Source organism: Candidatus Desulfosporosinus nitrosoreducens, from assembly GCF_030954495.1.
Classification (GTDB): Bacteria; Bacillota; Desulfitobacteriia; order Desulfitobacteriales; family Desulfitobacteriaceae; genus Desulfosporosinus; species Desulfosporosinus nitrosoreducens.
This window is the reverse complement of the sequence record NZ_JAVHUW010000075.1, coordinates 1-50,412: the sequence shown is the minus strand read 5'-3', so window position 1 is coordinate 50,412 and position 50,412 is coordinate 1. Positions and strand designations below refer to the sequence as shown.

Sequence of the window (50,412 nt, the reverse complement as noted above, 5' to 3'; positions counted from 1 at the left end):
TTTAGCAAATAACTGGCGTTCCTCCGCAGTTGTGATATAGCTTTGATGACGATTAGAAGTCTGGGAGATCTCATCAAGTGTAGCATTTAATTGTTTTTCAAGATCTTCTTTTTTATCGCTGGTTTCCAAAACATAAGCTTCTGACAGTCTTTGGACATCTGAAATGTCCATGTTTATAAGATCTACGTCCATCATACTGGGCAGTTGTTTCTGGTCTATGTTATTGACATCGGTTTGCATCTGATTGATTTGACTAAGGGTAAAAATATTGCCCAAAAGAAAAATAATTATGACAATTAAAATCGAGCCGAGCAGTTTAGTTCTAATCTTCACTCTCTTTTCCGCCTTTCCTGATAGCCAAGATGATTCATCTGAAGCTATACCACATAATTACCGTAATTTAACTCTATTGGTATAGTACCAAGTAATCAAAACTTATCTGTGAACATTGATTAAAGAATTTGTGAAAAAATCACCAAGACCTAACACCTGTCATCCATCATCTTTTCAATTACCCTGCTTGTTGGCGAGTTTTAAAAAGGACAACACTTGGCTCAGCCGTGCTCATACCGCGGCAGATAGGGTATACAGCGCAAAGCAGCTTTGACATAAAAAATCTTCCCCTAATTAATATCCGAGGAAGATTCCAGTAAAATTAAGAGACTTAATTTTTAATTCGTATTTGGAAAAAACGTGTGAAGTAATCAGACTATCTTTGTCGTCCACTCTTCCAGATTCCAGACATCCGTCACCCAATCTTGATAGAATTCCGGTTCATGGGAAACGACAATCACTGTTCCTTTATAATCAGTGATCGCTTTTTTCAACTCTGCTTTAGCTTCCACATCCAAATGATTCGTCGGCTCGTCCAAAACCAGCCAGTTCACATCCTTAAGCATTAGTTTGCATAAGCGGACCTTGGCATTTTCTCCCCCGCTCAAGACCATCATTTTGCTGGCAATATGCTCGCTGGTTAAACCGCATTTAGCCAAAGCTCCCCGGACTTCGGCATTCGCCAAACCGGGAAATTCATTCCAGACTTCTTCTAAAGCCGTCTTCTCATTTTTACGGCTTGACTCCTGTTCGAAATAACCGGGATAGAGGTAATCTCCAAGTTCGACCACTCCGGAAATCGGATCGATATAACCGAGAAGGGTCTTGAGCAGCGTGGATTTTCCTAAACCATTAACCCCTCGAATCGCCACTTTGCGGCCTCTCTCCAACGTCAGGTTCAGCGGCCGCGTCAAAGGCTCATCATACCCTAAAACAATCTCTCTAGCCTCAAAAATCATTTTGCCCGGCGCCCTTGCCTCTCGGAATTTAAAGGTCGGGGTAATCTTTTCTTTAGGCTTCTCCAGAAGATCCATTCTATCCAGCTGCTTCTGACGGCTCTTAGCCCGTCCCGTCGTAGAAATTCTTGCTTTATTGCGGGCAATAAAGTCCTCTAAACGGTCAACTTCTTTCTGCTGCTTATCGTAAGCCTTAATCTCCTGCTGCTTGCGAATTTCGACAAGCTGCATAAATTGTTCGTAGTTTCCGGTATAGCGAGTCAAACTGGCATTTTCCACGTGATAAATGACATTGATAACCTCATTTAAGAAAGGAACATCATGGGACACTAAAATAAAAGCATTTTCATAATTAATCAGATAACGCTTTAGCCACTCTATATGCTCAACATCCAAAAAATTTGTAGGTTCGTCTAAAATCAAAATACTCGGACTCTGCAATAAAAGCTTTGTCAGTAAAACCTTTGTCCGTTGTCCCCCGCTTAAGTCCGTGACCTCTTTGTCCAGACCAATCTCTCCCAGACCTAATCCGTTGGCAACCTCTTCAATCTTGGCATCTAAAGTATAGAACCCGTTATGTTCCAAAATATTCTGGATTTCTCCGACGTCTTCCAAAAGTTTGTCCATTTCCGAGTCAGAAACATTGCCCATGCGCTCATATAAGGTCATGATCTCAGCTTCCAAATCAAACATTCCCTGAAAAGCTTCCTTAAGGACATCGCGAATAGTCTTCCCTTTACTTAACACCGTATGTTGATCCAGATACCCAACCGTGACCCGATTCGACCATTCCACTTTTCCTTTGTCCGGCATCAGCTTTCCCGTGATGATATCCAAAAAGGTGGACTTTCCCTCTCCGTTAGCCCCCACAAGGCCTACGTGCTCGCCTTTCAGCAGGCGAAAACTAACCTCTTCCAAGATTTTACGCCCGCCAAAACCATGGCTCACATTTTCCACATTAAGTATGCTCATTAAACGTATCTTCTCTCCTTACTTATCAAACATGCCTCCGACTTTACGCCGCTTAATACCCTTTCTCGCTTCACCGATTTTTGGCGTAGCCTTAACCGGGCCGCCTTGCTGCGAACTCTTCAATTTTTTATCCGCAAGAATCTTTTTCATCTGCTCAAGAGTTTTGTCATCCATCAAATTATCTCCCATCAGTCATTACTCGATACAAGTTTGCCTAACCGTGACTCTTAGCATATCACAACCCGCCACTAAACGGGTATTCCCAGGCCGAAATCAGCAAACAGCAAACGGCCCTCATTTTACAAGAACTCTAATCTTTACATTAGTTATCCGCAAGGCTAAATCGCTCCTTTACCCTGAGCAATTTTTTCGGCCAATTCATTAAGGTATGTCCAGCGTTCGATGAGTTCATTTAGTTTTTCTTCCAGTTCCTGCTGAACTTTGGCCAGCTCGGTCAGCCTTGTAAAATCTCCGCCGGCCTCATTGAGCATTTGCTGGTTACACTGCAGAGCCTCTTCAGCCTGAGCTATTTGAGCGTCAATTTGCGCGAAATCCTGCTGCTCTTTAAAGGTCATCTTGAGGGGACGTTCTTTTTGGCGTTCCGGCTCGTGCTTATCCTCCTGACGAGCAATGGTTTTGCGCAGAACCTCCTGCTGAGCAACCTGCGTTTTCAGCTGCTCGGCGGCATACACTTGTTCCCGGTAATCCGAATAGTTTCCCACATAGGAACGAATAGAACCTCCCCCTACAAAAGAAAAGATCTTGTCTGTCACGCGGTCCAGAAAATACCGGTCATGAGACACAGCAACAACTGCACCGGGAAAGTCATCAAGATAATTTTCTAATACCGTCAAGGTCTGAATGTCCAAATCATTCGTCGGCTCATCCAATAAAAGGACATTGGGAGCCCCCATGAGAATTTTCAACAGATAGAGCCTTCTTTTTTCACCGCCGGAAAGTTTGCTGAGCGGAGTCCACTGCAGAGCCGGAGGAAACAAAAACCGCTCCAGCATTTGGGAGGCCGTCAAAAAACCGCCGTCAGACGTCGGAATCACCTCAGCCACAGTTTTGATTTCCTCAATGACACGCAAATCAGGATGCAGCGCCGCATTTTCTTGGGCAAAATAGCCGATGTTAACGGTTGACCCCACCTCAACCGCACCCTGATCCGGAGCCAAGCGCCCGGCCAGCAAATTTAAGAGAGTTGTTTTGCCGCTGCCGTTCGGGCCGATAATCCCTATCCGATCGTTTCTCAAAAAAACATAACTAAAATCCTTAATCACCAGGCCTCGGCCTGAGAACCCCTTTTGCACCGTGTGACATTCCAGAATTTTTTTCCCTAAACGAGAGGCCCCCGCAATGATCTCCAACCGCTCATTATGCAGCGCCGGTTTACTTGCCTGAAGCTTTTCGAACCGCTCGATCCTGGCTTTTTGCTTAGTCGTCCGGGCCTGAGCACCGCGCCGCATCCAGGCCAGCTCATTGCGGTAAAGATTTTGGCGTTTTCTTTCGTTCGACTCAGCTTGTTCTTCACGTTCTACCTTTAATTCTAAAAAGCGGCTATAATTTCCGGGATAAGCGTACATGTTGCCTTGATCCAACTCTATAATCCGGCCTACTACCCGATCAAGAAAATACCGGTCATGGGTAATCATAACCAAGGCGCCTTTACGTTTATTCAAATATTGTTCCAGCCAATCGACAGTGTCATTGTCGATATGGTTGGTCGGCTCATCCAAAACCAGCATATCCGTGGGATTGATCAAAGCGCTGGCTAAAGCCACACGCTTTCTTTGTCCACCCGACAGAGTTCCCACGAGCAAATCAAATTTAGAAATTCCTAACTTGGTGAGGATCGTCTTGGCCTCATTTTCCAGCTGCCAGGCATCCAGTTCATCCATCTGCTGCCCAAGGGAAATTACGGCTTGTTGGAGGCTTGCATTTTCCGGCTGCTCATTTAATTTTCCCAGAGCCATTTCATACTCGCGCAACAATTTCATGACGGGGGAATTTCCTTTGAAAACCTGCTGCAATACCGTCGCCCCATCTTCAAACTCCGGGTTCTGAGGAAGAAATTCTAAACGAAGATTATTCCCCATCGCTACATGACCTTGATCCGGCTGCTCAACACCTGCCAGGATTTTAAGCAGTGTGGATTTACCCGTTCCATTCACGCCAATGATCCCGATTTTTTCCCCTTCGTCTATCCCAAAGGAAATATCCTTAAAAAGAACCTTTTCGCCATAACTTTTCGCTAAGTTCTCAACCGCCATAATGTTCATTTCCGTTCCTCCAAACGATCTCATTATATCATGATTCGACAAAAGATTCCCCTGTATACCTTCTGACCCTTTCGGTTTTCAGAAGAGGATGAACATGTATTTTAGCAAGAAAACTTAGGGTGCTTAGGCGGCCGTCTGGTTACACATTTATAAAAGCCCCACAGCTAATGCAGTTTCACCGCATTGCTATGGGACTCTTTTTTGAGGATTTCAAAAATCCTATCAGGGCTTTATGACCCGACTGCATACTTAAAGTTATAGGAAACTTAAACCTATTGACCCTTACTTAGCAAACTTTCTTATTGACCATAATATCAAGAATAATCCGGTCCATTTCCCGGCTGCCCTGAGCAGCCAAACGGCCGAGGTTTTCAATCGTTTGCTCGGCGGTACTCTCAATAATTCCGTCTGTGGACTGAATGGCTATTCCTGCCATAGCCATAATCGCCGACTGAACAGCCGTACTTGTACAAGTCGAGAGCTTTAAAGCACATCCCGCTTTGGCGCCATCACAGAACATTCCGCTGACATTGCCCTGCATATTCTGAATGGCTGTTTTGATTTCCCCCTTGCCTCCCCCAAGCAAATAGGCAATCCCACAACTCGCGCCTGTCCCCGAGGCCGTTGCCCCGCAAAGAGCCGAAAGCCGACCGATCCTTGTCTTAATATATATGGCGATCAAATTGCTCAGAGTCACGGCCCGGAGGAGCTGCTCATGAGAGACATGCAAATTCTGCCCGACGGCAACAACCGGCAAGGTGGCGGAAATCCCCTGGTTGCCGCTTCCCGAATTGCTCATAACCGGCAGAGTGCTTCCCGACATTCGGGCATCTGAGGCACCTGCTGTCAGAGCCATGGCCTGGGTTATCAAATCATCGGCAAAGATCCCTTTGCGAACGCTTTCCTGAATCGTCTTACCAACTTGCAAACCATACTCATTGGCTAGACCTTCCATAGCAATGTTGGTATTAAGCTCAATGGCCTTTTCTATAATGCCCAGATCCCGAAGGTCAACCGCCTGCACAAAATCCCATATGGCATCAAGGGATAAAAAAGAGTCCGTTTTCTTTTCCCGCTCATCCCGCGCATCTTCGTTAAGACGGTCAAGGATGATGTCTCCGTCGGCTTCCAAGTAAACCACTTGAGTATGCTCGTCGGCAATAACCACTTTCGCGGAAGATTGAGACGTTGCCACTACAACTTCAATGTACAGTTTTTTCAAAGTATCGGCCACATCGACTCTGATTTTTTCTGCTTTAATCATTTCCTTGGCCATTTCAACGTCCCGGGGCATCAAGCCGTTCAACACTTCAAGCCCTTTGGAAGCATCTCCGGCAACAACTCCTAAAGCAGCCGCTAAATTGACTCCGCTCCCTTTTGTGCCGGGAATCGTAACCGCCATGGCATTTTTTATAACATTGGCGCTAGCCAGAACGCTGACGGAGGAAACAACGTCACCCTTGACATGCTTCCTGGCCAAAGCGGCCGCATAAGCAATCGCCACCGGCTCCGTACATCCCAGGGCAACGACAAGTTCTTTCTCTAAAAGTCTTAAGAATTCTACATAGTGCACTGTCCTATCCCCTCTTTCTTTGCTGGCCGACCAATAAGCTAAGCGAATAGCGTACATGATCCTTTATGTACTATTCTTTTGCGAGTAGTAAAACTCCTCTTTTTGTTCCCCTTGCAATAAATCATTTTTAGATCGTAAATCTTCTTGATTAAGAAAAACAAAGCACAAAAACTTAAACCTCTGAAATTTTGACTCGTTACATAAAAAGAAAACGTTCTCTCCCCACTGTTCTAAATTTAAAGAGAGGACGCTTTCCTTGCTCATGCCGTCATACTTATCATCTTAGGCTATTTTAAGTTACATTAAGGCCGATTAAGCCTCCCAAACTATCTTGCCGCGTTTTATCACCATGTTCACAGGGTTATGCCCGAAATGATAGGGCAAATAGTTAAGATTGGGCACGTCAAGAACAAGAATATCCCCCTGCTTGCCCACTTCCAAACTGCCCGCCCGGTCGGACCTGCCGACAGCATGGGCGGCGTTGATGGTTGCCGCGGTCAGTGCTTCTTCCGGGGTGAGACGGAGATAAAGGCAAGCCAGGGTCAAAACCAGCGGCATGGACTCCGTCGGTGATGATCCGGGATTGGAATCTGTGGCCAAGGCCAGAGGCACATTGGCTTGCAGCATCGCCCTTGCCCTTGCATAGGAGTTTTTAGCCAGATTAAAGGAAGTCGCCGGCAGGAGCACCGCAATGACCCCCTGTTTGGCTAAAGCTGCAATCCCTTCGTCTGAAGCCTGCAGCAAATGATCGGCACTCGTAACCCCCAGTTTAGCCCCTAACTCAGCTCCTCCGGCGGAATCCAGTTCATCCGCATGGATTTTCAGCTTTAAGTTCAATTCTTTGGCTTTTTTCAGAATCCTTTCACTTGATTGAACACTAAAAACCCCCGGTTCGCAAAAAACATCGCAGAACTCGGCAAGAGCCTCAGAAGCAACTTGGGGCAGCATATCATTGACAACAATATCCGTAAACTCTTCTTCACTGTATCCCGGCGGGACAGCATGGGCCCCCATAAAGGTCGGGACAAGATCGATTGGCTGCGCCTGATCCAATTCTTTGATCAGGCGCAGCGCTCGGAGCTCTTCTTCCAGGGTCAGCCCATAGCCGCTTTTGACTTCAGCAGTTGTCGTACCGAGGCTTAACATTGTCCTGAGACGGCGGCTCGTTTGCGCTTTAAGTTCCTCGTCAGTAGCCTGTCGAGTGCTGCGAACCGTGGAAAGAATTCCCCCGCCCTGTTTAAGAATATCCAGGTAGGGAACTCCTTTAAGCTTCAAGGATAATTCATGCTCGCGTGAACCGGCGTAAATCACGTGGGTATGGGGATCGACGAATCCCGGCGTCACAACTTTCCCTTGGGCATTTATTTGAACGGTATCGGGACCCAGCCACTCGCTTCCCAGAACATCCTCCGTCAAACCTACGGCCACGATGTTGCCTTCACGGACAGCGACAGCGCCATTTTCAATCAACCCGACCTCCGACATTGCAGCGCCACGGGCAGGGCCAGCCGAATGCCCCGCCATCGTTACCAAGGCAGCAGCCGAATGGATCAAAAGATCAGCATGCTTCATCACACCATCTCCTCAAAATCTAATCTGAAACCCCTGTCGGGTTTTACCCCCACGGCCTCATCACTCAGACATCTTGACGCCGCATACGGCCAGAGAATCGTTTTAAAAGCCAAAGACCCGTTTTTCTAAAATTTGTTCACTTGAAAAATCGTGGAGTTTTAAATAATAGGTTGCGGCATCCAGCATCGCATCCAGGGGAACCAGCCCTACGATCTCACTGCCCACAATAGGCACCCCATAATGTGCCGCTTCCGTTTTAATAAATTCCAGGGCCCGGTACAAGGGAGTTCCCTGGGTGTCCACCATATTCATGGAAATCTGCACCATTCCCTGCTCGGAAAGATCGATTCCTAAAGCCTTGACATTGACAAATCCGCCTGAGCTCCCGCGAATTCCCCTGGCAATCGCTTTACCGATCTCCAGATTCGTTGTCCCTAAGTTCACGTTAAAGGCTACCAAAGGCGGACGGGCGCCAATGGCTGTCGCTCCGGCCTTGCCCAAAACACCGGGACCATAATCCGGGGTTCTTTCCGGCGTTTTAATGCTTTCTTTCAGGCCCTCATACTGTCCCCGGCGTACATCGGCCAAATTCCTGCGCTCTGCCCGAGTTGCCGCTTTCTCATAAAGATAGACGGGAATTGACAGCTCCCTGCCCACGCGTTCTCCCAGGGTCTTAGCGAGGTCCACACATTCTTCCATTGTCATTCCCCGCACGGGAACAAAAGGCACGACATCTGTCGCCCCCATGCGAGGATGCTCTCCCTGATGCTGATCAAGATCAATCAACTCAGCGGCTTTGACAATCAGCCTCCAGGCTGCTTCCAGAACATTGCCCGGCTCCCCGATCATGCTGATGACCGTCCTATTGTGATCCGCATTGCTGGAGTAGTCCAGCAAAGTAACACCGGCTGCTTGTCTCACCTCATCAAGAATCTTTTCCACAACTTCCGTCCGCCGTCCCTCACTGATATTCGGAATACATTCCACGATTTTTACCACGTACAAATCCCCCTAAAATCTCAGTTCTTAACTCTTTCCCCTATTGCAGCCGTTCCAAAACTTTGCTTTGACACTCTTCAAATAATAAGTTCCCTTCCTGACGCAGAGTTTGGCACTCCGCCAAGAGTTCTTCTCTCTTATCAGCCGCCTTCAGTCCCAGGGCATTAATTTGGACATTGTAGAGCGCCCCTTCCAAACCGGCTTTAAACATTAAAGCCGCTACCCCCATATCACTTAGAGCGTTGGAGTTCCCTTTGTCCAATAAACCCGGAAGCAGGCGCAAACCGCTAAAACACTCCCGGGCGGTCCGCAGAGGAATCTCTGCCGCTTTAAGCGTAGCCTTTTCCAAAGCCTCACGGCGCAGACTTTTTTCCTCTTCGCTTTGTTTCGGAAGCCCTAAAGCCTCCATCACGCTGTTGAACCCTTCCGTATCTTCGTCCACAAGGGACAACAACAGCTCTTGCTTCATCTGAGCTGTATCCAGCAAGGATTTCATCTCATCCTGAACGGCGGCGAATTTCTCTTTCCCCATGGTCAAGCGGCAAACCATGGCAACAAGAGCATACCCCTGAGTCCCCGCGTAAGCCGCCACACTCCCCCCGCCGGGCGCAGGCGACGAAGAAGCCACCTCAAGTCCGAATTCACGCAGGTCCATATCTTTTAAAGCCAATGTTTCTGCTCCCTCCATACGTAAAATAAACGCGGCCCTCTACTTGCACACCCGCTCTATCAATTCGTCCTTTGGAATGAACGGTATGGTGATATGCCCTTTCCCGGCATAACGCTCGTTAAACTCAATACTCGTCTCAATGGAATGTTCATTCCTGGCCCAGGAACGACGGGCAACTCCTCCCATGACATCCCAGAGAAGCGCCGATTTAATGACGTTGTCCACACGTTCACTCCCGTCAAGAACTAAGCCAAAGCCGCCATTGATGGCCTTGCCGATTCCTACACCCCCGCCATTGTGCAGGGACACCAGGCTCATGCCCCGGGCGGCATCCCCGGCGTAGCTTTGCACGGCCATATCGGCCATGACATTGCTTCCGTCTTTGATATTGGCCGTTTCTCTGAAGGGTGAATCCGTCCCGCTCACATCGTGATGATCGCGTCCCAGCATCACGGGACCGATCACACCTTGGCGAACCAAATCGTTAAATTTGAGAGCGATTTTAATCCGCCCTTCGGCATCCTGATATAAAATTCTGGCTTGTGTTCCGACGACCAGCTTATTTTTCTCAGCGTCTTTGATCCAGATATAGTTATCTCTGTCTTGGCCCCGCCTGTTAGGATCAATGCAAGCCATCGCCGCTTCATCCGTTTTGCGCAGGTCTTCTTTCCTGCCGCTCAAGCAAACCCAGCGGAAAGGCCCGTAACCGTAATCAAAAAGTTCCGGTCCCATAATATCTTCCACATAAGACGGGAAAATAAAGCCGTCTTTTTCATCCACTCCGTTTTTGGAGATCTCTTTCACTCCGGCATCGTAAACCGCTTTCATGAATGAGTTGCCATAGTCAAAGAAATAAGTCCCCCGTTGAACTAGCGCTGAAATCAACTCGTATTGACGTCTTAAACTTTTGTCCACCAGTTTCTTAAATTCTTCGCGCTCCCCAGCGAGCATCCTCGTCCGCTCGGCAAAAGTAATCCCTTGCGGGCAGTATCCCCCTTCGTAAACAACGTGGCAGGAGGTTTGATCCGAGAGTAAATCCACCTTGATGTTTTTTTCCACGGCATACTCCAGCAGGTCCACAATATTGCCCTGGTAGGCAATGGACGTAGGTTCTTTCTTCGCGATATACTCGGCGGCAATCTTAAAGACTTCCTCCAAATCCGCTGAAACTTTAGCAACCCAGCCTTGTTCATGCCGGGTCTGAATGCGCGACTCATCCACTTCGGCGATAATTCCCACACCTTGGGCGATTTCAATCGACTTGGCTTGAGCACCGCTCATCCCGCCGAGACCCGAGGAAATAAACAAATAGCCCTTTAAATCCCCGTCATGGGGCACGCCGAGTTTCAGGCGTCCGGCATTGAGCAAGGTATTAAAGGTCCCGTGGACAATGCCCTGCGGACCAATATACATCCAGCCTCCCGCCGTCATCTGGCCGTAATTGGCCACTCCCATCTGTTCGGCGATTTCCCAGTCTTTCTGATTATCAAACATTCCCACCATTAAAGCATTGGTAATAATGACGCGCGGGGCTTCGGGGCGCGAGGGGAATAAACCCACGGGATGACCGGATTCCACCACCAGGGTCTGCTGATCCGTCATGACTTCCAAATACTTTTTAATCAGACAATACTGCAGCCAGTTCTGGCAGACACTGCCCGTCTCTCCGTAAGTAACCAGCTCATAAGGGTATAAGGCTACGTCAAAGTCAAGATTGTTGTCAATCATGACCTGAAAAGCCTTTCCTTCGATGCAATTCCCTTTATACTCGGAAATCGGCTTCCCGGACAGTTTGCCTGCCGGGCGATAACGATAGGCATAAATTCTCCCCCGGGTGCGCAGCTCCTGCAAAAACTCCGGAGCCAAAATTTCATGAAGTTCTTCCGGCACGTAGCGCAAGGCATTCTTTAAGGCAACCTTCGTTTGTTCCGGAGTAAGACTATACCCACGGTCCGGAGCCCTGCGAATTCCCTCTGCAAATTCTTTGGCTTCAGGCAGTACGGCGTCCAGTTTAACGGTCATAGCTTGCGAGATATCACGATTACTGTTCATCACTTAACCCTCCTTCTTTTTCAGGCCGCTCAGAATTCTCATCGGCGTAAGAGGCAGTACACTGAGCCCGGTCCCTAAGGCGTGGTTTACCGCATTGACGATGGCCGGAGCTATCGCGCAGGTTGCAATTTCCCCGATGCTTTTAGCTCCATAAGGTCCGTCATTTTCCCCTTTTTCTATGAGCAGCACCCGAACGGGCGGCATGTCCGGCGCATTGACAATATGATAGTTTGCCAAACTGTCCCCTCTTACTATACCAGTTACAGGGTCGATATCAAGATCTTCTGTCAGAGCCATACCTAAACCCATTTGTATTCCCCCGTAAATTTGCCCTTCCACAAAGCCGGGATTAATGGCTTTGCCGACATCAAAAGCAGCCACAACATCCAAAACTCTAACCAGTCCCGTCAGAGTATCCACTTCAACTTCGGCGAAATTTGCCCCGTAAGACCCGGGATTATCCGTCGCCCGGTAAGTTTCCGTGATAATAATTTCCGTTTGATTTTGGCGCTGAGCCCGACTGGCAATATCTCCATAGGAATATTTGCCTTCCGGGTCCCGGCGGGACCAAACCATCTCCTCGCACATCACCACGTCATCCTGAGCACAGTCAAGAATTAAAGCGGCCTGAGCGGAGAAAAGTTCTTTGACCGCCTCGGCGATTTTCAGCGCACCCCCGCCGCAGACGTGCATGACCCTGCTCGCTTGGGAACCAATATCATAAGGACTCGTCTCCGTATCCCCTTCGGGCATTTCTATGCGTCCGGGATCAATGTCCATGACTTCCGCCACAATTTGCTTAATCGAGGTGATGGTGCCGCATCCCAAATCGTGCAATCCGGACAATAGAATCATGCTGCCATCTTCCAGCATCCTTAAGGTCATCGTCACAAAATCCTGAAACGCTCCAAAATAGCCGTTTCCGTGCGTACAGCAGGCCATTCCTACACCTTTGCGGAATCGTCCCTGGCCTGGCGGCCTCCGTCGCTTGGCGTACCAGGCAAACAGCCCGGCCCCTTCCTGGGCGCATTCCACAATCCGCGCATCCCCGAGAGAGGGCCCTCCGCTTAAATCGGGATCATTGGGCCGAACTAAATTTTTTAAACGAAATTCCAAGGGATCTAAGCCCAGCTTGCGGGCCGTATGGTCCAGATTGATTTCCGAAATAGCCATGATTTGCGGCGTTCCGTACCCCCGGGCCGCCCCGGCAACCGGAGTATTGGTGTGCACAGCCATACCCTGGTATCGTTGATTGGCCACCCGGTAAAGCCGGAACAGCTTTTTGCCCATGGCTGTTACGAGAGCCGCGCCGTTCGAAGTATAAGCACCGGTATCCGCAAGCACCCGGAAGTCCCTGGCCAAAATCTTTCCCTGGCGGTCAGCCGCCGTTTTGACATAGCTGATTACTTTAGTGCGGGTACGGGTCGAAGCAATACAGGCCCTGCGCTCCAGCTCAACTTTGACAGGTTTGCCCGTCTTCAGGGCTAAATAGGCGCAGAGCGGTTCTAAAATAACTTCCTGTTTTCCCCCAAAAGAACCGCCCATGGGGGTTTTGATAACCCTGACTTTATTGAAAGGCAAACCGAGAACCCTAGCCACATTTAAGCGGACCGCATAGATAATTTGGCAAGGCGATAAGACCGTGATTTTCCCGTTGTGATCCGGGAGGGCAAGACACACATGCGGCTCCAGAGCGGCATGATGCACTTTCGGGGTTTCGATCCGGTCTTCCGCCACCAATTCCGCTCCTGCAAAAACTTCCTCCGGGCTTCCGCATTTCAGTTCCTTCCTGAAAAAAGGTTCGGAAACGGGATGAATCACTCCTTCTTGAGCGGGAACCTTTTCCGGGTCCAGATAAAAGGGCAGTTTTTCGTACTCCACCTTAATCAGGCCCAGAGCTTCCCGCGCCGTCTTGTCATCAACGGCCAGCACGGCCGCCACCCTATCTCCGACATAGCGGACCGTATCCGTAAATATCCGCTCATCCTCAGAGGTCATGGCCTGCTGCCCTTCAAACCAAACCTGACTGTTATAGGCGGTCTTAGGTGTATTTTCATGAGTAAAGACGCCCACGACTCCGGGCATGCTCAAAGCCTCCACAGCGTCAATCGACAGAATTTTGGCATGAGGCCAGGGACTGAATAGCAACTTGGCATGCAGCATGCCGTCAAATTTCAAGTCTCCCGTATATTTAAGCGTCCCCCTAACTTTGCCGGGGGCATCATGGATCGGCAGAGTTTTGCCGACATACTTCAGGCAATCTCCACTCATGAAAACATTCCTCCCAAAGACGGGTCTGAACCCCAAAGGTTAGCGGCCATTGTCCTGGCCAAACCTCTGACCGCCACTCGTTTGTAGGGATGGGAGCTTCTCCCCGTAATCGCTCCATCCACAGCTTCTACCAGCATTTCCTCCCAGGTTCTCAAAAGGCCCGGCCCAAGCTTTTGTCCTTCAAGGGCTTGTTCCACAGTCCTCAGGCGAAAAGCCGTTTCCCCCAGAGCCCCCACGGCAATCCGCACATCCTTGATAACCTTGCCGGTTTTCTCATAATTCAAAGCCACTGCCATATTTAAACGGGCAATCGATACGGCGCTCCGACTCCCTATCTTTTCGAAACCACTTAAAAAATGTTTCCCGCCGCTGGGAATTTCAATTCCGGTAATCACCTCAGAGGGCTTGAGACAGGTCCGGCCTTTGCCGGTCAGTATCCGGTCCATGGGAATTCTGCGTGCCCCCTCCGGTGCAAGGGTTGTGACTTGCGCTTCCAAAACTAAAAGTCCCGGCAAGCTGTCTCCCGCCGGCGAAGCGCTGGCGATATTCCCGCCCAGAGTCCCCCTGTTTCTGATTTGCGCCGAACCGATTTGTCCTGCGGCTTGAGCTAAACACAAGGCTCTGGCGCGAACTGCGGACTCCCGGGATAGACGGCTGAAAGTAGTCATACTGCCAATAGACAGCCTATCTTTCTCCTTTTGTACACCGTAAAGCTCTTTAACCTGAGATAAATCGACCACAAGCTGGGGCTTTTGCCGCCCTTTTTGGAGTTCAATGAGCAGGTCCGTTCCACCGGCTAAAAAAGCAAGCCGGCCGCTATAACCTTTAATCCCGGCTATCAGCTCTCCCAGGGACGTTGGTCCGAATAGGTCAAACCCCCGATACTCTCCGCCCATTACTTCCCGCCTCCATTTCCACAGACAGAGGTTACCTTTTGCTCTCCGGTAGGGAAATGCCTACTTAAATCGCCGCTAACGTCAGTAGCTGCGGCAACCTGCTGAATGGCCCTGATAATTTTGACATACCCGGTGCAGCGGCAAAGATTCCCGGCAATAGCCGTCCTAATCTCCGCTTCCTCCGGATGCGGGTTGTTCATAAGCAGAGCCTTGGCGGATAGGATCATCCCGGGAGTGCAGTACCCGCATTGAACAGCTCCCTGATCAATAAAGGCCTGCTGCAGCCGGTCAAGTTCTCCGTTTTTCTCTAATCCTTCAATAGTTATGATCTGACGGTTGCGGGCCTGAAAGGCCAATACCAGACAGGAATTGACCGCCTGGCCATCCATGATCACCGTGCAAGCCCCGCATTCTCCTTCCCCGCTGCACCCCTCCTTAGCCCCAGTTAACCTCAAAGTATCGCGCAGAACATCGATCAGCCGGTCCCGGGGGTTAATCCCCAGCCTTTGCTTCCGACCATTCACCGTCATCTCTATCTCCAGCATTTGCGCAGCCCCCTAATCCTCTTCCGGCACAGCCGATTCCCCGGTTTTCTGGAACTTGAGGCGACTATGCGGACATGTATACTGGCCTGAGCACATTTCGCAGGTAATAGCGCAGGATGAATTTGGTTTGCTCAAGCATCTGCCCAAGGGAATCATTAAAGAGTGTGACTTCACGGGTGACATGAGCAGTGTCTCTGTCAAGGTCACCCCGATTTGCGACCCGTCTAAAAGCTGAAAGATCGTCTTTTGAACTTCCAGGGGAACTTGCCGGCCTCCGGGACATAAATTATACCCGGTCTGCAGTCCCTGTCCGCTCGCCCGTTCAATGGCCAGACCCCGAATCAGCTCCAGGACCTCGTCCACGGCCACCGTCCCGCACCCGTCGAGGATCATCCCTTCCAGCATTTCGCCGTCTTGAAACAAGCGGGCAGATTCCTCCAGTAACTGCGGGCCAATCGTCTGCACAGCTACCATAACCTCTTCGGCGCCTTCAAAAAAGGACCCGGCAGCTTTAACGGGAAATCGATTGTCCAGAAGAATCTCCTCCCTCCCGGAGATCTTTACCGGAAAATAAGCAAAAATGCAACGCGCATCAATGAACTCTAAGGCCTGTAAACGAACCTTTTCAATAACTGAACGAAAACTCCTGCTCCTCTCGGAATCAGCATCCGGCATCCCTATGCGGCGATAAATCTCCGGAATATCCAGTGTTAGGTTTTTCCATTCCCGTTGTTCCATCCTCTATCCACTCCTTTAAACCCTAACTTCTTCGTCGTCTGACATAATATTTTACAGGCAAAGCTCTACCATCCTGGACCAAACCATAGATCAGCTCACTAAAAGCCTCAAGGTGTTACACCGATTCGCCGAATTTTGCTCTTGCCTTTCTCAGTATGGATGCTATTCCCGCCTTCACGTCTTCGGGAAGCGATTCCGGTTGGTAGGTTGCTAAAATATCTTTAATCCTCGTTCGGGCACGTTCAATCATCGTCAGACTTCCACTTTCTGTCCAACCCTCAAAACTGTTGAAATCCGAAAGATCTGCTTGCCAGTTCTCCCGGAAATGATCGGCAGTGTGATCATCTCCCAGGAAATTCCCTCCCGGACCCACCCGCCGGATTGCTTCAACTCCCAGAGACTCTCGATCCGTGTCGATACCTTTCAGCAAGCGTTTGGTCCTCCCAATGACCTCGTTGGAGATCACAAGCAATTCCAAAGATCCTGTCAAGCCGAATTCCATATAAAACACATCATGCATAATATTGCAGCCCTGCAAAGCCCCCATCAGAGTAAATTGAGTTGACTCCATCAGAGCTTGTTCGTCACAAACCTTAGAATTGCAGCATCCCGCATAGCCCCAGGAAGGAAGCCGGTAGTAATGCGCCAGATCAACCATGCCCCCTTGGAAGAGTATGGCCTCGGGCGTGGCATACACAGCCTGCATGGTTCTCATATCCAAAGGAGAATTGCCGTAACCATAAATGAAAGGAGCTCCCGGCGCCTTCAATTGATGCAGAATCAGGCCGCTTAAAGCCTCGGCATTGGCCAGAACCAGGGCGCCGCCCACCGTTGTGGGAACCGAGGCACCGGCAACGCCGCCACAGGCAAAATTTGTGGGCACCCCATGCTCCGCAGCCAGCAGGAGTTTGTCTACAGACTCCCTGGGCTGCTGCAGAGGAGAGGTCGGCTCCGTGTAAATCATGAACAGGGGTTTCTGACGCAAGCGTTCTTTTCCTCCCACAGCCACTGCCGCCATTTCGATAATATCCAGCAAGGTATCCCCGTCCTCGGCGATCACAACTTGGGGCTTCATCGTATTTTGCACCATCAGTGCATATTGCTCGCGGTTGATCATAGGTGGCTCCACGTCGGAAAGAAAACCCATGGACATTACGAAATCGATATTCGGCAGAGCGTCGCAAATTCTCACGGCCTGAGCCACATCCGCTTGGCGCCAGCTTCTCCGCTCCCGGCTGAAAGGATCTAAATAGTTGAGAGTATCCGAGCCCGTACCGAAATACACATTGGTTCCTTCCAGGTAAAGAGCTGCTTCTCCCTTGCGGTTGTATAAGGTAACCCGGGAAGGAGCGGACTGGAGGGCTTGCTTTATCAGGAAAGAAGGAAAACAAACCCGGTTCCCCCCCGCGACGCGGGCTCCTGCACTGCGCAAGATCTCCACGGCCTCTTCGTGGTGAATTATCAAACCTGTTTCTTCAAGGATCTGGCAGCTGGCCAAATGAATCTCCTCGGCCTGTTTTTCTGTCAGAGTCCGGAAATACAACCCATTCCCGTGGGAACTGCCTACACCCATGCCAAGACCTCCTTTTACGCTGATTTGCTGTTGTTTATCTGGATCTCCTGCGAGAGACTTTTTTCCGTTCCCCTGTCTCAGCGATGATTTCCGCCAAGCCTGTGCGAACTGCTTCCTCCAATGGTTCCGGCATATGGTTCTTTAAAATTTCCCGGGCTAATTCCCTGGAGCGGTCTTCTACGGTTTTGGCGCCCCCTTCCTCCCAGACCTCCCAGAACAAACGATTGAACTGCTTAGGCACCCAAATCTCCTCGCGAAAATGTTCATACGTATGCGGGTGAGCCACATAGTTTCCTCCCGGTCCTATCTCGTCAATCACATCGACGGCCAGAGTCTCTGCGTTCAAAGTCGTACCTCCGCCCATATAACGGGCATTGGAGATAAAATCGTCGCACATGGTCAAGAAGGTCAAAGAACCGGTTTTTCCGCCTTCGAGATATCCTACATCATGAACCAGATTTGCCCCCATCAGCTGGGCCATTAAAATCCCGTTGCCGGCCTCCATCCCGGCCTGGGCATCCGGGACAGGTGCATTCACACACCCAGCCTCGGTAAAATTGGGAATTCCATAATACTGGGATAATTGAGTCATGATGGCATAATTCATTAAAGTTTCCGGTGACCCGTATAAGGTCACGGTGCTTTTCATATCCATAGGGGTTGCCCCGCCGCCAATAATAATAGGCGCCCCTTTTTGTTTCAGCTGAGCCATGACCACGCCTGCCAAAGCTTCTGCATTCATCAAAACAATCGCACCCGCTTTGGTGACCGGCGTTGTCGCACCTGCTAAAATCCCGGGGGTGTACACAACGGGAACTCCATATTCAAAACAAGCGAACATTTTGCCGATGCCATCGTTTGTATGCACTAAGGGAGAAATCGGTTCCGAGTAGAGCATCATAAAGGGATTTTGGCGCAAGTTCTCCCTGCCTCCGGCGACTAAGGCGGCCATTTCCAATTGAGCACGCATATTAACTTCATCATGGGCCGTAACCAGCAAAGGTTTGGCCGTATTCGCAACCATAGCCTCCATTTGGTGCAGGTCGCTCACTTTGTCACTCTGATCAGAGGCAATGGCATAACTCATGACAAAGTCATAGTTCGGCAAGTAGTCCATAACCCGGCAGGCTAGTTCCACGTCTCTCTTAGTTGAGCGCCGCCGCTTTCCCGTTTCGAGATCGATCGTAAAAGGAAGATCCGATCCCGTTCCGAAATAGGTGCGATTCTTTTCCAGCGGCATGACCCGCCGGCCTTGCCGGTTTGCCACGGCAATTTTGCGCGGAGCTAAGCGCAGGCACTCTTCCACCAGCCAGCCCGGTATCCGGACGCGATGCCCATTGACAAGGCAGCCTGCTTCCGTCAGCAAACGCAAGGCCTCCGGATGATCGACTACAATACCTGTACGTTCCAAAACCTCTAAGGTGGCAAAATGAATCTCTTCCAGTTGGTTTTCCGTAACCCATCTTAAAAGCGGAGTTCCCTGTTCCGTACTGTTGGAACGAATCCTTCTCATCACTATATCCTCCTCTGCACCTGATACATCAATAGTCTTTTCCGGAACACCTTTTATCTGGGGACCATAAGGATAGCCTCCTTGGCGCAGACATCAACACAGCTTCCACAGCCCCAACACTTCTCAGGAGCAAACTCAACTTTTTTCCGGACCTTTCCTTCAACTATAATCCCGGCCTCTCCCGGGAAAAAAGCCCCAAAATTACATCGCCTGGCACAGGCGCCGCAGTGCGCGCAGCGCTTCAGGTCACGCCGGGCCACGTATTGAACAACCGGAAACACACCCTTTGTTCCTTTTTCCTGAGCCAACCGCGTAGGATAACAGCAACACGCACAACAATTGCATAACCAGGCCGCTCCTTGAGTACGCCAGTCACTGTTCACCTGCTGCATCAGCCCTTGTTTATGAGCCGACAAAATGATTTCTTTCGCTTCTTTCTTCGTAAGGGCACGTCCTAAGCTCCGATCCGTAATAGAACCGTCAAAACTGAAACATGTCCCTGTTGGTCTGCCACACCCGGCTAATTGGCGGCAGTTGCAGGGGACCAAGCGTATCTCGCGAACCCCTGCCAATAATCTCTCCAAATTTTCTATCAGCTCAAAAGTTTCCGGTGCTCTCTCCACGAACTCTCCCTTGCCCAGGGCTTCAAGGTACGGTGCCATTTTCCGGGCATAAGTTTCATAGCACCACTTATCTAAAGCCTGGAGAAGTTCCTGATCCAGCTCCCTATAATCCTCTTTAAATTTGCACAAATAATCTAAGCGCTCGTAGAAATCCGCCGCCCAATAGACCATTTCCCCCTGTACTTCTTCCCGGTGGAGGAGCTTTCCCACATAACATTCCTCTAAAAAAGCCTCAATTTCTTCCGCAGGACAGCCTAATTTCCCAGCTATCTCAGGCAGCGAACATCGTTGGCCGTCTAAGCGAATTACCAGAGCCATTTCCCGCTCTGTAACAAAGTATGGAAGATAAGGAAGAACGAACTCCGGCACGCCGAACAATCCGGCAAACTTTTTCCTTGTCAATTCCCTCTGGGCTTCCGGCGTTTCAGCTATCCCTGGCATCTAAAATCCTGCCTTTCACTTCAGAACGATAATTGACCACCCTATACCCCCAAGCCTAGAGGCATTCAAGGGCACAAAGTGGCCAATCTGAAGTATCATTTACCCGGGGAGCTAACGAACATTCTTATCGTTATATATCTTTATTTCAGTAATCCCTTGCTCTTCAGAAAAGTCGTAGAAACTTCTTCAACGGATTTCTTCTCTATGTCCGCTTGCATGTTCAGCTCTGTAATGGTTTTGGTGTCGAGCACTTCGCTCAGCTTTTTGAGGTCGGCTGTTAAGGTCGGATAGGCCTCCACAATTTGCTTTCTGACAACAGGACAGGCATTATACACAGGAAACGCCTTTTTATCATCTTCGAGCATCACCAGCTTATCTGTGACAATTCTCGGTTCCGTAGTGAAAGCTAAAGCCAAGTCCCCTTTTTGGGCTTTAAGGGTATCATAGTTTAAGCCCATTGCGACATCGACGATGTCATCTTTAGGCATCTTGAAATCATAAGCCTTTTCAAAGGACGGCAAGCCATCCGCCCGGCCGTCCCATTCCGGGAAACTGACAAACTTGAGGTGTTCGCCTTTTTTCACGAGAGCCACATAATCGGAGGTCGTTTTCAGATTATACTTGGCGGCTACATCTTGGCGTACGACAATTCCATAGGTGTCATTAAGGGGAGCATAATCCAGCCACTCAATGCCATTTTTAGAATCATCCCAGTCCTTAATCAGTTTGTAGCTTTCCTGCTCATCATAAACAGGTGCATGATTCATCAAATTAATAACGCCCGTACCGGTGTACTCCCAGTACATGTCGATTTGTCCGGAGGTCAGAGCAGGCCTGATGACCGCCAGTTCCCCTAAACCCATTTTATTATCCACGGGATAACCCAACCCTTTGAGATACTGGTAAGTCATCGTTCCCAGGAGAGAGGCTTCAGTGAAGGTCTTAGACGAAATCTTAATAGTCGGGCCTTTTTTGGCATTATCCGCTGTTCCGGAAGCAGCGGACTGAGAACCGCAGCCCGCAACTCCCCCCAAAGCTAAGACTAGAGCTAAGACTGTAACAAGGCCAAAGATAAATCTTTTCTTCATGTACATACTCCTTCCTAAAGAATAAGTATTGATCATCTATCTTCAAGCATTAAAGCCTTCAGCACCCTGCCCGGTTGATCCCCCTCCTTTCGACTCAATTCAGGTCAACTTATTCAACCCGCATACCGGGAGGAGTGATACGGTACTCGAGGAGACTAAGCACTCGATCCAAAAAGATCGCCATAATCGCCCCTAACCCAGCCCCAACCAGCAAGTATTCCGGTCTAAATAACGCCAAGCCGCCGATAATCAGATTTCCCAGACCTCCGGCGCCAATCAGTGCCGCTAAAGTCCCAATACTCACAACATAAACCGTGGCCGTGCGGATACCGCTGAGAATGATCGGCAGCGCTAAAGGAAGCTCCACTTCGTAAAGAATTCTCCTTGGAGACATTCCCATGCCGGAAGCAGCTTCTTTCACATCCGAGCTCACTTCCATCAACCCTGCGATGGTATTTCTCACAATGGGCAGCAGGCTCTGAAACAGCAAAGCTACCACAGCCGGCTTCATACCTAATCCCAAAATCGGCAAGGCCAAAGCAATAATCGCTAAACCCGGGATCGCCTGCAAAATATTGAGTAAGTTTAACATGACTAAGCCGAACTTTTTAAACTTCGGTCTTGTTAAAACAATCCCCAAAGGTACGGAGATCACGATAGCGATAAACACCGTCACCAAAACAATTTCCGAATGCTCCAGCAGGGCTTCCGGCGCCTTCTCGAACAAGGCAACCCTGAAATTCTCCCAACTCATCTAATCACCCTCTTTTCGGTAGACGTGGCGCCGGATGTCTTGGAAAGAGAGCACCCCGCACAATTCCTCACCCCTCAGAATCCCAAGATAGTCAGTGTCATATTCCAGCAACAGAGAAAGGGCATCCGGCAACACTGTTGTTGTCTGAACGAAGGCCTTCTCCCTGCGGGCCGCTCTTTCTCTGAGCTTGTCAAAGTCACTGCCAAGTTCGCTGAGATCGGCTTCCGTAATCTGCCCGCAGGCTTTGCCGTCCCGACTCAACAAGAAGGCCATCTCCGCGCCGCAATCTTTCATCTTTTGCGCCGCCTGCGTCAGCTCATCGTCCTTCACAACACACCTGACCGGCTTCATGGCCTCTTCCGCACGATAAAGATTGAGTTTTTTTACAACCCGGTCATGCCCGATAAAAGTTTCCACAAAGTCATTGACCGGACGGGTCAGAATCTCTTCAGGGGTCCCGAACTGAACCAGCCTCCCGCTATTGAAAATAGCAATTTTATCACCCATTTTAATGGCTTCATTGATATCATGAGTCACAAAGACAATGGTTTTCTTGATCTCTTTTTGCAAACGCAGAAACTCATCCTGAAGATGATTGCGGGCAATCGGGTCTACCGCGCCAAAGGGCTCATCCATCAGCATGATCGGCGGATCTACGGCCATTGCCCGGGCAACCCCCACCCTCTGCATCTGCCCCCCGCTCAGCTGAGCCGGATATTTTCCCCAAGTTTTCTCCACATCAAGCCCCATCATCATTAAAAGTTCTTCCACCCGCCTGGTGATTTTTTCCTTCGGCCATTTATACAGCCGAGGCACAATGGAGATATTCTCGGCGATCGTCCGGTGCGGCAGCAGGCCGATCTGCTGAATCACGTAGCCAATACCCATGCGCAGCTGATCCGGATCTGTGCTTAGTACGTTGTTGCCCTTGATTTTGATGACTCCGGATGTTGGTTCAATCATACGGTTAATCATCCGCAGCGTGGTGCTTTTCCCGCAGCCCGAGGGACCGACCAAAACACAAATCTCTCCCTCAGGCACGGAAAGGGACAATCGTTCTACCGCCGGCATCACCTGACCCGGGTACTGCTTTGTGACTTGCTCTAGTTCGATCATCAAGATCCCCCTCTGCCAACCTTCTCTAGTCTCAGACAAAATAGAAACCTGAGCTTAACGATTTAACCTTAACCCCCGGGGAACAATTAACTTCTCAATTCCCCCCAGAATTGTATCCAAACCAACGGCTATTATGGAGATAATCAGAGCCCCGGTAACCATCATGGGAGTGTTGGAACGCACAAGCCCCTCCGAAATAAACCGGCCTAAATTGCGTTCTCCTATGTAAGTGGCGATAGCCGCGATTCCCGTTGTCATCACAACTGTAATCCGAAAACCGGCGAAAATAATGGGAATACCTAAGGGCAAGAGAATCTCACGCATGATCCTACCCGAACTCATCCCCATTCCCCTGGCCGCTTCGATCACATTCCGATCCACATTTTTTACCCCGTCATAAACGCTGCGGATCAAAGGCATCATAGCGTAAAGAACTAAAGCAAACAGAGCGGACTTTCGGCCTAAGCCGAAGAAAGGAATAGCAACTAAAATAGCGAACATGGATAAACTGGGAATACAAAAAATCGTGTTAGCCAAGACTAAAACCCGAGCCGCCCATTTGTCGCTTTTAGTTAACAAGAGGCCGGCAGGAACCCATATCACTAAAGAAATCAGCACCGTCGTAAGAACAAGGGTAAAGTGATTGCCGGAATACTCCATGATCGTTCCGGTATTTTTGGTAATAAAGTTTACAAAATCCTCTAACGTCACTTCTCTCACTCCTCTCCCAATATTTTTCAGTTCTTGCTGTAAATCAAATACTTGGTTAAATTATCTTTTTGATGCAAAAACCATGCCCGTTTTCGGATAATTGTGAAATCAGCACCTCTGCCTGTCTCATGGAGCAGAAGTGCAGAGTTTTTTGCTCTGCAAATCCTGGCTAAGCCCATTCAACGCCTGGGTTTCAGGCCGGTGCAAACTCAATTTTGCAGCAAAATATTACTGCACATCCAGGCAAAATGAAGCCAATCCTCCTCTTACGCTACAAAGCGTCCGCACAATTCCACAGCGCTGCCGGCATCCGAGGCATAGCCATCCGCCCCGATTTGATTGGCAAAGGCCAGGGTGACAGGCGCCCCGCCGATCATGACCTTTACCTTATCCCTGAGGCCGGCTTTTTCTAAGGCTTTAATCGTTTCACTCATCCCCGGCATCGTCGTCGTCAGCAAGGCCGACATCCCCATAACTTTAGGCTGATGTTTGACGACGGCGTCTACGAATTGTTCCGGAGTAATATTGACCCCCAGATCAATGACCTGAAAACCTTGACTTTCCAGCATCATGACAACCAGGTTTTTGCCAATGTCGTGAAGATCCCCCCTGACCGTCCCCATAAGCACGGTCCCGCGCGAAGGGATATCGGCATCGGCGATATGGGGCTTGACGAGAGCCACGGCTCCGCTCATCGCCTTAGCACAGCGCATTACTTCAGGAACAAACATATCCCCTTTTTTGAAAAGTACTCCCACCGTATTCATCCCCGCAATCAAACCCTCATTGATAATCCGCAAAGGGTCCACTCCATGTTCCAGCATCCATTTGGTACCTTCGGCAGTCTTTTCCACATTTCCTTTAAGGACGTAATCACTCAACTCTGAAAATTCCATTTCTAACTCCCCTTTCAATTCTATTTATACTGTGGGAAAGTATAACCTCCCTGATACGTTCTGCAGGCCCTTTCCCGTTATCCTTAGCCGGCAAGGTCCGACATCTCTTAAACAAAAGAAATTAAACAAACTCAGGTTGACGATGAAACTTGCGCTGATAGTAATCGAGCAGTTCCTCTTCCACACCTGCAGGCAATGCCGGACGAAGGTAAGCAGCGATCCTGTCCTGCCAGATTTTATGCGCCCGTTCCCCAAGAAGGCTCCGGTAATCCCGCTGCGGAACATAGGCCTGACGGTCACAAAGCCTGGGATGCCAAAATTCCTGCCGGAAATGGTTCAAGGTGTGGTTCGTATCCAAAAAGTGACCTCCAGGGCCGCGGGAGCAAATCTCGGCGACCGCCAGGGTATCCTCATTGACGTTCAGCCCCTGGCGGAAGCGCCGGGCCATCCCGCCGATCTCCTCATCCAGAACCAGCTTTTCCAGCGATATGGTCAGGAAAGAATCCAATATCCCGGCCGAATGCAAGACAACATTTGTTTGAGACGCTACCGTAGAAACCATAGACAACACGGACTCCATACCTGCCTGAAAATCCAGACTCTTAGCATCTGTTAAAGCTCCTCCTGTCCGCGAGGGCAGATTATAATAGCGGGCCAGCTGATTGACTGCTCCAACCAGGAGGGAGAGTTCCGGCGCCCCCAGAGCGATGGACATTGTTTTCATATCGGAAATCGTCGAAGTATTGCCATAAACCACAGGAGTACCAGGATTAACAAGCTGGGTCAGAACGACTCCCGCCAAAATTTCAGCGTTATTTTGCACAAGAGTGCCGGCTAAGGTCGTCGGACTTGTTGCCATGGCCATACTGCAGGGAGCCAGAATCAGTCCCTGCCCTGCCCGGGCATAGAGCAGCAGACTTTCCAGCATCTTCTCCGAGTAGATCAGAGGGGAATCAGGATTAACCGTTCCCAACAGGTAACACCCCGGCCTTCTCTGAAAGATAATTTCGCTGACTTCCAAGGAAGTGCGCACAATCTCTCCCTCAAGTGTCAAACCCATTTGTGGCTTATCCGAATACCAGTGTCCGGCCAGAATCAGCAAAGCAAAAGTCTCCTGCTCAGAGAACCCCGGAATCTCCGGTATCACCAGCCCTCCCCCGTTCGTGTCAAAATGAGGGCTTTGGTGGATAAGACGCACAAGATTGAGGTAATCCTTTAACACAGCCTGACGCCTGACAGCGCCCAGGTCCTGAACATAAACACAGCCTGCGGGAGGGGCAAATACCGTTGTCGCCCCCCCGATCCAGACCGAGCGTCCGGGATTTCTCGCTTCCAGCAGAAACCTCTCGGGAGCCGTTTCTAAGGCTTGAGTAAGCTGAGCCCGGTTAAAATACACCCGGCTGCCTTCGACCCTCGCTCCCCCTCCGCGCAGAAGGGCCAGGGCTTCAGGGTGGCGAAACTCCATCCCCGCGCTCTCTAAGACCTCCAGGGTAGCCCTATGAATTGCTTCGATTTCTTGGCGGGAAAGCACTTCCAGCAAAGGATTCATTTTCTCACTCCTCTATAAGGAAAGCATCGCTTTCTGCGAGAGCAATCGCCAAACGCATTTGTTTGTTCATATAGCGGTCATTTTCCGTAGCGGGTACATCCTGACGCAGGCGATCATAAACCTGCCGGGTTCCCGGCGCCAGCTTCAACCCCGGGAGCTGGGGCTCGGCACAGGAAATTCCCTGAGCCGCGCAGAGAATCTCAATCCCCAGAATCTTGAAAAGATTGACAATCACCATTCCGGCTTTGCGGGCAGCCCAGGTCGCCATACTCACATGGTCCTCCTGATTGCTCTTCGTCGGAATAGAATCGGCACTGGCCGGGTAACAAAGGGTCTTGTTCTCGCTGACTAAGGCTGCCGCCGAACACTGTGCCAGGGTAAAGCCCGTATTGAGCCCCACCGAGGTGCCCACTAAATTGCGCGGCAGTCCATAACTCATAGTCGGGTCGAGCAAACGGGCACTTCGCCGTTCGGAAATATTCCCCAGCTCATGAACTGCCACAGTTAAGAAATCCAAGGCGAAAGCCAAATACTCACCGTGAAAATTTCCGCCGCTGAAGCCCACATACTCCCCATTCTCTTCCCGAAACACCAGCGGATTGTCCGTGGCCGCATTGGCTTCCCTGACTAAAATCTGATCCACAAAATCCAACACATCCCACACAGCCCCGTGAACTTGCGGTACACAACGCAAAGCGTAGGCATCCTGAACCCTGGGCTGCCATTCCCCGGCGCGCACTTCGTCCTTCAATTTAATTTTGCGTGCTTCGTCCGTCGTCCACTGGCTTCCCGCCAGGAGCCGGCGGATATTCTCCGCTGACCGGATCTGGCCCGGATGATTGCGAACCTCTTGAATTCTCGGTTCAAAGGCTCCCATTTCCCCGCGCATGGCCTCCATGCTCAAGGCACAGGCCACATCCGCCAACTTTGCGGCTCTGCGGGCATCATAGGCTGCCAGAACGGCTATGCCCAAGGTAAACGTACAGCCGTTGATCATCGCCAGGACATCTTTGGCCTTCATCTGAAAGCTCGCTTCCATTCCGGCCCGTGTCAGCCCTTCCTGGGCGGGTAAGCGCTGGCCTTGATAAAAAACCTCAGCCTCGGGGTGACCCACTAAAGCGGACACTAAGTGAGCCATAGGAGCCAGATCTCCGCTGGCACCCACAGATCCCAGGAGAGGAATCACCGGATGCACCCCGCGATTGAGCATTTCCAGCAAACGGTCCACCACTTGAATACGCACGCCTGAGACCCCTTTAGCCAGAGAATTGGCGCGCATAAGCATGGTCGCCCGAACCACGTCTTCCCCCGCCGCGTCTCCAATTCCCGAACAGTGGGATTCAATCATCAGGCGCTGAAAGAGGTCATTTTCTTCAGGGGCAATCCGGGTATCCTTTAATTTGCCGACTCCGGAGTTAAAGCCATAAATAATCGGCGCATCCTCCCGGAGCCAGTTTTTTTCAATATAGTTCCTGACATGGACTAAATTTTCGCGGACCAGAGGATCAAGACCGACTTGGGGAAGCCCGGCCTCCCGCCGGCCGGCTCTCGCCACCCGGACGATCATATCCAGGGTCAAATCCTGTCCTGTCAGCAAGAGAACCTTAGACTCTTGTTGAGAGGTAACCATCTTGCTCGTGCTCATAATCTTTCTTTTCTCTCCCTTTGCACCACAGCGTCAATTCCGGCCAGCACACCCTCCGGCAAGGGCGGGACTGTATGCTCCGCCAGCAGCTTCTTGACTCTCTCGTTGGCCAGCTCGCCAAAGGTCTTGCTCCCGGCCTCTTCCCAGGCATCGAGATTCAGACGATTGACAACATGGGTATCCAGGCGGTACTTGCGAAAATTATCCATGGTATGGTCCTCCCCGATGAAGTTTCCGCCAGGGCCTACAGCCTTGATGACATCCACGGCCAAGGTTTCCGCATTCACCTCGACGCCCCTGAGATAGTACTTGACGTTGCTGGCCGCTTCATCACAAAGCACCAGCATCTCCATGGACGAGATAAGACCAATCCCGATATAACCAGCATCATGGATTAGGTTTCCTCCCGCCAGGCCGGCGATCAAGGTGTTAAAACCCGCTTCCATTCCGGCCTGCTGGTCAAAAACGTGAGCATCGCTGCAACCGGCAGTGGTAAAGGTGGGGAGATTATAGTATTGACCGATCTTCACCAAAGAGGTGCAGCCCAAATCCCGCTGAGAAGATCCGTAGGAACAAATAAACGTGCGCAAATCCATCGGAGGAGTTCCGCCTCCATAGATAAAAGGCGCTCCTTTCTTCTTCAGTTGATGAATTACCAGGCCTGAAAGTTGTTCGGCATTGGCCACAACGAGGGAGCCCGCGGGAGTGACGGGGCCCGTGGCCCCAAGCATGGTAGCCGGCACATAAATCATGGGGATTTCCTTTTCCGCACAAGTTAAAAGTTTTTCCACCGCCTCTTTAGAGTGCATCAGCGGAGAGCTGGGTTCATTATATAAAGCACAAAAAGGCTTTAGCCTAAGATCCCGGTCTCCGCCGGCTACCAAAGAGGAAATCTCGTAAATATCCAGCAATCCTTGCCGTCCATGAGCCGTAAACAAAATCGGTTTGCGGGTATTGGTCACCATCGCCTGATACTGATAGACATCGGAAGCCTCCGGAGGCGCATCCGAAGCCAGGCCCAAAGACATGATGAAATCAATATGCTCCAAAGCGTCTGCCAGTTTGGCCGCCATCCCCACATCGGCATTTGTCGCCAAACGGCGCTTGCCTGTTTCCACGTCAATAGTATAGGGAGTATCCGAGCCTGAGCCATAATAAATTTTGCCTTTTTCCAGAATACAGGCAGGCTCCCCGGAACGATTGTATAACGTTACAGACTTCGGAGCGCCGGCTAAAGCTTCCTGAACCAGCCACACCGGCAAGCGGACACGAGTCCCTTCCACGTCAGCCCCGGCGTTTTTCAAAAGCTGCAGAGCCTCTTCTTCATACACTTCTACGCCGACTGTTTGGAGAACCTGAAGTGTCGCCGAATGAATCTCCTCGATCTGGTCATCGGAAAGCAAATTGAGTCCCACGGTCGCCTGTGCGCGCATGTTGACTTTCAAGAAAAGCATCCCCCTTTTATCCTTATGTTTTCTGGGAACTGTTTCCCAGCACCTTCAAGAAACCGAAAGTGTAATATTAAAATTAAGCTTGCAAATCCAATGCCAAATTTGACGACAAGCTAATTTTACTTCCAGAGAAAAAAGGCGAGACCGGAAGAGTCCATAATTGAACCTTTCCGGTCTCGCAACACTGACCATGCCTCTATGCCTTTCTCTTAAATCTCTGGCCCTAAGGTGCAAAATATCTTACTGCAAAATTGCATTGCAGCGAATTCTCTTTGCACCTTAGACTACCCTAATGTCGAAATTGCTCCGCGTCAATGCCTAACTTTTTAACCCGGTACTGCAAACTTTGCCGTAAAATTCCCAGTTCCTTGGCCGCGCGGCTGAGATTTCCGCGATGTTTTTTTAAGGCATCCGTGACAATACTATTTTCCATATCCAGCAGCGACGGGCTGAGCTGAGAAGGAACTTTACCCGCTTTAAAAGTTTCTTGCTCCATTTGCTGCTTGAGATACATGGGCAAGTGTTCACACGTCAGCCACTTCTCCTCTCCCGCCATGCAAATCATGCTTTCAATCGCATTCTCCAACTCCCGGATATTTCCGGCCCAACGATAACTCTGAAACATCCGGGCCAATTCCGGGTCCAGCTCCATTTTGCACTGAGAGTGGCGGGGAGAATGTTTTTTAATGAAATACTCAATCAGGCAGGGAATGTCCTCTTTCCTCTCCCGCAGCGGCGGAATCGTCAGAGAGATGACTGAGAGCCGGTAAAACAAATCCTCCCGCAGCAATTTCTTTTGCAGACAAGTCATTGGGTCCACATTAATCGAGCTGATAATCCGGCAGCGCAGGGGTATTTCCGTGACGCTGCCCACTTTGCGGTAAGTGCGTTCTTGCAGGGCACGCAGAAGTTTCGCCTGCAGCCCGAGACTCATAGAATTAATTTCATCCAGATACAAGGTCCCTTCATCCACATACTCAAAAATTCCCGTCGTCGGCACAGCCCCCGTATAAGCTCCTTTAACCGCTCCGAACAACATCGTCTCCAGGAGGTTTTCCGGAATTGCCGAACAGTTAATCGCCACAAAGGGATAATGTTTGCGGGGACTGCCGTTATGAATGCTTTGCACAAGCAATTCTTTGCCTGTCCCCGTTTCCCCGTAAACCAGAATATTAGCGGTCCCCGACATAGCCCTCTGCGCCCCGCGGATAACCTTTTCCATAGCCTTGCTTTTACCGATAATATCGGCAAAGACAAAATTCGCCCGCCCGGAATGTGCCGGGCTATTCTTTTTGCCTTCAAGCAAATCCGCTTTAATTTCCTGGATTTGCATCGTGCGCAATAACATTTCTTTTAGATGTGTAGCTTCCCGGCAGACTGAATAAACCGCTAACAGTTCATTCTGCCTTAAGACCGGCACCGTACTGGCCACCAGGTGAACCTCCAGTCCTTGGCGGGTAAAGTATTTCTGATAAGTTTCCCGGATCGGCTGCGCCGTGCGGGAAACTCTCAAATGCTCACTTGTATCCAGCGGTTGACTGTAAATCTCCGAAAGATGCCGGCCTACCACATCCTCCGGGTTTAAGCCTTCCAATAAGGCAATCTCCTGATTATAAAAAATTACATACCCCTTCGGATCTGTAATGAGAACCCCCTCATGAATGGAGTTCAAGATCGTTTCATAAATATGCACTTTTTTCCGCAAAGCTTCCGCACTTGCCCACCGCATATGCCGCCGTATCCCCATCTTGCCATCCCCCCCAGGCTACAATGAAATAACATTCGCTAATCAGAGCGGGCATCCCTTCCTGCCGCAAAAAAATTCTCAGGAGCAGATTATTGTTTGCTTAGGAAAACAAAAGCCATGCTTAATCGCGGACAAAATCCACGTATAAGGCATGGCTTTATTTATAGCTCGCTAATTTGGCAAAACAATAAGGGGCTTATCCTTGGACGGTCTGTACAGCAGGAAATTCCGCCCAATAACCTGGACGAGCTCGGAACGCGTCTGCTCCGCCAAATCTGCGGCCACGCTTTGAGGTTCTTCCAGACAGTTTTGCAGAACCCTGCCTTTAATCAGCTCCCGGGCTTCCAAGGCTTCATCTGCCTGGGTAACCACAGCTTCGGCGATTCCTCCTTTGCCTACCTGGAGAATCGGTACCATTTCATTGCCCATCGCCCTTAAATAACGTTTTTGCTTCCCTGTCAACACTTAGTTTCCTCCTAAATAATTTTTTCATCATGATTAAATCGTCCGGTCAATTCATTTAACCACGTATGTAGTTCTCTTAGCGAGCCTGAAAACATCGCCATCACTCATATCTCAAGGCCGTGATGGGCTCAAGTTTGGCGGCTTTCAGCGCCGGATAATAGCCGAAGAAGAGGCCTACGGCCAGAGAGAAAGTGACTGCAAACAGAATCGACCAGCCGGATAAGAGCGGCGGCCAGTTTAGAAGATTCGCTGTCAGCAAAGCGCTCCCCACTCCCAAAGCGATCCCCACAACTCCGCCGACCAAGGATAAAACAATCGCTTCCAAGAGAAATTGCAGTAAAATATCCCGTTCTTTGGCCCCTACCGCTTTGCGCAACCCGATTTCACGAGTGCGTTCCGTTACTGAAACCAGCATAATATTCATGATGCCAATCCCGCCTACGAAAAGGGAAATTCCCGCCACCAGACCTATAATACTCGTCAGGATACGCGTAATTTTATTCGTCGATTGAACGAGCTGCTGAACGTTGTAAGCCTCATACTGGTCCGTCGTCCCGTGACGCACATTTAGAATCTGCTTGGCACGTGCGATCACACTCTCCAAGTCTGACTCCTGATAAGTTGCTCCCTCTAATTGATCCACCCGAGTGGTTTGAAAAATATCTGTCCAGGTTCCCCAGGGGACATAAGCATAAGAGTTTTGCGGACTGACGTCAAACTGGGCAAACGCGGAAGTGTCTTTAGCCAAAACCCCGATCACCCGGCAGGGCACATTTTGAATCATCAGTTGCTGCCCTAAAGGATTACCGGCTCCGAATAAACTATCGGACAAGGTTTGATCAATCACCACAACCCGGCGATCCGCCTCAAACTCCTCCTCAGAAAAAAAACGTCCTTTGGCCACTTCCCGGCGGCGCAAAACGGCAAATTCCGGCGTCGTTCCCACAAGCATAGCCGAAGAATTCTTTTGGCTCACTTCCATGGCGGCATAGTCGACGCTCGTCGGGAGCAGTGTCTTCACTTGGGGCAGGGCGCTTTGCAAAGCTTCACTGTCCGATAAGCTCAAAAGGTTCGCTTCAAGTCCGCTTTGTCCGGTGGTCGACTTCGGGTACAGGACAAAAAGATTAACCCCGCTTTTCTCCATTTCCTGCATGATTGCCGCTTTCCCGCCCAGCCCAATGGTTACTACGGCAATCACGGCAGCAATGCCGATAATGATTCCCAACATTGTCAGCCCCGTCCTCAGCTTGTTCGTCCGCAGGCTAAAGAGGGCCCCCCGCAGAGCTTCAAAGGGACTCATGACCCTCCACTTCCCTGCTCCGCCGTCACGGCCAGGCCTTCAGAGAGCTGATTCGAAGGATTCAGAACGATGAGATCCCCGGACTTTAAGCCGCTGGTAATTTCTTGGTGCGTATCGTTGCCAATACCCACTTTAACCTCGGTCTTATGCAGGCGTCCTTCTTGAATTCGGTAGACATAGTTCTTGCTGCCTTCCTGAAACAAAGCCTCCAAAGGAACAGCCAAGACCCCTTTTTTAGTTGCCACGACCACTTGAATATTGACATTATAGCCCGGTTTCAGTCCGGCCGGTACTTGATCTAAACGAATCGTTACTCCTACTGTGGGGGAGGTATTTGCTTGAAGGCTTGCTTGGGTCGCCGCTTCAGGAGCAATTTCCGCGATAATACCCGTAACTGCCGCGGTGCCTAGGGTTTTGCTGGTTACCGTCACTTTTTCCCCCCGCTTAACCTTGTTGGCATCCATTTCATTAAGCTGAACCACAACATTCATATGGTTCAGCTCCCCGACAACCACTAAGGGCTGTTGGGCCGAAGCCAAGTCCCCGGCCTGAGCATTCACCTCCAGAACCGTCCCGGAGAGAATAGCTTTGTAACTCAACAGATCCCGTTGTATTTGGGCAAGATGCAAAGCTTCCTGAGCCTGTTTTAAGGCTGCCTGGCCCTGGGCCAGAGCTCCTTGAGCCTGAGAAACCGCACCGGAACCTTCTAAAACGCTTGTCAGAGAACCGACATTCGCCGCACCGTTATTATTAGTTCCAGCGGCACTTCCTCCGCCGTTGCCGTTTATATTCACAACGTCCATATTACTTTGACCTGCACTCCCGGAATTTGCCGAGGCAGCAGTACCTGCCGCAGCATTTGCGGCGGCTGCCGCCAGGCTTTGAGCGCGCTTCAGTTCCGCCAGACTATTCTGCGCAGCATTAACAACGGCTTGGGCTGCTTCAACACCGGCCTGAGTTTGGGCCACTTGAGCATCTGCCAGGGTCGTATCGAGGGTGGCAAGGGTTTGCCCTGCTTGAACAGTGTCTCCGACCTTTACGGCTACTTTGGAGACAATTCCGGGATTTAAGACCCGTACCTCCTGGCGTGAACCGGGGGCAACGCTTCCTGTCGCATAGACATCCTCCTGCATGGAAATCGGCGCCACGGTCCCGGCCGTGACCTTCAGAGTACCCCGAGCACTCCCCCATATCCACCATCCGGCAACAGCCAAAACAAGAAGCACAAGCACTATCCCAATTCCCCACCAGAGATATCTTTTCACAGCGTTACCCCCAAACGACGAAAATTCTCACCCTACTCCCATTCGAACGTCACACCGGCAATTTCCACACTGTCTCCTTCTTTAATCCCCGCTTCACGCAGAGCGTCGTCCACCCCCATCGCTTTAAGGATGTTCTGGAAACGGTAAACGCTTTCTTCCCGATCGAATAAAGTCATGCGAACATGTTTTTCAATTTCCTTGCCGCTAATCGTATACTGATTGTCTGTTTTGGAAATCTCAAAGCGCTTTTCCGGCTGCGCCTTCGTCACGCGATGATCTGCCGCATAGACTGCAATCTCCGGCACCGGAATATCAGGCAGCCGTTGAGCGATTCGGTAAATCAAGGCTTGCAGTCCTTCCCCCGTGGCCGCAGAAACCGCAAACATCTCCTGTCCTTCCTCCAGCACATCTTGTAAACGCCGCAGGTTTTCTTCAGCACCGGGAATATCAATTTTATTAGCCACGACAATCACAGGCCGCTCGGCCAAAGCCGGACTGTACAGCCGGAGCTCTTCCTGGATAACCCGGAAATCCTCCAGAGGGTCCCGTTCTTCCGAGCCGGAAATATCCAAAACGTGCAGGATTAAACGTGTCCTTTCCGTATGGCGCAAAAATTCATGCCCGAGCCCGGCCCCGGTATGGGCGCCCTCGATAAGGCCCGGAATATCTGCCATAACAAAGCTCTGCCCATCATCAAGTTCAACCACTCCCAGATTCGGCACAAGGGTGGTGAAATGGTAATCCGCGATCTTAGGATTGGCGGCCGAAACCCGTGAAATTAAAGTAGATTTTCCTACATTAGGGAATCCTACCAGGCCAACATCGGCCAGAAGCTTGAGTTCCAAGCGCATCCAGTGCTCCTCACCCGGTTCACCATTTTCCGCCAAAGTGGGGGCTTTGTTCGTATTGCTCATGAAGCGGGCATTTCCTCTGCCGCCTCTGCCTCCGGCGGCAACAACGATACGCTGACCGTGTTCTGTTATATCGGCAATTACGTCACCGGTTTCATCTTCAATAACCACTGTACCCACAGGGACGCGCAGAAGTACGTCACTGCCGCTTTTTCCGCTCATATTCTTGGCTTGCCCGTGCTCTCCGCGTTCCCCTTTATAATGCCGTTTATAACGAAAATCTACTAAAGTGCTCATACCTTCATCGCCGACGAAAACAACATCTCCCCCGCGGCCGCCGTCTCCACCGCTCGGCCCGCCTTCGGGAACGTATTTTTCCCGACGAAAGGCGACAGCGCCTGCTCCGCCGTCGCCCCCCTTGACATAAATCTTGGCCTGATCATAAAACAGTGACATACCCATTCTCCTCGTATCCTAAATTAACTCCCAATATAACAGCCATTGATAAATACTTTTCCATTATTTCACACAAGTTGGCTGCAAAGGACTTTCCCAATTTGAAAGTCACAGATTATTCTAAATGAATGATTTCAAAATAAATAACTAGTTACTCCGACAGCTCTCGCGTAAAGCGAACCGTCTTATCAATAAGCACCTTTTCTTCATTCTCTAAAATAAATTGACAAGAAAAACCTTCCGGTTCATCAAATAAATACACTTCGGAGCTTAAATCAGAGAATCCCTTATAGCCTTCAGAAAGCTTCAAACATTCTCTAGTGTACCCGGATAAGCCCTCTCCGTATTCTCCCCGCCAATGATCCCGCCAAAAATCTTCCAGTTTCATCTCTTCAGGGTAATCTAAAGTAGTAACGACATCCATCTGCCCGAGACGAATAACCCAGCCGAGCAGAAGCGCGGAGAGTACAGGGACCGGGATTTGACTAATCTTTTGCTCCTCATGAGGCCTGATTAATTCACGCATATAAGCGAAAGCCTTCTCAGGCTGCTGAAGCTGAAGATTGCCCATTACAACCTGCCAATGATTTAAAAAATCGTGCCTTTGAAGACGGTACCATTGCAGCATATCCGCCAACAAATTATGTTCGAGATCTGACATTGTCATCGTTCCCCTCATTGGAAAACTCTAGTGTTTTCCATTATTTTCTAAGATACAAACGATTGCTCTGTAGATACACGAAAAACCCCTGGGGAAAACCCAGGGGCGTAAAGAAAGCTGCTTATTGGGCAATAGCCGCCGGTACTTTGCGTTCAGCATAAACACTTACTTGTTTGCGATTCCTGTCTTTATGCTCAAATTTAACGTATCCGTCGATCAGAGCAAATAAAGTATCATCTTTACCAAGACCGCAATTTTTAGCGGGATGAAACTTCGTTCCCCGCTGGCGCACAATAATCGTTCCAGCCTTGACAAATTGACCGTCACCGCGCTTCAAGCCAAGACGCTGCGCATTGCTGTCCCGACCGTTGCGAGAACTACCCACCCCTTTTTTGTGAGCGAAGAGTTGCAGATTCATGTTTAACATGGAGTCCACCTCCTTTGATCAATAACTATATACGCCGGTCCATAAACCGATTCTATCTGTTCAATACCAAGCTTTAGCGTTTGCAAAATCCACTGGGCCTGATCCACTTCCTGCTCGGAAACTTCTGCAAGCAGACAAGAGAGAAAACCCTCCTCTTCCTGAACTTGGGGAGCCTGCGAGAGAAAATGTTCCAGTCCATTGACTGCCGCGATACCCAAGGCAGAAACGCCCGCACAGACAATATCCTGACCCGCTTCCGCATATCCGGCATGACCGGACAACTCAAAACTTCGAATCCGTCCCAGTTCATCCGTCCATACTAAGAAACGAATCCCATCCGGTCCTTTACGCTTGGAGTGCTTCGACAAGAACTTTTGTGTAAGGTTGACGATGTCCTTGTTTACGACGGTAGTTTTTCTTAGCCTTGTATTTAAAGACAATAACCTTCACCCCTTTGCCGTGCTCCACAACTTTAAGCACTGCGCTGGCACCTGCTACAGCAGGGGTCCCCACCTTGACAACACCCTCTTTTTCCAAGAGAAGAACTTTGTCAATCGTCACGGTATCTCCAACATTGGCGTCTAATTTTTCAACGAGAATCTCGTCCCCTTCTTGGACGCGGAATTGTTTTCCACCGGTTTCAATCACTGCGTACATATCTACACCTCCCATATCCTAGACTCGCCATTGCAGGTCGGTTTTTTAAGAAGTAAAAAACCTCGTTGACACCTGATTCGAGCGGTTGCGGTGAGAAGTCACCACATTTAGTTATTGTAGCATTTAGCAGCTTTATTTGCAAACATAATTTACTAAAACACGATCTTGTTTTATTACAGGAGATCATTATCTTTGTTTAACAAATCGCCGCCTTGGCTTAAAAGCTCATACAAGATCTCCAGCCCGGTAATTATTTTCTGGAGATCCTCTTCATTAGCTGCTTTAAGAGCGTCGGCAATATAATTGTTGATTAGTTCCGTAATGACATTGTTCTTTTGAAATTCCGGTGTCAAAGATAGCCGAACAATCCTGCGGTTGTTTTCGGGAATTTCCCGGATGACGACTCCTTGATTAACTAAACGGTTGACAATCCCGGAAACGGTGCTCTTGGACAACCCTATACACTCGCTTAATTCATTTAAAGTTATATAGGGATGCTTGCTCAGAGCGAGGATCAAACCGACCTGCGGTCCGGTGAAGCCATACTGCTTGGACTTTTCACAAACCTGGTCCCGATAGATCTTTTGAACAGCTTTGAAGAGAAAGACAAGTTGCTCAGAAGGGTTACTCCATAAAGCCTGCGAATCCAGCTTCTGGTTCATTGGCTACCTTCTCTCCTTCTAAACTAGTATTGGGCTTGTTCTTGACAGTCGCTTTCTTGGGTCTCATCAGGAAAACCAAAGCAACGGCAATTAAAATCGCCGGAACCGTGACCGCAATGGCGTAATTCATCGCATCCATGTAAGCCTGACCATAAATCAGCTGTCCAAGAGTTGCAAAAGCTGATCCCTGGGCATCTCCTTGAGATTGCCCCGAACTCATAAAGAGGCCTTGTAAAGCTTTAACTACATAATTGGAAGTCTGATTAAAGGACGTAACCTGCTCGGCAAGTCTGGCATAATTGTAATTTGACTTAGTTGATATAATGGTGGTCATGAAGGTAATCGCCATAGCCTGGGTGATACTTCGAACCGTGGTCGACAGTGCCGTCGCCTTAGCGTACAAATGTCTCGGTACGGCATTCATAGCAGCCGTATTGACAGGCATCATGGACAGACCCAGCCCAAGACCCCTAATTGTTGCAATAAAAGTAATGGTTGTTGACGGTGTATCCATGTTAAATTGAGACATTTTATAGGTAGCAAAGGCCACAACCAAAAGTCCGGGAATGGTTACTACTTTTGCTCCGAACCTGTCAAAAACAGCACCGCTGACGGGCATCATCAGCCCGGAGGCAATGGCTGACGGGAACAGGATCAATCCTGTCTCCATGGCCGTATACCCTCTTAAATTTTGTAAGAACAACGGAAGCACGTAGACGCCGCCCATTAAAGCCAGCATCGTGATTGTAGTGATCAATTGACTGAGCGAAAAATCATAGATTTTAAAAACCCGCAATTCCAGCAAAGGATCGGGATGCATCAATTCATTAACGATGAAGATCAACAGACTGAAACAACCTAAAGCGATTAACAACGGAAATTTAATATTTCCCCAGTCAATGGAATCCGCTTCGCCGAGCACATACAAGAGACTTACAATCCCCACTATCGAAGAAAAAAAGCCGATAAAATCAAAATTTCCTTTATAAGGCTTAAGCGGCGGATCTTTGAGCAAAATGCTGGCAAACAGAACTCCGAAGATGCCAATGGGCACATTGACATAGAAAATAAACCGCCAATCCATGGCTTGAATAATATATCCTCCCAGAGTCGGCCCAATAGCCGGAGCAGCCATAGAGGCGATCCCCCAGAAACCCAGGGCTTTGCCGCGCTCGTGGACCTCAAAAATCTGCATAATATAGGCCATCCCGACCGGCATAATCGCTCCGCCGCCGATTGCCTGGATAACCCTGAAGGCGACCATTACGTTATTACTCCAAGCAAAGCCGCACAGGAAAGAACCTACCGTGAAACAGGACAAGGCAAACATAAAGAGCTTCTTGATGCCAATGGTATCGCTTAAAAAACCTGTTATAGGCACAATGGCGCCCATCGTTAATGTGTAACCCGTTAATACCCACTTGATGGAATCCAAATCCGCGCCGAAAACACTCATCATTTTGGGAATGGCGATATTAACGATACTGCTGTCCAACATAACCATGAAAGTACCTATGACAACCACAAACAAGGCAAGCCACTTGTACGCCCCGTCACCTGCGCCTTCTGTTGGGTGATGTTCTGTCATAATCCTTCACCTCATCACTTTATGTGAATATTCACAACAGCATTCGTACCCGGCAGCAAAGACGTATCCACTTTATCAAATTCGATTTTGACCGGTATCCTTTGCACAACTTTGGTAAACGTGCCGCTTGTGGACGTCGGCAGCAAAGCAAAGGTGGAATTGGAAGCCTGCCCAACGTATTTAACCTTGCCCGTAAATACTTTACCCCCGAATTGGTCAATGGTAATATCTACTTTTTGACCCTGCTTAACTCTGCCGAGTTCTGTTTCCTCAATGTTCGCCGTAATATACAGTTTCGTAGGATCAATAAGCATGGCCACCGTTTGTCCCGGGGAAATGATCTCTCCCACTGTTCCCTGCTTTTTAATCACGATTCCGTTAATCGGAGCTCTAAGAACGGTTTGATCAATGTTGGTTTCTTGAGGATTGTCCAAGCCCTGGCGGCCGATAATTTGATCCTTGACAACCGTATCCCCTTCATCAACGTCTAATTCCAGAAGCTTCCCGGAAATCTGAGGACCGACATTGACGATGTCGCTTTCCACCGTAGCATCGTCCGTAGAAACATAATACGTATTTTGATACCAGTAATATCCTCCGATACCGGCAAATGCTATGACCATTACCGCAAGAATTAAGTATATTAACTTTTTACGCTTTTCCATAATTTTCTCGCCTCTCCTTACTTTTTAAGGCCTATTTCCGCCAGCATGCCAGGCTTTAAACCAGGATCCGGATTCGTAATCTGAATTTTGGCCAGAACGCTTGTGCTCCGGGAATCAATCACCGGATCAACCGAAATTACTTCCCCAGTAAAATCTTTATCCGGAATTTCGGAGACTCTCACTACAACCTCCTGACCGGCCTTTACACTTCCTACAAGTCCGGCTGGCAACGAAGCGCTAATAAATAAGGAGTCGTCATTGACAACGGAAAGCAAAGCCACTCCGGGAGAGGCTAACTCTCCAATATTGATATTTTTTGCACTAACAGTACCGGAAATCGGCGAGACAATCGTCCCATTGTCAAGCTGGGTTTTGGCCAAGTCCAAAGCGGCTTGAGCCTGTTTGACCTGGGCTTGCAAAACGTTGATGGTTTCCTGGGTTTCCCCTTTAGTCAACATATTCAGAGAATCCTGAGCCGAGTTGTACTGGGCCTGAGCAGCCGACAACTGAGTTTGAGACGCTTCCAGCTGGGCTTGCGAGAGCGCACCGGCAGAAGCGAGCTGCTGATTGCGGTCATAATTCGTTTGAGCGTTCGTATAAGCAGTTTTAGCGGCGTCCAACTGAGCCTGAGCTTGAGCTATCTGTTCAGGACGCGCTCCGACCTGAGTCTTGACTAAATTGGCTTGAGCCGTATCCACCGCAGCCTGAGCCTGAGCCACTTGATTTTCGATATCCTTGGTATCCAGCGTAATCAGCGTATCCCCTTTTTTTACCACCGAACCGACATCCACGGAGATGCTGGCAACCTTAGCCGCAATTTTTGAGGTGATCTGAGCCTTATCATTGGCGTCAAGAATCCCGGCCATCACAAAAACCGGTTTACCCGTCTGAACACTGGCACTTGTTTGCTCGCTTGCCGGGCCAGCCCCTGCCGTACCGCAGCCGGTCAGACCAACAGCTATAGCTAGCATGACTAAAATAACCCTTTTCATTCCAATCCTCCTTGTGTTTGTACTGCAACCGTTCGCATGCATATTGTTTGCAAGCATAACTAAACTTACCTCTGTTTAGGGCACCTGTCAAGACCTAAAATGAACTTTTGCGCAAGGTCCCTGGCAAGTTTGCCTGGTAATAGTTGCCGCAACAATGCCGGTCGGAAAAGTCCTTCCAAAAATATTGTGCAAAAGTGCCTGAGCCAATAATTTTCGTGGAAATAAACTGTCGACAGATATCTAGCCATCCAGAACGTCTCAGAGGGCAAGTCCATATAATAGGTACGGATTAAACAATACGGTGTTCCTCTATTCCCAGGGAAGGCTTGAGAAAATCCTAATTATCCCCGTAAATTATAACTTAGAAACGGAGGATTTGAATTTTGCAAAAAAGAAGCCAAATAAATTATGCTGGTCGAAAAGTGAGAAAAGCGCGCCTTGAAGCGCACATTGGAACTCAAAAAGAGTTAGCTGAAATCACCGGAATCCCCGCCAATATTATCAGTGATTTGGAACGGGGAAAACGTCAGATGAGCCCTTCCTGGGCCAAGCGGATTGCCGAAGCCGTTGGCGGCGAGTGGTCGGACTTCATCGATTAGTCTTACCTAGGTGTGATTCTATTCCCACTCTTCCCCCGGGTTGTGACGGAATTTCGCCCAGTCAATATACTGGAATTAGGACAAGCATTCTCGGACAAAGTGTCGCTCACCACTATCTCCGCCGGTTCTAAAGGCCGTATACCCCCTTGTCATTGCCAACAGCCAGTTAAAGCGGCATTTGGCAGCGAGAATCTGTCCAATAGTATTAGAAAGGGGTTATTTTAAATGGCGGTAACTAGCAACGCCAAAGATTCGGTCATGGTCGTCACCTATCAGGTTGGATTGACTGCTCAAGGCTCACCAAAACTCAGTCAGCGCAGTTTCCCCAATGTAAAGTCAAGCAGTTCCGACCAGGACGTTTATGACGTGGCCGTCGCCCTTTATGGGCTTCAGGACTATCCCTTAATCGGGGTCCGCCGGGACAGTCGCTTCGACTTGAGCGAATAGCAGCAGAATAGGAGGAACAAATATGGCAGTCTCAACTAAAAAAGTTTTGCGCCTGAGCTTCAGCAACGCCTCAGGTAATGCCGTAACTATTACCTTGCCCCAGCCAAAGGAGGGCATAACAGCAGCCGAGATTGAAGCCGCCATGGACCTCATCATCGCGAGAAACATCTTTCTTAGCCCCGGCGGTGAACTGGTTTCCAAGCGGGATGCCGGAATAATCAATACGACAACGGAGGATTTATACGACCCAGCGGGAGCCTAAAATTTCCCTGGCCGAAAGCAACTCACTGTCAAGGCGCCGGGCTTAAACCCGGCGTCACGCCGGCAGTCAGCAAAAGGCCTTCTTACTTGTCACACTGTGTAAGGCACTGGTTTTTATCGCACTCAACTCTCTGCGAACCACAATGAGGGCAGGCACGCCCATGTTCCTCGTAAGTTGCATTTATTACATTCCCGCAAGAGGTACACCTGAGATTGCAGACATTTTTCGTATAATGCCCTCCGCCGATGGTGATCGCCCTATTCTCTATCAGTGCTCTGGCAACCTTTTTTCTGGCTTCATCAATGATGTTCTGAAAAGTCTGCCTGGAGATCTGCATCCTCGCGGCACACTCTTCCTGACTAAGTTCTTCTATATCCTTAAGCCTCATAGCTTCCAGTTCTTCTACTTTGAGCTGAACATCTTCAACTCCCTCTAAACAGCCGCATTTTCCTTTGGGACAGGGCGCAAAATATTTATTCTCAGGAATATACTCGACCCTTCTCCATTTAATTGGCCTAGGCATAGGATGCTCCTTTCACTTGATAATGACAGTATAATCCGTCTAAATGACTATTGCTATTCCCGCATTAGAATAACATGATTATTGTCAAATGCCAATAATCATGTTATTATTTTCATAAATTCATAAACCGGAGTTAAATCTTTTACTGAAGGAGAAGTTTGTGATGAGCAAAAAAGTACTCATTGTTGGAGGAGTTGCTGGAGGAGCCAGCGCTGCAGCACGCTTGCGCCGTTTGGATGAAGAGATGGAAATCATCATCTTTGAGCGCGGAGAACATATTTCCTACGCCAATTGCGGTTTGCCCTACTACGTCGGCGGAGTCATCACCGAGCGGAATGCACTTCTTGTCCAAACACCCGAAAGTATGCGAAAACGTTTTAACATCGACGTGCGAATTTTTAGTGAGGTTACCCGCATTTTTCCCGCAGAAAAGACCGTTGAAGTTCAGGAAGCCGGCGGTAAAACCTATCGGGAATCTTATGACCAATTGATCCTTTCACCCGGAGCGGCCCCTGTTCGCCCGCCAATTCCCGGAATTAACGATATTGAGCCTCTCGTTGTGCGCAGTGTCACGGACATTGACCGCATTAAAGGCTATATCGATAAACAGCATCCTCAGACGGCAGCCGTTGTAGGCGGCGGTTTTATCGGTCTGGAAATGGCCGAAAACCTCCAGGCAAGAGGGGTTGCCACCACTATTATCGAGATGAGCAATCAGGTCATGGCTCCTCTGGATTATGAAATGGCCGCTATTCTCCACGAACAAATTTTCAACAAAGGAGTCAACCTTATTTTAGAAGACGGGGTAAAATCCTTTGCTAAAGAAAACAATAAAACAATTATAACCCTCCAAAGCGGGGATCAAGTTGAAACAGATTTAACTATTTTAGCCATTGGCGTCAAACCTGAGATCAAATTAGCCCAGGAAGCCGGCCTGGCCATTGGAGACCTGGGCGGAATCAAAGTCAATGAAAAGCTGCAAACCTCCGATCCGAATATTTACGCCGTCGGCGATGCCATCGAAGTCAAGCACCTGGTCACAGGACAAGCCGTACTCATACCGCTGGCCGGACCTGCCAACAAACAGGGCCGCATCGTTGCCGACATTATTGCCGGACGGGACAGCCGGTATAAAGGAACTCAAGGAACTTCTATCGCCAAAGTGTTTGATCTGGTAGCGGCCTCCACCGGCGCCAATGAAAAAATGCTCAGCAAATTGGGAATACCTTATGAAGTATCCTTTACCCACTCCGCTTCCAATGCCATGTACTACCCCGGATTCGCCAGGTTGTCCCTCAAGCTTCTCTTTGACAAGAGTGACGGACGAGTCCTGGGGGCCCAAATTGTCGGAGCGCAAGGGGTCGATAAACGAATTGACGATATCGCCGGAGTCATTCGCCGCCAAGGCACGATCTATGATCTGCAGGAACTGGAGCTGGCCTATGCCCCACCTTTCTCCTCGGCTAAAGACCCGGTCAACATGGCCGGCTATGTCGCCGAGAACATTATCAACGGGGATGTCCAAACGATTCAGTGGCACGAACTGAAAAAAATGAATGCCAAAGACGTTTGCATCATTGATGTGCGAACAGAAGAAGAACGAAAAGGGAAGTTTATTCCCGGTTCCATCCATATTCACATTGACGACCTTCGCGACCATTTGGCAGAACTCCCCAAAGACAAGGACATCGTAGTTTACTGTGAGATCGGGCTGCGCGGCTATTTAGCCTATCGTATTTTAACCCAACACGGCTTTACACGTGTCAAAGATCTAAGCGGCGGCTGGGTTACTTATTATCCGGCTGTATTCGGTTAATTTCAGAAACCGAATCCACACTAATTTCAGATTTACCCACCTTATTTAAAGTGTCTTAGTTTTAAAAAAGAAAAAAGCGCGAACGACTTTTTACTGAAAAGAATTCAGTAATGTTTCGTTCCTGCTTTTTCTTTTTCTTTTGCAATTAATCCTTACCTTTTTATTATCTTACACTCCGCCGATTTTCAGCTTGGTGGTGCAACAAGGATCTTCTTCGTTTTTCAGACAAATTTCCCCTTACTTCGCAATGAAATTGTGGGATATTGGAGAAAGAGTAAATTAAAGCATTGCCTTATTAGAATTACCAACAGACTACAAGCGAAATAGCTAACCTAAGCCGGAAAGAGAGAAAAAATTAACATTATGAAAAATAAAGCAGCTATAGTTTTATCCTTAACAATCGCCCTGACAACGGCTGGTTTTTGCCTTCCGCAAACCGCACATGGAGCACAAAGCACTGGGACCACTTCAACTATTGTCAGTGCTCATCCTTTAACAGGTATTAAAAAGCTCCAAACCGGTAATATCAACGCGGTTATTCTCGGCGATTCCATTGCCGTCAGCCAAGGCGCTTCAGATCCCGAAGCAACAGGATGGGATTCCGATCTCAGCGACATTTTGGCCAAACTTTATCCTCATAAGATAATTTGGGATAATAAAGCTTCATCCGGGACCCTTGTGGACTACTGCCTGCAGAGAGCCGAAGAAATCGACAGCTCGGCAGATGCTGTCTTCATCTGTGTCGGAAGGAACGACCGCAACTTCTACACCTCCACCCAGTTTTGTTTAAAATATGCTCAATTAGTCCGGCTCATTAAGCAAAAAGCTCCCCAGGCAGATATTTTCTGCATCGTTGAACCTCCTATGGTCTCTTCAGATGAATCCTTATTTGAAGGCATCCGCTCTGCAATTACTATTGTGTGTCTTAATAATAATGGAGTAAACTTATTGGATGCGTGGAGTGCTTTCCCAACGGACCAAACCGCCTTAGCGGACGTATTGGTGGACGGACTTCATCCTAAGGACACAGGATATCGCTTAATGTCCAATTACATTTGTAAGCAATTAGTCACTAAAATAAATTCAAATAACTGAAAACAACATAAAAGTTTCGTGAGATGAACCACGAAACTTTTTTCTTTATTGTCTTATCTTTATTGAATCTTACCAAACAAATGTTACATTTATTGGAGGTTTTATTCAGGATTAATCATATGTTTCAATACCCCATTTATAATTAAATTATAGAGAAATATCAACAATAAATCACATTTTTATCTCATTGTTAGTATTTAAAATTATGGTTTTTTAAGCACAAAAACTTTTATAGTTTCCTTTTCATAATCCATCGTCAATTAGAAACCAGAAAGCATGTTTGGTATGGCATGGTCATTATCAGGTATACCCGTAAAAAACTATTGGCGGAACCCCTAAACGGATAACTAAAAGCAGGTTATAGCTACTAATTGCACCCAGCTTGGTAAAAATGAAGGCCAATAGACTTTTTACGTCTGTTGACCTTGAGGTTGAAAGGTTTTGAAACCAGTTAAAATATCAGTGAATTCAATGGTTTAGCTGCGGTAGAGGCTAAAGTGCTACCAACAGTTGTATTTCTCTATTGGAACTTTAACCTAAAATAAGATATCCTCTTGGGATTTTTCTGTCTAAAAGTATTATTGAATTTTTATCATAATTCTACATTTTCAATTTTTACATCTTTACACATAATATAAGCTGACATCGGAGGTAAATCAATTGAAAATGCATACAACTCCATATTATGTTTTATACCTACTTCGACATTAATTGCTTGCAAAAAAAACGGCATTTGCGGTCTTGTCCACTCTTTTATTGGTTTATCACGTCGATAATTTTCCCAATAATGGTCAAATGTCACAGTATAACAAGTTGTAAAAGTAAGTTTTTTAGGAATGTCTCTGTCAAAAATCAATACTACCTCATCAGCAAAGTATTCACATGTTAGCTCTAAAACTTTGGTATCCCAATAATCAAGCCTATCTATTTTTTGTTGCATTTCTTTTATATCTAACACTCTATTACACTCCTTACCAAGCACAAATCGGGATTTCGAGCGGAAAATAAGGGACAGTTAATCCTGGCACACCAGGCATTACAGGCATAGGTACTATATACATTGATGAATTCCCTCCACCTGAATTACCACTGCCTGAACTACTCGAGTGAGTAAAAGAATATCCAGTAGTTTCATTAAACTTGGGAGTGATAAATTAAAATAATACCCCCAGAAGGCCAACAGACTTTTTACGTCCGTTGACCTTCTATAGGACACTGGAGGATTTCGAAACTCAATCAAAGTTTGTTAATTATAATTTCTATTTCTTTTTGAAAAATGATATGAGTGCTGCTATAAAAATATATAGAGTTATTTCAATGAGGAGGTAACTTCTATCTACTTATTAAATTAGTCTTACTGGCTCAAAGGCAACTCATTTAATCTTATTTTCGTTTAATCTTATTTTATTAAATAAACTATAAACTTTTGAGCTAACAATAATATTCCTGCCGCAATACAGGTTAAGTCCAAAATACTCTTGAGTAAGATTAAAATCACTGGCCTCATGTAAACTGGTATTATCATATATAACCTCTGACCTTAGAATTTCACCATTCCTTTTGCATTCCCCACATTTAAAACCATCAACTATCTCAACACTTATGTTCTTACTCATAGATGGCAGAACATTTGTAATTAATAATTGATATAGTACTACCTCTTCCCTACCCTTAAAATCTTTGATAGGCCTAAAGTTGCATCCTGTAAGACTATTTTCATTTATTAGATTGTATATCCTCTCGTTAATTATAATTTCGGGCTGTATAATACATATATCGTACTTTGCAGCTTTCTTTGTATCAATTATTAGGTCGGATATTTGATTTTTTCCAATGCTACAACTTTTACAAGTATTTTTATACATAGTCCCGAATTTTTCTGCAGTTTTTCCATCACTTTCCCAAGGATAAATTATTTCCATATCAAAAAATACCGCCGCCTTTAATTCCTCTTTTGTATACTCTCTTCCTTCGGCAAAGGTATACTTTATATCGTGAGCATTTATTTCATCCATCAAAATTTTGAATCCTACGGTATCTTGATATATAGTAATACGTAAATTAGCAATTAATTCTGCACTGGTAGCATAGTTCTTAACTTTTTCAAACACCTCTTTCAGCAAATCCTTATTGCCCCTTAATGTCATGGTTGCTCTTCTTCTCATGGAATCACTCTCCAAAATTTATGGAATATCCCTTATTGATAGAAGCTTCTCTTAACTGTTGCTTAATTGGATCTAAATACTGTTCCATACCGTTTTTAGTATAAATATCTCTCATTGCATCCCATATTTCCTGAGGTGTAGCATTTCCAGTCCTAACCTCGTTTCTAAATCTATCAATTACATTGTAACCAATTTTTTGTCTCATTTCATTTGTTATTTCGTAATGAAGATCCCATCTATGGCAATTGATAATATTTCATTTTTAAGTGCCAGTTATGTTTGCCAATGAAAAAGCCTCTTATCACGGATTCTGTAGTATTGTTATTAATTTGCTTTTATCTACCAGTTTCTTTAACGTGTGTACACCGTGTCCATAGGTAACATAACGTTCACTTGTATGGATTGAAATTTACGCTATCATAATGCAGATAGGTAGAGTGTAGATGCCCCCTTCCATCTGAACAGTATTATTTATCTTGGTTAAAAATGAAAGTCAACAGACATTTTACGTTAGTTGACCTTTCCTGGAAATACATTTTGGAAACGCATCCTTGTGATGAATTGGTTATGTAAATAACTAATTCATCACATAATTGTTAAACTTTCTTAAGCAGCCACCCCTGTGAACACTTCAATTATTTCAGCATTAATTCTTATTATTAATTTTGCTCAAATTTGTTTCATTTGAATTCCAGTTAATTGGTGGCTTTCTGCCATTAGAAAACCATTTATATCCAGCATTTATCCAATTCATACGCCACTGTTCATATCTCGTCCGACGCTATTCCTGTTTCGGTTTATATATTCCGGCAATTTTCATTTTTTGCCATGAACTATATTGCGTATTTTCATCCTCGGCTTTAATCACACGTAATGAATATAAACCAACATTATCAGATTGGTCTGTATTTGTCGTGTATTCCAAAAGGAAGAAGAGATATTTTTGTTTGTCAGTCTCGACAATATAAAATGATTTTACCTCCTTTTTACTATGCCCGTAATTGTCCGACTCGTCAACTATTAGCCCGTCATTCTTTTTAGACTGAACCTTGCCTTGAAAAAGCTCAAATAAGTAATTCATACTTCCATCAAAATCCTTAGCTTCAGCCAAAGCTTGTTTTGAAAACATTGCTGTTAAAGCATTTTTGTCTTGATTTTGAATAGCTACAATCACTTGTTCTAGTCGAGCATCTGCTTTTTTATCGTCACTTTCTTTGTTAAGCATTCCCGTTCTTGACCCTCCTGGCGAACATGAAGTTAATAAGAATATGTTTAAAAGAAGAACCAGAAATATTATTTTCTTATTCATTAATAGATTTTCCTTTCCTCAGAATGTAAACGTAGCTATATTCCATCTGTCATCCTTTTTCCATGTATCATAAAATTTATTATACATGTCTTTGTTTCCAGAAAAGTTAATAGTGTAGGTAGCTGTCAGGTTATCTGCTTGAACACCTTGATAATACGGATTGAAGCCTGTCACCCACCATAAGTTTTCATTTGGATTGAAATCAACTATTGTATTTCCATTATTATCCTTTAACGTTAATGTCATTGGAAGAGCAAGGCTAGGATCTACGATCCAATGATCCGTTGGCGTACCGTTAACTGCTAATCTTGTATATATACCCATTTCCGCACCGGCACCTAAGTTTAAATAATTTCCTTTCCATGCCCAGAAAATATAATCTTTTCCGTCATCCATACTAAATTACATTTTTGCTTTATCCATACTGGTGCCATTGTTAAAAACATAATCATAAAAATCATTATAACCGAAATATTGCTGCCAACAATCTTGCCTAGTATGGTATACACCACCTGAATCTCTGACAAATCCCGCTTTATAAAACAGGTCACTAAACCACCCCTGTTGAGTTGCGTATACGTTGACTGGGTTGGCTATTAACCATTTTGCAGCAGTTCTCGTTACGTCTGAAAGCTCAGGCCAATTTCCACTCATATCAACATATAAAATGGGATTATTAAAGCAATAAGTATAAAGATTTAGGCTTAACGGGTCTATTGTTTTTCCTGTATTTGTATCTTCATTCAAGAATCGGCCTGTTGTTGGATCATAATTTCTTGCCCGCAAGTAGTAGGTATTCGTCTCTAAGTTAGAGTACTCCCCCGAATACCTGAACACATTAGTGTCATTCGGGTCAATATTCTTCTCGTTCCCGAAAGCATCATAGTCATAATTCTTAGTAACATTACCTGACGTATTAGCTAATTGGACAACATCCCCATGCCCATTGTACTCATAATACTTTCGAGAACCACCGAAATCTCCTGCGATGAGATTTGTACCACGAAGATAAGTCCCTGTAACTACTCCCCCCGTCGTTTCCAGGGCAATATTCTGCCCATCCCATATATGGTTTGTCGTAACCTTATTGACCGTTTTGATGGCCCTCAACCCATCTCCATCGTAGGAATAGGCTATAGTTTTGTCTCCGACGGTTGTGCCGATTAGCTGGTTAAAACCATCATAAACGTTAAGGGTTAAACTGCTATTGTCCGTACTCTGACCGGACGCAGACGTGCCAA

The 50,412-nt window shown here is 47.9% G+C and carries 49 protein-coding genes and 1 other annotated feature; of the genes, 5 read left to right on the top strand and 44 right to left on the bottom strand.

Annotation, left to right across the window (positions count from 1 at the left end):
- The 37 genes from REC12_RS22115 to REC12_RS21935 all read right to left on the bottom strand — a co-directional run.
- Positions 1-333 (bottom strand): MCP four helix bundle domain-containing protein (locus tag REC12_RS22115; protein ID WP_308898003.1); only part of this gene is annotated, 333 nt, incomplete at its 3' end.
- 371 nt (positions 334-704) lie between these two features.
- Positions 705-2,261 (bottom strand): ABC-F family ATP-binding cassette domain-containing protein, encoded by a 1,557-nt coding sequence (locus REC12_RS22110; protein ID WP_308898001.1) that lies wholly within the window; start codon positions 2,259-2,261, stop codon positions 705-707.
- A gap of 18 nt (positions 2,262-2,279) precedes the next feature.
- Positions 2,280-2,435 (bottom strand): hypothetical protein, encoded by a 156-nt coding sequence (locus REC12_RS22105; RefSeq protein WP_308898000.1) that lies wholly within the window; start codon positions 2,433-2,435, stop codon positions 2,280-2,282.
- Positions 2,436-2,599: 164 nt separating this feature from the next.
- A complete protein-coding gene (locus REC12_RS22100) occupies positions 2,600-4,543 on the bottom strand; it encodes an ABC transporter ATP-binding protein (RefSeq protein ID WP_308897999.1) in 1,944 nt (647 codons plus the stop codon).
- A 286-nt stretch (positions 4,544-4,829) separates the two neighbouring features.
- Positions 4,830-6,116, bottom strand: a complete 1,287-nt coding sequence (locus REC12_RS22095; RefSeq protein WP_308897997.1) for an L-cysteine desulfidase family protein — start codon at positions 6,114-6,116, stop codon at positions 4,830-4,832.
- 312 nt (positions 6,117-6,428) lie between these two features.
- Entirely contained in the window at positions 6,429-7,688 is a 1,260-nt protein-coding gene (hutI, locus tag REC12_RS22090; protein WP_308897996.1) for an imidazolonepropionase, read from the bottom strand.
- A gap of 102 nt (positions 7,689-7,790) precedes the next feature.
- Complete coding sequence (gene ftcD / locus REC12_RS22085; RefSeq protein WP_308897995.1) at positions 7,791-8,687, bottom strand: glutamate formimidoyltransferase; 897 nt, start codon at positions 8,685-8,687, stop codon at positions 7,791-7,793.
- 40 nt (positions 8,688-8,727) lie between these two features.
- Positions 8,728-9,357, bottom strand: a complete 630-nt coding sequence (locus REC12_RS22080) for a cyclodeaminase/cyclohydrolase family protein (protein WP_308897993.1) — start codon at positions 9,355-9,357, stop codon at positions 8,728-8,730.
- 39 nt (positions 9,358-9,396) lie between these two features.
- Entirely contained in the window at positions 9,397-11,409 is a 2,013-nt protein-coding gene (gene hutU / locus REC12_RS22075) for a urocanate hydratase (protein ID WP_308897991.1), read from the bottom strand.
- A gap of 3 nt (positions 11,410-11,412) precedes the next feature.
- Positions 11,413-13,680, bottom strand: a complete 2,268-nt coding sequence (locus tag REC12_RS22070) for a xanthine dehydrogenase family protein molybdopterin-binding subunit (protein WP_308897989.1) — start codon at positions 13,678-13,680, stop codon at positions 11,413-11,415.
- Complete coding sequence (locus REC12_RS22065) at positions 13,677-14,576, bottom strand: FAD binding domain-containing protein (protein ID WP_308897986.1); 900 nt, start codon at positions 14,574-14,576, stop codon at positions 13,677-13,679. Before REC12_RS22065 ends, REC12_RS22070 begins: the two co-directional genes overlap by 4 nt.
- The gene (locus tag REC12_RS22060; protein WP_308897984.1) at positions 14,576-15,121 is read right to left on the bottom strand and encodes a (2Fe-2S)-binding protein; all 546 of its coding nucleotides are present in this window, start codon (positions 15,119-15,121) and stop codon (positions 14,576-14,578) included. The genes REC12_RS22065 and REC12_RS22060 overlap by 1 nt, the downstream gene beginning before the upstream one ends.
- A 12-nt stretch (positions 15,122-15,133) precedes the next feature.
- Positions 15,134-15,859, bottom strand: coding sequence for a vitamin B12 dependent methionine synthase (locus REC12_RS22055; protein ID WP_308897983.1), 726 nt, complete (start codon positions 15,857-15,859; stop codon positions 15,134-15,136).
- 115 nt (positions 15,860-15,974) lie between these two features.
- Positions 15,975-17,432 carry a trimethylamine methyltransferase family protein gene (locus tag REC12_RS22050; protein ID WP_308897981.1) on the bottom strand — a complete coding sequence of 486 codons (1,458 nt, stop codon included), beginning with the start codon at positions 17,430-17,432 and terminating at the stop codon, positions 15,975-15,977.
- Positions 17,433-17,466: 34 nt separating this feature from the next.
- Entirely contained in the window at positions 17,467-18,945 is a 1,479-nt protein-coding gene (locus tag REC12_RS22045) for a trimethylamine methyltransferase family protein (RefSeq protein WP_308897979.1), read from the bottom strand.
- 53 nt (positions 18,946-18,998) lie between these two features.
- Positions 18,999-20,009, bottom strand: a complete 1,011-nt coding sequence (locus REC12_RS22040) for an ATP-binding protein (RefSeq protein WP_308897978.1) — start codon at positions 20,007-20,009, stop codon at positions 18,999-19,001.
- A gap of 140 nt (positions 20,010-20,149) precedes the next feature.
- Entirely contained in the window at positions 20,150-21,103 is a 954-nt protein-coding gene (locus tag REC12_RS22035) for a glycine betaine ABC transporter substrate-binding protein (RefSeq protein ID WP_510167182.1), read from the bottom strand.
- 103 nt (positions 21,104-21,206) lie between these two features.
- Positions 21,207-21,851 (bottom strand): ABC transporter permease, encoded by a 645-nt coding sequence (locus REC12_RS22030; RefSeq protein ID WP_308897974.1) that lies wholly within the window; start codon positions 21,849-21,851, stop codon positions 21,207-21,209.
- On the bottom strand, positions 21,852-22,967 hold the full coding sequence (locus tag REC12_RS22025; RefSeq protein ID WP_308897972.1) for a betaine/proline/choline family ABC transporter ATP-binding protein: 1,116 nt from the start codon (positions 22,965-22,967) through the stop codon (positions 21,852-21,854).
- Between the two features lie 54 nt (positions 22,968-23,021).
- Positions 23,022-23,678, bottom strand: a complete 657-nt coding sequence (locus tag REC12_RS22020) for an ABC transporter permease (RefSeq protein WP_308897970.1) — start codon at positions 23,676-23,678, stop codon at positions 23,022-23,024.
- A gap of 266 nt (positions 23,679-23,944) precedes the next feature.
- Positions 23,945-24,574, bottom strand: coding sequence for a cobalamin B12-binding domain-containing protein (locus REC12_RS22015; RefSeq protein WP_308897969.1), 630 nt, complete (start codon positions 24,572-24,574; stop codon positions 23,945-23,947).
- Between the two features lie 121 nt (positions 24,575-24,695).
- A complete protein-coding gene (locus tag REC12_RS22010) occupies positions 24,696-26,123 on the bottom strand; it encodes a trimethylamine methyltransferase family protein (RefSeq protein WP_308897967.1) in 1,428 nt (475 codons plus the stop codon).
- Between the two features lie 4 nt (positions 26,124-26,127).
- Entirely contained in the window at positions 26,128-27,768 is a 1,641-nt protein-coding gene (locus tag REC12_RS22005; RefSeq protein ID WP_308897965.1) for an HAL/PAL/TAL family ammonia-lyase, read from the bottom strand.
- A complete protein-coding gene (locus tag REC12_RS22000; RefSeq protein WP_308897964.1) occupies positions 27,765-29,213 on the bottom strand; it encodes a trimethylamine methyltransferase family protein in 1,449 nt (482 codons plus the stop codon). Before REC12_RS22000 ends, REC12_RS22005 begins: the two co-directional genes overlap by 4 nt.
- Before the next feature lie 295 nt (positions 29,214-29,508).
- Positions 29,509-30,966 (bottom strand): sigma-54 interaction domain-containing protein, encoded by a 1,458-nt coding sequence (locus tag REC12_RS21995; protein WP_308897963.1) that lies wholly within the window; start codon positions 30,964-30,966, stop codon positions 29,509-29,511.
- A 171-nt stretch (positions 30,967-31,137) separates the two neighbouring features.
- Positions 31,138-31,431 carry a ribosome assembly RNA-binding protein YhbY gene (gene yhbY, locus REC12_RS21990; RefSeq protein ID WP_308897961.1) on the bottom strand — a complete coding sequence of 98 codons (294 nt, stop codon included), beginning with the start codon at positions 31,429-31,431 and terminating at the stop codon, positions 31,138-31,140.
- A 100-nt stretch (positions 31,432-31,531) separates the two neighbouring features.
- Positions 31,532-32,731 (bottom strand): ABC transporter permease, encoded by a 1,200-nt coding sequence (locus REC12_RS21985; RefSeq protein WP_308897960.1) that lies wholly within the window; start codon positions 32,729-32,731, stop codon positions 31,532-31,534.
- Entirely contained in the window at positions 32,728-33,996 is a 1,269-nt protein-coding gene (locus tag REC12_RS21980; protein ID WP_308897959.1) for an efflux RND transporter periplasmic adaptor subunit, read from the bottom strand. The genes REC12_RS21985 and REC12_RS21980 overlap by 4 nt, the downstream gene beginning before the upstream one ends.
- A gap of 32 nt (positions 33,997-34,028) precedes the next feature.
- Positions 34,029-35,297: a GTPase ObgE gene (gene obgE, locus REC12_RS21975; protein WP_308898008.1), complete on the bottom strand. Its 1,269-nt coding sequence runs from the start codon at positions 35,295-35,297 to the stop codon at positions 34,029-34,031.
- Between the two features lie 157 nt (positions 35,298-35,454).
- Complete coding sequence (locus REC12_RS21970) at positions 35,455-35,964, bottom strand: Spo0B domain-containing protein (RefSeq protein ID WP_308897958.1); 510 nt, start codon at positions 35,962-35,964, stop codon at positions 35,455-35,457.
- 121 nt (positions 35,965-36,085) lie between these two features.
- On the bottom strand, positions 36,086-36,391 hold the full coding sequence (gene rpmA, locus REC12_RS21965; protein ID WP_308897957.1) for a 50S ribosomal protein L27: 306 nt from the start codon (positions 36,389-36,391) through the stop codon (positions 36,086-36,088).
- Positions 36,385-36,831 carry a ribosomal-processing cysteine protease Prp gene (locus tag REC12_RS21960; RefSeq protein ID WP_308897956.1) on the bottom strand — a complete coding sequence of 149 codons (447 nt, stop codon included), beginning with the start codon at positions 36,829-36,831 and terminating at the stop codon, positions 36,385-36,387. Before REC12_RS21960 ends, rpmA begins: the two co-directional genes overlap by 7 nt.
- Positions 36,737-37,048 carry a 50S ribosomal protein L21 gene (gene rplU / locus REC12_RS21955; RefSeq protein ID WP_308897955.1) on the bottom strand — a complete coding sequence of 104 codons (312 nt, stop codon included), beginning with the start codon at positions 37,046-37,048 and terminating at the stop codon, positions 36,737-36,739. Before rplU ends, REC12_RS21960 begins: the two co-directional genes overlap by 95 nt.
- A 10-nt stretch (positions 37,049-37,058) precedes the next feature.
- Positions 37,059-37,145: a sequence feature (ribosomal protein L21 leader region), on the bottom strand.
- Between the two features lie 76 nt (positions 37,146-37,221).
- Positions 37,222-37,710 carry a MarR family winged helix-turn-helix transcriptional regulator gene (locus REC12_RS21950; protein WP_308897954.1) on the bottom strand — a complete coding sequence of 163 codons (489 nt, stop codon included), beginning with the start codon at positions 37,708-37,710 and terminating at the stop codon, positions 37,222-37,224.
- Positions 37,673-39,298, bottom strand: a complete 1,626-nt coding sequence (locus REC12_RS21945) for a DHA2 family efflux MFS transporter permease subunit (RefSeq protein ID WP_308897953.1) — start codon at positions 39,296-39,298, stop codon at positions 37,673-37,675. The genes REC12_RS21950 and REC12_RS21945 overlap by 38 nt, the downstream gene beginning before the upstream one ends.
- A gap of 14 nt (positions 39,299-39,312) precedes the next feature.
- Complete coding sequence (locus REC12_RS21940; RefSeq protein WP_308898006.1) at positions 39,313-39,966, bottom strand: HlyD family secretion protein; 654 nt, start codon at positions 39,964-39,966, stop codon at positions 39,313-39,315.
- A gap of 14 nt (positions 39,967-39,980) precedes the next feature.
- Positions 39,981-40,955: an HlyD family secretion protein gene (locus REC12_RS21935; protein WP_308897952.1), complete on the bottom strand. Its 975-nt coding sequence runs from the start codon at positions 40,953-40,955 to the stop codon at positions 39,981-39,983.
- A 383-nt stretch (positions 40,956-41,338) separates the two neighbouring features.
- Here REC12_RS21935 and REC12_RS21930 point away from each other — a divergent pair, with 383 nt between their 5' ends.
- The 3 genes from REC12_RS21930 to REC12_RS21920 all read left to right on the top strand — a co-directional run bounded on the left by REC12_RS21930 (position 41,339) and on the right by REC12_RS21920 (position 42,263).
- Entirely contained in the window at positions 41,339-41,554 is a 216-nt protein-coding gene (locus tag REC12_RS21930; RefSeq protein ID WP_308897951.1) for a helix-turn-helix domain-containing protein, read from the top strand.
- Between the two features lie 225 nt (positions 41,555-41,779).
- Positions 41,780-42,001, top strand: a complete 222-nt coding sequence (locus tag REC12_RS21925; RefSeq protein ID WP_308897950.1) for a DUF1659 domain-containing protein — start codon at positions 41,780-41,782, stop codon at positions 41,999-42,001.
- A gap of 22 nt (positions 42,002-42,023) precedes the next feature.
- Positions 42,024-42,263: a DUF2922 domain-containing protein gene (locus REC12_RS21920; RefSeq protein ID WP_308897949.1), complete on the top strand. Its 240-nt coding sequence runs from the start codon at positions 42,024-42,026 to the stop codon at positions 42,261-42,263.
- A gap of 82 nt (positions 42,264-42,345) precedes the next feature.
- Here the strand turns inward: REC12_RS21920 and REC12_RS21915 are convergent, their stop codons facing one another.
- Positions 42,346-42,786: a DUF134 domain-containing protein gene (locus REC12_RS21915; RefSeq protein WP_308897948.1), complete on the bottom strand. Its 441-nt coding sequence runs from the start codon at positions 42,784-42,786 to the stop codon at positions 42,346-42,348.
- A gap of 163 nt (positions 42,787-42,949) precedes the next feature.
- On the opposite strand from REC12_RS21915, the gene REC12_RS21910 reads away from it, so the two are divergent.
- On the top strand, positions 42,950-44,602 hold the full coding sequence (locus tag REC12_RS21910) for an FAD-dependent oxidoreductase (protein ID WP_308897947.1): 1,653 nt from the start codon (positions 42,950-42,952) through the stop codon (positions 44,600-44,602).
- A gap of 363 nt (positions 44,603-44,965) precedes the next feature.
- Positions 44,966-45,697, top strand: a complete 732-nt coding sequence (locus REC12_RS21905) for an SGNH/GDSL hydrolase family protein (RefSeq protein ID WP_308897946.1) — start codon at positions 44,966-44,968, stop codon at positions 45,695-45,697.
- 592 nt (positions 45,698-46,289) lie between these two features.
- Here the strand turns inward: REC12_RS21905 and REC12_RS21900 are convergent.
- From REC12_RS21900 to REC12_RS21875, 6 genes are all read right to left on the bottom strand, one after another.
- Positions 46,290-46,655: a PIM7 family immunity protein gene (locus tag REC12_RS21900; RefSeq protein WP_308897945.1), complete on the bottom strand. Its 366-nt coding sequence runs from the start codon at positions 46,653-46,655 to the stop codon at positions 46,290-46,292.
- Positions 46,656-47,070: 415 nt separating this feature from the next.
- Positions 47,071-47,862, bottom strand: a complete 792-nt coding sequence (locus REC12_RS21895; RefSeq protein ID WP_308897944.1) for a hypothetical protein — start codon at positions 47,860-47,862, stop codon at positions 47,071-47,073.
- A gap of 4 nt (positions 47,863-47,866) precedes the next feature.
- Positions 47,867-48,067, bottom strand: coding sequence for a hypothetical protein (locus tag REC12_RS21890; protein WP_308897943.1), 201 nt, complete (start codon positions 48,065-48,067; stop codon positions 47,867-47,869).
- Positions 48,068-48,643: 576 nt separating this feature from the next.
- The gene (locus REC12_RS21885) at positions 48,644-49,087 is read right to left on the bottom strand and encodes a DUF5104 domain-containing protein (protein ID WP_308897942.1); all 444 of its coding nucleotides are present in this window, start codon (positions 49,085-49,087) and stop codon (positions 48,644-48,646) included.
- A gap of 102 nt (positions 49,088-49,189) precedes the next feature.
- The gene (locus tag REC12_RS21880) at positions 49,190-49,567 is read right to left on the bottom strand and encodes a DUF4474 domain-containing protein (protein WP_308897941.1); all 378 of its coding nucleotides are present in this window, start codon (positions 49,565-49,567) and stop codon (positions 49,190-49,192) included.
- A gap of 6 nt (positions 49,568-49,573) precedes the next feature.
- Positions 49,574-50,412, bottom strand: an 839-nt coding sequence (locus REC12_RS21875; RefSeq protein WP_308897940.1) for an RHS repeat-associated core domain-containing protein, incomplete at its 5' end; no start/stop codon positions are given.

Coding starts and splice junctions, on each gene's coding strand:
- REC12_RS22040 (WP_308897978.1), bottom strand. CDS start 20,009: ATGCCAGGGATAGCTGAAACGCCGGAAGCCCAGAGGGAATTGACAAGG.
- REC12_RS22005 (WP_308897965.1), bottom strand. CDS start 27,768: ATGAGCACGAGCAAGATGGTTACCTCTCAACAAGAGTCTAAGGTTCTC.
- REC12_RS21985 (WP_308897960.1), bottom strand. CDS start 32,731: ATGAGTCCCTTTGAAGCTCTGCGGGGGGCCCTCTTTAGCCTGCGGACG.
- REC12_RS22055 (WP_308897983.1), bottom strand. CDS start 15,859: ATGGAACAACGGGAATGGAAAAACCTAACACTGGATATTCCGGAGATT.
- REC12_RS22105 (WP_308898000.1), bottom strand. CDS start 2,435: ATGGATGACAAAACTCTTGAGCAGATGAAAAAGATTCTTGCGGATAAA.
- rplU (WP_308897955.1), bottom strand. CDS start 37,048: ATGTACGCAGTGATTGAAACCGGTGGAAAACAATTCCGCGTCCAAGAA.
- REC12_RS21950 (WP_308897954.1), bottom strand. CDS start 37,710: ATGAACCAGAAGCTGGATTCGCAGGCTTTATGGAGTAACCCTTCTGAG.
- REC12_RS22015 (WP_308897969.1), bottom strand. CDS start 24,574: ATGGAATTTTCAGAGTTGAGTGATTACGTCCTTAAAGGAAATGTGGAA.
- REC12_RS22050 (WP_308897981.1), bottom strand. CDS start 17,432: ATGGGTGTAGGCAGTTCCCACGGGAATGGGTTGTATTTCCGGACTCTG.
- REC12_RS22045 (WP_308897979.1), bottom strand. CDS start 18,945: ATGAGAAGGATTCGTTCCAACAGTACGGAACAGGGAACTCCGCTTTTA.
- REC12_RS21970 (WP_308897958.1), bottom strand. CDS start 35,964: ATGTCAGATCTCGAACATAATTTGTTGGCGGATATGCTGCAATGGTAC.
- REC12_RS22030 (WP_308897974.1), bottom strand. CDS start 21,851: ATGAGTTGGGAGAATTTCAGGGTTGCCTTGTTCGAGAAGGCGCCGGAA.
- REC12_RS22070 (WP_308897989.1), bottom strand. CDS start 13,680: ATGAGTGGAGATTGCCTGAAGTATGTCGGCAAAACTCTGCCGATCCAT.
- REC12_RS21885 (WP_308897942.1), bottom strand. CDS start 49,087: ATGCTTAACAAAGAAAGTGACGATAAAAAAGCAGATGCTCGACTAGAA.
- REC12_RS21895 (WP_308897944.1), bottom strand. CDS start 47,862: ATGAGAAGAAGAGCAACCATGACATTAAGGGGCAATAAGGATTTGCTG.
- REC12_RS21995 (WP_308897963.1), bottom strand. CDS start 30,966: ATGGGGATACGGCGGCATATGCGGTGGGCAAGTGCGGAAGCTTTGCGG.
- REC12_RS21920 (WP_308897949.1), top strand. CDS start 42,024: ATGGCAGTCTCAACTAAAAAAGTTTTGCGCCTGAGCTTCAGCAACGCC.
- REC12_RS22035 (WP_510167182.1), bottom strand. CDS start 21,103: ATGTACATGAAGAAAAGATTTATCTTTGGCCTTGTTACAGTCTTAGCT.
- REC12_RS21925 (WP_308897950.1), top strand. CDS start 41,780: ATGGCGGTAACTAGCAACGCCAAAGATTCGGTCATGGTCGTCACCTAT.
- rpmA (WP_308897957.1), bottom strand. CDS start 36,391: ATGTTAAACATGAATCTGCAACTCTTCGCTCACAAAAAAGGGGTGGGT.
- REC12_RS21890 (WP_308897943.1), bottom strand. CDS start 48,067: ATGAGACAAAAAATTGGTTACAATGTAATTGATAGATTTAGAAACGAG.
- REC12_RS22060 (WP_308897984.1), bottom strand. CDS start 15,121: ATGCTGGAGATAGAGATGACGGTGAATGGTCGGAAGCAAAGGCTGGGG.
- REC12_RS21880 (WP_308897941.1), bottom strand. CDS start 49,567: ATGGATGACGGAAAAGATTATATTTTCTGGGCATGGAAAGGAAATTAT.
- REC12_RS22100 (WP_308897999.1), bottom strand. CDS start 4,543: ATGAACATTATGGCGGTTGAGAACTTAGCGAAAAGTTATGGCGAAAAG.
- REC12_RS22110 (WP_308898001.1), bottom strand. CDS start 2,261: ATGAGCATACTTAATGTGGAAAATGTGAGCCATGGTTTTGGCGGGCGT.
- REC12_RS21905 (WP_308897946.1), top strand. CDS start 44,966: ATGAAAAATAAAGCAGCTATAGTTTTATCCTTAACAATCGCCCTGACA.
- REC12_RS22025 (WP_308897972.1), bottom strand. CDS start 22,967: ATGATCGAACTAGAGCAAGTCACAAAGCAGTACCCGGGTCAGGTGATG.
- REC12_RS22065 (WP_308897986.1), bottom strand. CDS start 14,576: ATGGGCGGAGAGTATCGGGGGTTTGACCTATTCGGACCAACGTCCCTG.
- REC12_RS21935 (WP_308897952.1), bottom strand. CDS start 40,955: ATGAAAAGGGTTATTTTAGTCATGCTAGCTATAGCTGTTGGTCTGACC.
- hutI (WP_308897996.1), bottom strand. CDS start 7,688: ATGAAGCATGCTGATCTTTTGATCCATTCGGCTGCTGCCTTGGTAACG.
- hutU (WP_308897991.1), bottom strand. CDS start 11,409: ATGAACAGTAATCGTGATATCTCGCAAGCTATGACCGTTAAACTGGAC.
- REC12_RS22010 (WP_308897967.1), bottom strand. CDS start 26,123: ATGAATCCTTTGCTGGAAGTGCTTTCCCGCCAAGAAATCGAAGCAATT.
- REC12_RS21915 (WP_308897948.1), bottom strand. CDS start 42,786: ATGCCTAGGCCAATTAAATGGAGAAGGGTCGAGTATATTCCTGAGAAT.
- REC12_RS21945 (WP_308897953.1), bottom strand. CDS start 39,298: ATGACAGAACATCACCCAACAGAAGGCGCAGGTGACGGGGCGTACAAG.
- REC12_RS21910 (WP_308897947.1), top strand. CDS start 42,950: ATGAGCAAAAAAGTACTCATTGTTGGAGGAGTTGCTGGAGGAGCCAGC.